Below are 56,274 nucleotides of genomic sequence, written 5' to 3' on the forward strand. Positions count from 1 at the left end.
ACCCCCGGCGCGACCAGCGGCCCGCGCCCCTATCTGTCCGAGCCGGGCCGTTGACCGCCTCGGCCCTGTCGCGACCCGGCGAGCGCGAGCGCGTCTCGACCAAGCTGGGCCAGATCGACTGGCGGCTGACGGCGCTGCTGTGCGTGGTCGCCGGCACCGGCTCCCTGATGCTGTATTCGGTGGCGGGCGGATCGTGGTCGCCGTGGGCGGCCAAACACCTGATCCGCTTCGGCATGTGTCTGGCGCTGATGCTGGCGCTGTCGTTGATCACCATCCGCTACTGGTTCGCCCTGGCCTATCCGATCTATGGGCTGGCGCTGTTCCTGCTGGCGCTGGTGGAGACGCCGCTGGGGTATCATGCGCTGGGGGCGACGCGCTGGCTGGATCTGGGGTTCACCCGCATCCAGCCGTCCGAGATCATGAAGATCGGCGTCGTTCTGGCCCTGGCCCGCTGGTATCACGGCGCATCGGCCAAGGAGGCGAGTTTTCACTGGAAGCTGATCTTCCCCGTGGGGATCATCGGCCTGCCGTTCCTTCTGGTCGCGCATCAGCCGGACCTGGGTTCGGCCATGCTGATCGGCCTGACGGGTGCGGCGATGATGTTCGTGGCGGGACTGAGCTGGCGGATCATCGTGCCGCTGATCGTGGCGGCGGCGGTGCTGGTGCCGCCCTATGTCATGTTCGGGATGCACGACTACCAGCGCCACCGCGTGCTGACCTTCCTGAGCCCCGAGGCCGATATGGCGGACAAGGGCTATCAGATCGTGCAATCCAAGATCGCCATGGGATCGGGCGGTCCGCTGGGGCGCGGCTTCGGTCTGGGCAGCCAGAGCCAGCTGGAGTTCCTGCCCGAACGCCAGACCGACTTCATCTTCGCCGCCTTCGCCGAGGAGTTCGGCTTCGTCGGGACCTTCACCCTGTTGGCCTGTTACGCCGCCATCATTCTGATCTCTCTGAGGATCGCGTCCCTGTCGCACAGTCACTTCGGGCGATTGGCCGCGTCGGGGGTGACGGCGACCTTCGCGCTCTATGTGCTGATCAACGGGGCGATGGTGATGGGGCTGGCGCCCGTCGTCGGGGTGCCGATGCCGCTTTTGTCCTATGGCGGCACGGTGATGCTGACCGTGATGATCGGCTTTGGGCTGGTCATGGCCACGCGCGTCCACCGTTATGCCGAACTGCCCAAGGGGCACGGGCTGATCTGACGTTACGTCAGCTATGTGATCGGCATTCAGGTTTCGCTTCCTAAGCGGGCGATTTCGAAGATAAGCTCGTTTCCAACGATCCTTTCGCGGCGGCTGCGGCCGTCAGCGGGGACGAATGGGAGACGATGCATGACCGACCTGGAGCGCTTCCGCGCCGAGACCCGTGCGTGGCTGGCCGATAACTGCCCGGCCGAGTGTCGCGGGCCGATGGCCGACGACGAGATGATCTGGGGCGGGCGAAATCCCACGTTCAAGACCCCGGCGCACAAGCAATGGCTGGAGCGGATGGGCGCGCGTGGCTGGACCGCGCCGGAATGGCCGAAGGAATACGGCGGCGGCGGCCTGAGCCGCGAGGAGGCCAAGGTGCTGGCCTCGGAACTGCGGCGCATCAAGGCGCAGCCGGCCCTGGCCAGTTTCGGCGTCTGGATGCTGGGCCCGGCGCTGCTGGCCTTCGGCGCCGAAGAGCAGAAGCAACGGTTCCTGCCCGAGATCGTGCGCGGCGAAGTTCGCTGGTGCCAAGGCTATTCCGAGCCGGGCGCGGGGTCCGATCTGGCGTCCATTCAGACGCGCGCCGAAGATCGCGGCGACCACTGGATCGTCAACGGCCAGAAGATTTGGACCTCTTACGCCGACAAGGCCGACTGGATCTTCTGCCTGGTGCGGACCGACCCGGAGGCGCCCAAGCATCTGGGCATCAGTTTCGTGCTGTTCGACATGAGGACGCCGGGCGTGACGACGCGGCCGATCACCCTGATCAGCGGCAAGTCGCCTTTCTGCGAGACCTTCTTCGACGATGTGCGGGTGGAGAAGGAAAACCTGGTCGGGACGCTGAACCGGGGCTGGGACGTGGCAAAATATCTGCTGGCGCACGAACGGACCATGATCGGCGCCATGGGCGAGGTCGGCGGCGGGCGTCCTGTGGGTCAGGTGGCGCTGGACGCCATCGGCGCGGACGAGGCCGGGCGTCTGGACGAGCCGATGCTGCGCGCCCGGATCGCGGACCTGGAGATCGACGCGGCCGCCTTCCGTCTGGCGATGGAGCGGGTCGGCGATCAGGTGAAGGCCAAACAGGCGCACCCGGCCATCGCCTCCATGCTGAAATACTATGGGTCCGAACTGAACAAGCGACGGCACGAGCTGCTGATGGCGGCGGGCGGGGCCGACGCCCTGGAATGGGAAGGCGAGCGGTCAAACGACGGCAAGACGGCGCGCGACTGGCTGCGGACCAAGGCCAACTCCATCGAGGGCGGGACCAGCGAGGTTCAGTTGAACATCATCGCCAAACACCTGCTGCAGCTGCCGGGAGCGTAGGCTGTTCTCATGCTCCGTCATCCTCGGGCGCGACCCGAGGATCGGACGCTCCAACGCTTGTGCGACGAATGTCAGCGCACAGCCCGCTCAACACCCGATCCTCGGATCAAGTCCGAGGATGACGATGAAAGAATAGGGACCATGCCCCTGATCCTGACCGAAGAACAGACGATGTTGCAGGACGCCGCCGACGGCTTTCTGAACGAGAACGCCCCCATCGCTCATCTGCGAAAGCTGAGGGACGACCGCGATCCTGACGGCGTGTCGCGCGACCTTTGGCGCGCGTTCGGAGAGATGGGCTTCGCCGGCGTCATCATTCCCGAGGCGATGGGCGGCATGGGCCTGGGCGCCGTCGAGGCCGGGGTGATCGCTGAGAGCCTGGGGCGCACCCTGACGCCGTCGCCGTATCTGGGATCGTCGGTCCTGTCGGCCAAGGTTCTGATGGACGCAGGATCGGAGGCGCAGCAGGGCTGGTTGCCCCGGATCGCGGCGGGCGAAGCGATCCTGGCCATGGCGGTGGACGAGGGCGCCAAACACGCGCCGTCGCGCATCGCCACGCGGGCCGAGCGGGCGGGCAACGGCTTCAGGCTGAGCGGCGCCAAGGCGTTCGTGCTGGACGGCCATGTGGCGGACGCCCTGATCGTGGTCGCCAGGGCGGAGGAGGGCGTGACCCTGTTCCTGATTGATCCGACGACGGCGGGCGTGACGGTCGAACGCACGGCCATGGTGGACGCCCACAACGCCGCGCGCATCACCCTGACCGACGTGGCGGTGGACGCCGATGCGGTGATCGGCGACGTGGGGCAGGGCGAGGTGCTGCTGGACGGCGCCCTGACGCTGGGCCGGGCCTGCGCGGCCTCCACCCTGACCGGGGCGGGCGACCAGGCGTTCAAGGTCACGATGGACTATCTGCGGACCCGCAAACAGTTCGGCAAGCTGATCGGCGAGTTTCAGGCGCTGCAGCACCGGGCGGCGCATCTGTTCTCGGAACTGGAGCTGGCGCGGGCGGCGACGCTGGGCGCGCAACTGGCCATCGACGAGGGGCGGGAGAACGCCTCGCTGGCCGCCTCCATCGCCAAGGCCAAGGTCGGCCGCGTCGCCGAACTGGCGGTGCAGGAGGCGGTGCAGATGCACGGCGGCGTGGGCATGACCGACGAGTTCGACGTCGGTCTGTTCATGAAACGGGTGCGGGTGCTGAACGAACTGCTGGGCGACGCCGGCTTCCACGCCGAACGGGTGGCGCGGGCGCAGGGGTTCTAAGACGCAGCCATCTCTCACAAGCCGTCATTCCGGGGCATCCGCAGGACGAACCCGGAACCCAGGGGATCACCTCCGATGCACGACGCGGCTGGCGCGGTGACCGTCCCCTGGCTTCCGGGTTCTTCGCTGCGCTCAGCCCCGGAATGACGAGGGAACGCGGAGTGCCGATTTCGACCTAGCCGACCTTTTCGCTCCACAGGTCCAGATCGGGTTCGCGCCCGATCAGGGCCAGGCCGGCGGCGATGGATTCGAACTCGCCGCCCGTTTCGATTCGGTCCTGGCCGAACCGATCCTGGAAAATGGCGCGTACGGCCGGCACGAAGGAGGTGCCGCCGGTCAGGAAGACCCGGTCGATGCCGTCCGGCGCCAGTCCTGCGCGCGCCATCGCCTGATCCACCGCCCCTTCGATGGCGGCCAGTTCCGGCGCGATCCAGCCTTCGAACTCCGCACGCGTGACCGGCTTTTCGATATGAACGTCGCCGGCGTGGAAGCGGAAGGCGGCCGTGTCATTGGCGGACAGGGCCATCTTCAGGGCCGAGACGGCGCGGTACAGGTCGTGGCCGTGGTTGTCGTCCAGCACCTCGATCAGGCGCTCGATCTTTTCCGGCTCCAGCGCGGTGCGGGCCAGGGCCCGGATGTCGCGCATGTCGCGCGATGCGCGCAACAGGGCCAGCTGATCCCAGCGGGCGAAGGCGGAATAATAGCGCTGCGGGATCGGCAGTTGCTTGCCGACCGAACTGTACAGGCCGCCCTTGCCAAGTTCGGGCGACACCAGCTGGTCGATGATCCGATAGTCGAAGGCGTCGCCCGCCACGCCGACGCCCGAACGGGCCAGGGGCGTGGAGCGCAGGCCATCGTCCGTCCGCTCGAACCGGATGATGGAGAAGTCGCTGGTGCCGCCGCCGAAATCGGCGACCAGGACCGTGGCGTCCTGCGTCAGCTTGCGCGCGAAATAGAAGGCCGCGCCCACCGGCTCATGCGCATAGCGGATGTCGGTGAAGCCCAGCCGCTGGAACGCCGCCTGATAGCGCCCCAAGGCCAGGCCCTCGTCGGGATTGCCGCCGGCGAAGGTGACGGGACGGCCCACGACCACGGCCGGCGGCATGGCGTCCAGCGCGTCGCCCGCATGATGACGCAGCCGCAGCAGAAAGGCCGCCAGCAGATCCTCGAAGGCGTAGCGCTTGTTGTCGATGCGGGTTTCGGTGAAGGCGGCGCTGGCGGCGAAGGTCTTGAACGACTGGATGAACCGGGTCTCCAGCGGATCCTCGACATAGGCGGCGATGGCCCAGGGCCCGGCCTCGACCACCCGCTCGGGCGGTTGGCCGTCCACGCCGGGATGGGTCTGGAAGCTGAGCGCCGAACGAAAGGTGGTGGTCTGACCTTCCACCGCGTCGAACGTCGCCAGATGGGCCACCCCGTTCGCATCGCTCAGGGCCACGACCGTATTGGTCGTGCCGAAGTCGATGCCGATGGTCATCGGTTTCGTCGCCGTCATGGCCGCGCTCCTGAAAGGGGAGCCGGTTCCTAACGTCCGGGCGGACAGACGCAAGGGCTTAAGACGTTCAGGGCGGCGGAAGCGGTGGGATTCGAACCCACGGACGGCTCACACCGTCGCTGGTTTTCAAGACCAGTGCCTTAAACCACTCGGCCACACTTCCTCGCCGCGTCGAGCGGAGCGGACGCCATAGCAGGGGAAGGGGGCGTTAACCAAAGCGGAAATGTCTTCGTTCATCCTGTTTTTACGACGGCGGAGACGAAGGCGAGGCGGATGACGGCTGGACGATGGATGCGCGGCGCCCTGGTGCTGGGGTTGTTCTCGCTGCTGGCGGCCTGTTCCAGCCTGGCCGGCGGGCGCGGCGCGGGCGGGATCCCGGTGGTCAAGGACCTCGCGCCCATCGCGTCGGGCACGATGCGGCCCTATCAGGTGCGCGGGCGCTGGTACACGCCCAAGGACCAGCCGAACTATGACGAAGTGGGCATGGCGTCCTGGTACGGCGACGCCTTCAACGGCCGCCCGACCTCGACCGGCGAGCGGTTCGACATGCACGCCCTGACGGCGGCGCATAAGACCCTGCCGCTGCCGGGCCTGGTGGAGGTGACAAATCTGACCAACGGGCGGCGGATTGTGGCGCGGGTCAACGATCGCGGGCCGTTTGTGGATGGGCGGATCATCGACCTGTCGCGCGAGGCGGCGGACGAACTGGACATGCGGCGCGACGGCGTGGCGCGGGTGCGGGTGCGTTATCTGGGCCAGGCGCCGCGTCTGGGCGGCGGAACGGTCCTGAGAGCCGAGGCGCCGAGGGCGGCCGAGCCGCAACCCGTGCAGAGGGCCGCCGTTCAGCCCGCGCCGATCCAGACGACGTCCCAGCCTTATTCCGCGCCCCAGCCCGCCTATACGGCGCCGCCGGCCTATACGCCGCCGCCGGCCGCCGCGACGCCGGCTGTTCCCATCGGCGGATCCTATTGGGTCCAGGCGGGCGCCTTCCGCGATCCGGGCGCGGCCCAGCGAATCGCCGAACGGCTGGGCGCCCGCGCCAAGGTGGACGAGACCGGCGGCGGGTATCGCGTTCTGGTCGGACCCTGGATCGATCAGGCGGCGGCCGAGAGCGCCCGTCAGGCGGTGATGGCGCGGGGATTCGCCGACGCCCTGTTGATATCCGGCGGCTAAGGCTTGCCACCCGCGCTGCGGACGCCATTAGTGCGCCCGTGACCCGTGGACGTTTCATAAGCTTTGAAGGCGGCGAGGGCGCCGGCAAGTCGACCCAAGTCGCGCGACTGGTCGAGCGGCTGAAGCCCGTGCTGGGCGACCGGCAGGTGGTGCGTACGCGCGAGCCGGGCGGATCGAAGGGCGCCGAGGTGATCCGCAACCTGGTGGTGGCCAACGAGGCCGAGCCCTGGTCGGCCATGACCGAGACCCTTTTGATGTATGCGGCCCGGTCCGATCATCTTGAGCATACGGTGCGGCCGGCCCTGGAGGCCGGCGACTGGGTGGTGTGCGACCGGTTCGCCGACAGCAGTCGCGCCTATCAGGGCGCGGGCGGCGGCGTGGCCCAGAGCTTCATCGAACAGATCGACGCGGGCGTGGTCGGCGCGGATCAGCCCGACCTGACCCTGGTGTTCGACCTGCCCGTCGAGGTGGGGCTGGAGCGGGCGTTCGGGCGCGGCCTGTTCGAGACGCGGTTCGAATCCAAGGGACTGGCCTTCCACCAGCGTCTGCGCGAGGGGTTCCTAAGGATCGTCGAGGCCCATCCCGAACGGTGCGTGCTGATCGATGCGGTCGGGTCGCTGGACGAGGTGGAGGCGCGGGTCTGGCGGGCGGTTCAGGACCGGCTGCTGTGAGCGAGGGTCATCCCCGCGACCGTTTTGATCTGGTCCCCGATGCGGCCGCCGAGACGGCGTTTCTGGATGCGTGGGAGCGCGGGCGGCTGCACCACGCCTGGCTGCTGTGCGGGGTGGAGGGCGTGGGCAAGGCGACCTTCGCCTATCGCGCGGCGCGACGGCTGCTGGGCGCGGCGGCCGATCCGGGGCGCGGGCCGTTGGGCGCGCGTCGCGACGATCCGGTCAGCCGGTTGATCTCGGCCCAGGCCCATCCTGATCTGCTGGTGCTGGAGCGGCTGGTCGAGGGAGGCAAGACCAAGAAGTCGATCTCGGTCGATCAGTCGCGGGAACTGCCGGAGTTCTTTTCCAAGAGCCCGTCGCAGGCCCAGCATCGGGTGGCGATCATCGATGCGGCCGACGACCTGAATATCAACGCAGCCAACGCCTTGCTGAAGGTTCTTGAAGAGCCGCCCGAGCGGGGGGTGTTGTTTCTGGTGACCCATGCGCCGGGGCGGCTGTTGGCCACCATCCGCTCGCGATGTCGGCGGCTGAGCTTTCCGATCTGGACGCCGGATCGGCTGGAAGCCCTGGTGCGAAACCGGACGGGCGTGGAGCGCGAGGACGCCGAACACGCGGCGGCCATGGCGGGCGGATCGCCGGGCGCGGCCCTGGCGCTGGCGTCGGGGGCGACGTTCGAGATGGATCAGCTGGCGCGGCGCTGGGTCGAGGGCGACATCGACCGGGCCGAGGCCCTGGCGGTCGCCGACAAGTTCCGGGGCGCCGAGGGGCAGGAAAGGTTCGAAGTGCTGATGGGCCGGCTGATTTCGGCGGTGAAGATGCGGGCGCTGGGCGGCGGTTCGGGCGGCCATCGCTGGGCCGACCTGTGGGAGCGGCTGCAGCCCCTGCCGGAGCGGACGGCGGGTCTGAACCTGGATCGCGGCGACGTGCTGGCCGGCGCACTGGCGGACATCCGCCGGGTTCAGGTCCAGCAGGAAAGGATGGGCTGATGCTGATCGACAGCCATGTGAACCTGCACGCCCCGCAGTTCGACGACGACCGGGACGCCGTGATCGCGCGGGCGCGCGAGGCGGGCGTCGGGCTGATGGTCGAGATTTCGGACAAGCTGACGACCTTCGAGGCGACCCATGGGATCGCCATGGCGCACGACGACATCTGGTGCACGGTCGGTGTCCACCCGCACGAGGCCAAGGATGCGGCGGGCCTGACGGCGGCGACCCTGATCGAACTGGCGCAGCGGCCCAAGGTGGTGGGGATCGGCGAGTGCGGCCTGGATTTCCACTATGACCTCAGCCCGCGCGAGGTTCAGGCGGCGGTGTTCCGCCAGCATGTGGCCGCCGCGCGCGAAACCGGCCTGCCGCTAGTGATCCACACGCGCGAGGCGGACGAGGTGATGGCGGATAGTCTGCGCGAGGAATATGCCGCCGGGCCGTTCAAGATGTTGATGCACTGCTATACAAGTGGGGCGGAACTGGCGAAGATCGCTGCGGAAATGGGGGCGTGGTTCTCGGTGTCCGGCATCGCCACCTTCAAGGCGGCTGAGGATGTGCGAGCCGTGATCCGCGATATGCCGGGCGACCGGATCATCGTGGAGACCGACTGCCCCTATCTGGCGCCCATTCCCCACCGGGGACGGCGCAACGAGCCGGCCTACATCGGTCATGTACTGGACAAGCTGGCCGAAATCCGGGGCTGGAGCGCCGAGGAGGCGGACCGAATCACGACCGAGGCCTTCTTCGGCCTTTTTGACCGAATACCGAGGCCGGCATGAGTTTCGAGGTCGTCATCCTGGGCAGCGGATCGTCGGGCGGGGTGCCGCGCGGCGATGGCGACTGGGGCGCCTGCGATCCGGCCGAGCCCAGGAACCGGCGCACGCGCTGTTCGATGCTGGCGCGCAAGGCCGGAGCGGATGGCGTGACCAATGTCCTGATCGACACCTCGCCGGACCTGCGCGAGCAGATGCTGGCCAGCGGGACGACGCACGTCGACGCCGTGCTCTACACCCACGATCACGCCGACCAGACCCACGGGATCGACGACTTGCGCACCTTCGCCGCGCGGGCGCGAAAGCGGATTCCGGCCTGGATGGACGCGGCGACGCGGACGTCGCTGACGCATCGGTTCGACTATATCTTCGCGACCAAGCTGGGCTATCCGCCGCTGCTTGAGGCGCACACGATTCCGCCGCACGGCGAAGCGTGGTCGGTGGAGGGGGCGGGCGGCGCGATCCCGGTCACGACCTTTGATCAGGCGCACGGACCGATTCGGTCGGTCGGGTATCGGCTGGGCGACATGGCCTATTCCAGCGACGTGTCGGATCTGGACGAGGCGGCGCTGAAAGCTGTGGCGGGCTGCCGGCTGTGGATCGTGGACGCCCTGCGCTACACGCCCCATCCGACCCATGCCCATCTGGACCAGGCGCTGGAATGGATCGCCGCCGCCGACGTCGAGCGGGCGGTGCTGACGAACCTGCATATCGACATGGATTACAAGGCGTTGTCGTCGCTTGTTCCCGCGAATGTCGAAGTCGGTTTCGATGGGTGGAGCCGGGTGATCGGCTAGGACCGGATCGTTCCCAGGCGCGAAGTTGGACTCGAAAAAAACAGTCTAACGAGTCCAAGTTTCATGCGATGTCAAAGACCGATCAGCAAGACTAACACGGTCTGGCGCTAGGTTAGGTCAAATGACGCTGCTGCGGTGCACGTCCCTGATTGGACTTGGCTTTTCCTGCTCGATTAGGATGGCGAGCCGTGTCGCCTGTCAGTCCGACCCCGCCTTGTGGCCCTTCCAGTCGAACAACTCCTCCAGCACCTGCGCCGCCAGGCCGCGTTCGGAGGTCAGGTCGGGGTCGTGGTGCAGGATCAGCCGGGCGTCGTCGGCGGCGGCCAGCATCAGGGTGCGGTGCTTTATCGGATCGGCGAAACGGTAGGCGGGAAAGCCGCTCTGTTTCAGCCCCAGCGGGTCGCCGCCGCCGCGTAGGCGGAAATCCTCTTCCGCGATGACGAAGCCGTCCTCGGTCCGGCGCAGGGTTTCCAGCCGCTCTTTCGCCGTGTCGCCCAGGCCGCCTTCCTGTCCGCCGTACAGGAGGATGCAGGCGCTGGCCTTGGCGCCGCGACCGACGCGCCCGCGAAGCTGGTGCAACTGGGCCAGGCCGAAGCGGTCGGCGTGTTCGATCACCATGATCGAGGCGTTGGGCACGTCCACGCCCACCTCGACCACCGTGGTCGCCACCAGAACCGGCAGGCGGCCATCGGCGAAATCGGCCATGACCGACTCGCGCTCGGCGCCGGGCATCTGGCCGTGGGCCAGGCCAACCTCGACCCCCAGCAGGCGGCGAAGGTCGTCGGCCCGATCGACGGCGGCGGCGAGGTCTATGGCTTCGGATTCTGCGACCAGCGGGCAGATCCAATAGGCCTGGGCGCCGCTTTCGACCGCTGTCTTCAGCCGAGCGGCGACCTCGCCGATGCGGGCCAGGGGCAGGACGGCGGTGGTGACGGGGGTGCGGCCGGGCGGCTTTTCCATCAGGCGGCTGACCTCCAGCTCGCCGTACTGGGTCAGCTCCAGCGTGCGGGGAATGGGAGTGGCCGACATGGTCAGCAGGTGGACGGCGCCCAGGCGCGGGTCCCCCTTGGCCTGAAGACGCTGGCGCTCGTTGACCCCGAAACGATGCTGTTCGTCGATGACGGCCAGGGCCAGCCGGTCGAAGCGGACGGCGTCCTGGAACAGGGCGTGGGTGCCGATGGCGACTTGGGCCCGGCCCGAGGCGAGGGCGGCCAGCTTCTCGCGCCTCTGGCCGTTGGTGTCGCGGCCGGTCAACAGAACCGCGGTGACGCCCGCGCCTTCCAGCAGGGGACCCAGCTTTTCGTAGTGCTGGCGCGCCAGGATTTCGGTCGGCGCCATCAGGGCGGACTGGAAACCGCTGGACGCGGCGTCGGCCAGGGCGAGAGCCGCGACGGCGGTCTTGCCGGAGCCCACATCGCCCTGCAGCAGACGGCCCATCTGCTTGCCGCCGGCCAGATCACGGCGGATTTCCGCCACGGCCTGAGCCTGGGCGTTGGTCAGTTGAAAGGGCAGGGCCTGAAGCAGATGGTTGGACGCCGCACCGGGCGCGATGACGGGCGCGGGCTTGATCTCGCGCGCGCGACGACGACGGGCCAGGGCCAGCTGGTGGGCCAGAAACTCGTCATAGGCCAGGCGTTGGCGCGGGGGCGCGTCGGGCGACAGGTCGGGCTCGCCCGCAGGGGTGTGCAGGGCGTCCAGCGCGGCGCGCCAGGACAGCCAGCCCTGCTTCTTCAGCCAGGCCGCGTCCTGCCATTCGGCCAGATCCGACGCGGCGGGCAGGGCGGCCTGAACCAGTTTGCGAAGCTGGCGCGAGGTCAAACCTTGCGTCGCCGGATAGACGGGTTCGGAGGCGGGGATGTCGGCGGCCTTGTCCAGCGCGGCGATGTCGGGGTGGACGATCTGGACCTCGCCGTTGAAGCGCTCGACCTTGCCCGAGACCAGCCGCGTCTCGCCGCGCGGCAGCAGTCGGTCGATGTGCAGGGCCGAGCCGCCGAACCAGACCAGATGGACGAAGCCGGTGGGGTCGGTCGCCCGCACCTTCAGCGGGGCGCCCGGACGGCTGGGGACGAACATCCGGTCGATGGTCACCTCGAAGACGCCGACCTCGCCATCCACGGCGTCGGCGGCCTGCATCGGGCGGCGGACGATGACGCCCGACGGCGACAGGAAGACCAGATCGCGCACCAGCGGTCCGGCGACCTTCTGCACCAGGGGCAGGGCGCGCGGACCCACGCCCTTCAGGGTCGAAACCTCGGCGAACAGGGGAAAGAGACTCGGCGGGCGCATCCCCGTGAACATAGCGTGACCATGACGGGTGGCGAAACAGGGCGAGGAACGCTATCTGCGCTTCTTCCATTTCGGGTGCGCCATCGCTCGCCGCGCGGCGGATCGCAGCTTGAGCGCACCGGCATATTCAACGGGCAAGGATTCTTGTGGCCGAAATCGACGCGCGCCCCGAAGGCGAAATGACCCAGGACCGCAAGCAGCGACTGGGGCGCATCCAGTTCCGCTCATGGCGGCGGGGGTTCCGCGAGGCCGACATGGTGCTGGGGCCGTTCTCGGACCAGGTGGCGCCGACGTTGAGCGACGCTGAGCTGGATGAGTATGAGCGGCTGATCGAGGAGGAGGATCAGTGGCTCTATGGCTGGATCATCGAGCGTGAGCCGACGCCGCCCGAGTTCGAAACCCCGGTGATGGCCAAGGTGCGGGCCTTCATGCGCGCCCATGTCGCCGCCGAAGTCAGCAAGGGTATCGGTTGATGGATCAGCAGGTGATGCGGACCGACGCCGATCTGGGCGGTGCGCCGGAGGGGCTGGACGCCCTGATCACGGCCGAGCGTCTGAAGATGGCGGGCGGGGTAGCTGTGTTCGTCGCGCGGGATTATCAGCGGTCGGGCGCCTTCGTTCAGGCGTTTCAGTTCTTCTCGCAAGATATTGAAGTGCTCGAGTATCCGGCCTGGGACTGCCTGCCCTATGACCGGCTGAGCCCCACGGCGGGCATTGCGGCGCAGCGGATGGCGGCCCTGACGCGGCTGGCGCAACGCAAGGTGGACGACGCGCCGGTGCTGGTCGTCACGACGATTTCGGCGGCCATGCAGCGGACGCCGCCCCGGTCCGTGACCCTGCAGGCCGGGTTCGAGACCAAGGTCGGGCGTGATCTGGATATCCAGGCTCTGGAGCGGTATTTCGCCGCCAACGGCTATGTCCGCGCCTCCACCGTGTCGGAACGCGGGGAGTTCGCGGTGCGCGGCGGGGTGGTGGACGTCTATCCGCCCGGCTTCGCCGAGCCGGTGCGGCTGGACATGTTCGGCTCCGAACTGGAGTCGATCCGCACCTTCGATCCCGAGACGCAGCGCTCCACCGGCCAGATGACGTCCGTGTCGCTGGCGCCGGTGTCGGAGGCCCTGCTGGACGCGGCCGCCATTTCGCGCTTCCGCACCGGCTATCTGAACCTGTTCGGGGCCCCGGGCGACGATCCGCTGTATTCGACGATCAGCGAGGGCGCGCGGCGTCAGGGCATGGAGCAGTGGCTGCCGCTGTTCTACGACGGCCTCAACACCCTGTTCGATTATCTGCCGGACCAGGCGCAGGTGTTTCTGGACAATCAGGTCGAGACGGCGCGCGGCGAGCGTTGGGACCTGATCGCCGACGCCTATGAGGCGCGGGCCGAGGCGGCCAAGGCGAAGGGCGGCGCGGTCGCCAATCGCGCCCTGCCGCCAAAGCAACTCTATATGGACGCGGGCGACTGGAACCAGGCGCTGGCGGGCCGGGCGGTGAGGCGGTTCACGCCCTTCTCTAACGGCGGCGAGGACGCGGGCGGACGGCTGGGGCGGACTTTCGCGGCCGAACGGGCGCAGGACAGCGTCAATCTGTTCGAGGCCGTCGCCGCCCACGCCCAGACGCTGAAAGGCGAGGGCAAGCGGGTGCTGTTCGCATCGTGGACCGAAGGTTCGTCGGAGCGTTTGGCGACCATGCTGGCCGACCACGGGCTGGATCACATCGTCGCCGTGCGCGACTGGGCCGATGTGCAGTCGGCGCCCAAGGACCTGTATCTGCGGGGCGTCCTGCCGGTCGAACATGGCTTCGTCACCGACGATGTGGCCGTGATCTCCGAGACCGACATCCTGGGCGACCGGCTGGCGCGGCCGAGAAAGAAGCGTCGGGCCTCGAACTTCCTGGCCGAGGCCTCGGCCCTGACGACCGGCGATCTGGTGGTCCACCTGGATCACGGCATCGGCCGCTATGAAGGGCTGAAGACGCTGGATATCCAGCAGGCGCCGCACGACTGCCTGGAGCTGATGTACGCCGGGGAGAGCAAACTTTATCTGCCGGTCGAGAACATCGACCTTCTGACCCGCTACGGCTCGGATTCCGAAGGGGCGCAACTGGATCGGCTGGGCGGCGCGGGCTGGCAGGCGCGCAAGGCCAAGGCCAAGGAGCGGCTGCGCGCCATGGCCGAGGGGCTGATCGCCCTGGCCGCCAAGCGGGCTCTGCGCGAGACGGAGGCCGTCACCCCGCCGCCGGGCCTGTTCGCAGAGTTCTGCGCGCGCTTCCCCTATGAGGAAACCGACGACCAGCTGAACGCCATCGGCGACGTGCTGGAGGACCTGGGCAAGGGCGTGCCGATGGATCGCCTGATCTGCGGCGACGTCGGCTTCGGCAAGACCGAGGTCGCGCTGCGGGCCGCCTTCGTGGTGGCCATGACGGGGCAACAGGTGGCGGTGGTGGCCCCGACCACCCTGCTGGCGCGCCAGCACTTCAAGACCTTCACCGAACGGTTCGCCGGCTGGCCGGTCAAGGTGCGTCAGCTGTCGCGAATGGTGACGGGCAAGGAGGCGACGGAGACGCGGGCGGGCCTGAAGGACGGCTCGGTCGAGATCGTGGTCGGCACCCATGCGGTCCTGGCCGAACAGGTCGGGTTCCGCGACCTGGGCCTGGTGATCGTGGACGAGGAGCAGCATTTCGGCGTCAAGCACAAGGAAAAGCTGAAGACCCTGCGGGCCGATGTCCATCTGCTGACCCTGACCGCAACGCCGATCCCGCGCACCCTGCAGATGGCCCTGACCGGCATTCGCGAAATGTCGATCATCGCCACCCCGCCGGTCGATCGCCTGGCGGTGCGGACCTATGTGACGCCGTGGGATCCGGTGCTGGTGCGCGAGGCCCTGCTGCGCGAGAAATATCGCGGCGGTCAGGCCTATTATGTCGCGCCGCGCCTGAAGGACCTGCCGGACATCGAGAAGTTCCTGCGCGAACAGGTGCCGGAGGTGAAGTTCGTCGTCGGCCACGGCCAGATGAGCGCGACCCAGTTGGAGGAGGTGATGAGCGCCTTCTACGACGGGGAGTACGACGTGCTGGTCTCGACCACCATCGTCGAGAGCGGGCTGGATATTCCCACGGCCAATACGCTGGTCGTGCACCGGGCCGACATGTTCGGCCTGGCCCAGCTTTATCAGATCCGGGGTCGGGTCGGGCGGTCCAAGGCGCGGGCCTTCGCCTATCTGACCACCGATCCGATCAAACCCATGACCCTGTCGGCCGAACGGCGTCTGCAGGTGCTGCAGTCGCTGGACAATCTGGGCGCCGGTTTCCAACTGGCCAGCCACGATCTGGATCAGCGCGGGGGCGGCAATCTGCTGGGCGACGAACAGTCGGGCCACATCCGCGAGGTCGGCGTCGAACTGTACCAGCAGATGCTGGAGGACGCGGTCGCCGAGCTGAAGGAAAAGGGCGAGGGCGTGACCGTGGATCGCGGCTGGTCGCCGTCGATCAACGTCGGCGCTTCCGTCTTGATTCCAGAGGATTACGTGCCGGACCTGAACGTGCGTCTGAGCCTTTATCGCCGTCTGTCCGACGCCGAGCGGAGCGAGGATCGCGAAGCCCTGGCCGCCGAGTTGATCGACCGGTTCGGACCGCTGCCGGACGAGGCGCAGCAGTTGCTGAAGATCGTCGGCATCAAGGCCAATTGCCGCCGCGCCTGTATCGAGAAGATCGACATCGGGCCGCGCGGCGCGGTTCTGACCCTGCGCGACAACAGCTTCCCGAACCCTGTCGGGCTGGTGGGGCTGATCCAGAAGAACCAGGCGTTCTGGAAGATCCGGCCGGACCAGAAGATCGTGGTGTCGGGCGATTGGCCCACGGCGGAAGATCGATTGAGGGTGGCGGAACGGATCACCGCCGATCTGGCGCGGGTGGCGGGGGCGTAACGCCCCCGTCAGCGTGTCTTTTCGAACAGGTCGGCGGACGCGCGTTCCAGAAGGGCGGCGGCGCTTTCGTCGGGGCGCATCTCGGCGGCGCCGACGTCGAATTCGGCCACGAAGGGCGAGCGGTCGGGGCCGGCGTCGAAGGCGGTGCAGCCGATGACGGCGGCGATCCGTTCGGCCGCCAGGCGCGCCGGCTCGGCATGGGTGGCGGGCAGGGCCAGGGCGAAGACCTCCTTGGCCAGACGCGCCGGCGTATCCTCGACCCTGACCAGGCGCGAGACCATGGCGCCGATCTGGGGCATGGCGCGGTCCAGCCAGCCGCCCTGGCGCGCCCAGGTGACCGCCTCGGTCTCTCGCACCCGCAGGACGCAGACCGACAGCGGACGTTTGCGCGCGCGAGACGCCTCGGCCACGCGGGCCAGATGGCTGGCGAACAGTTCGGGCGTGAACAGGCCCGTCTCGGGGTCCATCAGCTCCAGACTACGCACCGAATCGAGCGTCTTTCGGATGCCCAGGTGGGTGCGGTGGGCGCCGGCCAGGGCCAGGATCCGCTCGGCCGTCTCGCCCTCCGGCGTATCGACCGAGGCGACGTCGGCGAAGCCGCGATTGAAAAGCTCCGACAGGCTGATCTCGTTCTTGCCGCGCAGATAGAGCATCAGGGGGATGTGATAGAGGCGGGTGTTGCGCTTCATGCCCGCCGCAATGGACAGGGCGGGCGCGTGATCCTGGGCGCCCCACAGGACGGCGGCGTCGAACGGGCTTTCGTGCAGATAGTCGAAGGCGGTGTAAGGGGTAGGGGCGGCGATCACCTCGACGCCCGCAGCGGTCAGGGCGTTGGACAGGGCCAGGAAGCGGCGGTCGGCCACCCCGGCGGCCAAGACACGCAGAGGACCGTCGTCCTGGGGGCGGGCGTCCAGCGTGACGCCGCGCGTGGCGAAGGTGGTGACGCGCAGGCGAAACTCCTCCTCGGCGATGGCGGCGCGGCCCAGCTGCTCCAGCCGCAGCGCCGCCTGGGCCGGATGGGGCGGGACGGACATGGTCATGTCGGCGCCGTCGATGCTGTCGGGCCGGGCGCCCACCACCAGAATGGGCAGACGGCGCGGTTCGGCGGCGGCGCGCAGGCGCAGGGCGACGTCCTCGCCCATGCCGTCGATGTCGACGACGGCGGCTTCCAGCGGGAAATCCTTCAGCGTCATCTCGCCCGAGACGACGTCGCGCGCCGTCACCGTGCGCCATCCCAGGGCGTCCAGTCCGGCGGCGAGCGGCCCGATCCGGCCGTCGTCGGCCGCCAGGATCAATACACGCGCGTCGAAAGCCAAGCCGGTCGTCTCCGTAAGCCCATACGCCCAAGCTGGGCGGAAAGCCGGCGGACCATAACGACGAGGGTGTTAAGGATGCAATGTCACGGCAGGCCACAGCACGGCGAGATGGTGGAAAGACCGTCCTCACGCGGATGAGACTTTAACCGACGGCGGAATCCGCTAGGTTCCGCCGCTTGCAGTAACGGTTGTGGGGACCGGCTTGAGCGAACAGCTGACACGATCGGTGCTGAAGGCGCCTGGATTCTGGGGCGGACTGGCGGTCAGAGCCTTCACCCGCAGTTGGGGGCGCGACGTCATGCTTTATACGGGCGGGGTGTCTTTCTTCGCCCTGCTGGCGGTGTTTCCGGCCATCGCCATCCTGATCGGCTTCTATAAGCTGGGCCTGTCGATCAGCGAGGTCAGCGCCCAGGCGGCCGCCCTGTCGGACCTGTTGCCCAACGCCGCCCAGACCATATTTCAGGACGAGATCGCCCGGTTGAGCAACGCCTCGGCCCGGACCGTTTCGGCCCAGAGCGCCTTCGCCCTGTTCGTCGGCGCCTATGCGGCGCATCGCGGATTCAAAGCCTTGCTGGCGGGATTGAACCTGATCCATGATGAGACGGAGCCGCACGGCTTCTTCAAGTTCAACCTGCTGGCCTTCTTCGTCGCCGTCTTCGCCTTCGCCCTGTTCACCGTGGTGTCGGGGGCGGTGGTGACGGTGCGGATTCTGGCCCACGCCTCCTCGGCGGCGGCCGAATCTCAGGCCCGGGCCATGGCGCCGCTGGACTCCTTCCTGCCCGCCATCGGCTTGGTGATCGGGATGACGCTGCTTTACCGCTACGCCATGAGCCACCGGACGCCGGTCGCCTGGCTGCCGGCGGCGGTGGGCGGGCTGGTGGCCACGCTGATGTCGGTGGTGTCGTCCTGGCTGTGCGCCATCTATGTCGAGCAGATCGCGCCCCTGGGGGCCACCTATGGATCGGTCGGCGCGGTGGTGGTGCTGCTGATCTGGCTGTCGTGGAACGTCAACGCCATCTTCTATGGCGGAGCCTTCGCCACGGAGATGGAGCTGGCCGCCAAGAAACAGGCCGAGTTGGACGCCGCGCCGGCCAGCGTGGTCAATCTGTCGGAGCGTCGGGCCAGCCGCCGGTCTCGATCGTAAGACTTAAGGCTCCATCGGCCTCTTCGATGGCGAGGACCTTCCCGCCCTTCTGAGACATCAGGAACGGCACATCGATCCGTGCCATCGGGTCCGTGGCCAGCAAAACGTACCGTGCGCCGGGGGGCGCGTTCTGCATCGCCTTCATCAGCTTCAGGCTGGGGACGGGGCAACGATGGCCGCGTGCATCGACGACGATGGGATCGCTCACCCCAGCCGATCCGCCAGCAGCTCCAGCGCCAGGCGCACGCTGGCCAGACGCACGGCGTCGCGGCCGATGTCGCCGAATCGCATTTCGCGGTGAACGACGCCCGAAGGCCCCGAAGCGGCGAAATGCACCAGGCCGACCGGCTTCTCGGCCGATCCGCCGCCGGGGCCGGCCACGCCGGTGACGGAAACCGAAACCTGGGCGCCCGAATGGACGACCGCGCCCGCCGCCATCGCGCGAGCCGTCGCCTCCGACACCGCGCCGTGGCGGGCCAGGGTCTGTTCGGGCACGTCCAGCATCTGCCTCTTGGCGGCGTTGCTGTAGGTGACGAAGCCGCGATCCAGGGCGGCGGACGATCCGGGGACGGCGGTCAGGGCGGCGGCGACCAGGCCGCCGGTGCAGCTTTCGGCCGTCGTCAGCATCAGGCCGCGTTCGCTGGCGGTTGCGACGATCTGTTGCGCCAGGCGCTGGATGTCTTGGGGGAACATGGTCTTTTCATAGGCCGCGAACCCGGCTCTAACCAGAGGCATGACCGAGGCCGTCGAACCGCTGCGTCCCGCCGGCCGGAAGGCCGATCCCCTGGCGCCGATCCTGTTCGCCGTCGCCATCTTCACCTCGGCCTGTCTGGTCTTCGTTGTGCAGCCGATGGCGGCCAAGCTGATCCTGCCGACGCTGGGCGGGTCGCCGTCGGTGTGGAACGCCTCGATGGTCTTCTTCCAGACGGCGCTGCTGGCCGGATACGCCTATGCTCACCTGTTGCAGCGCCTGCCCAGCCTGAGAGCGCAGGTGGGGATGCATCTGGCCCTGCTGGCCCTGGCGGCGCTGTTCTTGCCCTTGAGGATCAGCGGGGTATTCGGAGATCCCGATGCGGCGCAGCCGGCGCTGTGGCTGCTGGCGACCCTGGCCGTTTCGATCGGCGCGCCTTTCGCGGTGCTGTCAGCGACCGCGCCCTTGTTGCAGGCCTGGTACGCACGGGTGCGGGCGGGTCATGCGGACGGGGCCAACCCCTATGTCCTCTACGCCGCGTCTAACCTGGGCAGTTTCCTGGCGCTGTTGGCCTATCCGATCCTGATCGAACCGCTGGCCAGCCTGTCGGGACAGCGGCTGGGGTGGAGCCTGGGCTATGGGCTGTTCGTGGCCATGGTGATCGGTCTGGGGCTGCTGGTCTGGCGCCGGCGCGAGATCGGGGCGGCCGAGCCGGCGCCCCTGGCCGCCAGCGCCCCCATCCCGTGGCGCGAAAAGGGGATGCTGGTGCTGCTGGCCGCCGCGCCGTCCAGCCTGATGCTGGGGGTGACGGCGCACCTGACCACCGATGTGGCCTCGGCGCCCTTCCTGTGGGTGATCCCGCTGGCGCTGTATCTGCTGACCTTCGTGATCGCCTTCCAGACGCGGCCGGCCGTTTCGCCGGTGCTGGCGCTGAGCCTGCAAGGGGCGATGGCGGCGGCGTGCGCGGCCCTGATCGCCTTTCGCACCGGCGAGTGGGTGCTGGTCTTCACGGTCAATCTGGCGGCCTTTTTCTTCACGGCCCTGATGTGCCATCAGCGGCTGGCGGCGCGGCGGCCGCCGCCGGACCGGCTGACCGAATTCTATCTGCTGCTTTCGCTGGGCGGGGTGGTCGGCGGGGCTTTCAACGGCCTGATCGCGCCCATGGTGTTCAACATGGTCTGGGAATATCCGCTGGTCCTGGTCGCCGCCGCCCTGCTGAGGCCGCGGAGCCGTCGCGAGATGCGGCCGTGGGAGATCATGTGCGGCGTCGCCGGCGTCGTGATCGCCTTCCTGGGGCCGCTGTCGATGGAGGCGGTGCGTTACGCCCCCGACATCCGCGCGGCCGTGCCGGACGCGCAGTTGATCCGCATCGCCCAGGCCATCCTGGGCATCGCGGCCATGTTCGCCTTCCTGGTGCGGGACCGGGCGGTGATGTTCGCCTTCGTGCTGGGGGCCATCGTCTGGTCGGGCTATCATCTGGCGAGGGGCTATGACTGGGCCCTGTCGGAACGCAGCTTCTTCGGCGTCATGCGTGTGGCCCAGATCGACGATCCGCTGATGGGCGGGCCGGTCCATGTTCTGATGCACGGCACGACCCTGCATGGGGCGCAGGCGCAAGGACCGTCGCGCCTGTGCCAGCCGACCCTGTATTACGCCACCGCCACCCCGCTGGGTCAGGCCATGTTGCAGACCCAGGCGCGTCATCTGGACGGGGCGCGCGTCGGGGTGGTCGGCCAGGGATCGGGCGCCCTGGCGGCCTACAAGCGCGAGCAGGATCGGCTGACCTTCTTCGAGATCGATCCGATGGTGGACCGGCTGTCGCGGGATCCGCGCTGGTTCAGCTTCATCGACGGGTGCGCCGACGGGCCGGTGCGGACAGTGATCGGCGATGCGCGCCTGACCATGGATCGGGAGCCGGCGGGATCGTATGACCTGCTGATCATCGACGCCTTTTCCTCGGACGCCGTACCGACGCATCTGCTGACGGTCGAGGCGATTAAGGGCTATCTGCGGCTGCTGGCGCCGGACGGGGTGGTGGTCCTGCACCTGTCGAACCGAAACCTGGAGATCACCCGGCCGGCCGAGGCGGCGGCCCAGGCGCTGGACGCACCCCATCTGCATCAGGTCTATCTGGAGAAGTCGGGGCAGGGCCAGATGGCCGAAGCCTCGACCGAGGCCCTGCTGATCGGCAAGAGCCCTGCGGCGGTGCAGCCCTATCGCGACGACGGCCGCTGGCGCGTGCTGGACAAGACCGACGTCCGTCCGTGGACGGACGATTACGTCAATCTGTTCGGTTCGCTGGTGCGCCAGATGCGCTATTCGCGCTGACGGACGGGCATTTCCACGGCGACCACGGCCTGGGCGGCCAGGCCCTCGCCGCGGCCGGTGAAGCCCAGGCCCTCGGTCGTGGTGGCCTTGACGCTGACGGCGTCCAGCGGAAGGTTCAGCAGGGCGGCGATCCGGTCGCGCATGGCCTGGCGGTGCGGCTTCACCTTGGGACGTTCGCAGATCAGGGTGACGTCCACATTGACGATCCGCCCGCCACGCTGGGCCGTCAGTTCGGCGGCGTGGACCAGGAACTGGTCGGACGAGGCGCCCTTCCACCTGGGATCGGTCGGCGGAAAATGGTCGCCGATGTCGCCGGCCGCGATGGCGCCCAGTATGGCGTCGGTCAGGGCGTGAAGCCCGGCGTCGGCGTCGGAATGGCCGATCAGGGTCTGGTCGTGCGGCACCTCGATCCCGCACAGCCAGACCGAACCGCCCGGACCCCAGCGATGGACGTCGTAACCCGAGCCGATGCGGGTCTGATAGCGGGGGGCGTCTTGCGACAGCAGGGCCTCGGCCATGGCGAAATCCTCGGGGAAGGTCAGTTTCAAAAGGCGGGGATCGCCGGAAACCAGAACGACGCGGCCGCCCGCGCGCTGGACCACCATGGCCTCGTCCGTCGGCGGATCGGCGTCGGTCCAGGCGGCGTAGGCGGCTTCGATCACGCCGCGCCGGAACGCCTGGGGGGTCTGGGCGCGCCACAGGTCGTCGCGGGCCACGGCCTCGGTGATCGTCCGATCCTCGGCGCGACGCAGGCTGTCGGCGACGGCCAAAGCGGGCAGGGCGCCGTCCGCGTCGTCCAGCGCCGCCACCAGGCGCGCGACGATCTGGGCGCCCAACAGCGGGCGCGCGGCGTCGTGGATCAGGACGGGTCGATCCGGGCCGCAAGTCAGGGCGGCCAGACCCGCCCGCACCGAATCGGCGCGGGCGTCGCCGCCGGCGACGGCGCGCCAGCCGGTAAGGCCGTCAAGCGCCTCCGAAGCGCGGCCCTCTGAGCCCGGCGCCACCACCACGATCAGTTCGGCGGCCCCGGCGTCCAGCATCGCCTCGGCCGACCAGCGCAGCACGGGCTTGCCGCCTAGCCGCCGCCATTGTTTGTCGCCCCCGGCGCGCGAACCGGAACCGGCCGCGACGATGATGCCCGAAAAAGTCATGGCGGCCTTGATAATGCGCGCCGCGACGAGGCGAAACCATCAATCGGCCCCGGTCATGCTTGACGAAGGGGGGCGTGATGCTGCGAAAGGCGCGGATGGCCAAGACCCTTCAGATCGGCGACGTGACCGTGCCCGGCCAGGTGCTGATGGCGCCGATGACGGGCGTCACCGACCTGCCTTTCCGCCTGCTAGCGTCCCGACTGGGGGCGGCCTATGTCGCGACAGAGATGGTGGCGGCCAAGGAACTGGCGCGCGCCAGGCCCGACGTTGTGCGGCGCGCGGCGGTCGGGGCGGGGCTGCCGCTGACGGTGATCCAACTGGTCGGGCGCGATCCCGAACAGATGGCCGAGGGCGCGCGCATGGCCGAAAAGGCCGGGGCCGACATCGTCGATCTGAACTTCGGCTGTCCGGCCAAGGAGGTGACGGGATCGGCCGCCGGATCGGCCCTGATGCGGACGCCGGATCTGGCGTGTCGGATCATGGAGGCGGTGGTCGAGGCGACCGCGCGGCCGGTGACGGTCAAGATGCGGCTGGGCTGGGACGACGACAGCCGCAACGCCGCCGATCTCGCCCGGCGCGCCGAGCAGGTCGGGGTCAAGGCGGTGACGGTCCACGGCCGCACGCGCAAACAATTCTATACCGGCCATGCTGACTGGGACGCGGTGGGGGCGGTAAAGGCGGCGGTGGCCATTCCGGTCATCGTCAATGGCGACATCATCACGGCCGAGGCGGCGCGCCAGGCGCTGGCGCAGTCCGGGGCGGATGGGCTGATGCTAGGACGCGGCGTCTATGGGCGACCCTGGCTGGCGGCGCATCTGGAGCGGGCGCTGAGCGACGGGGTCGATCTGGCCGAGCCTGGCCCGGAGGCGCGGCTGGACATCGTGGTGGAGCATCTGCGGGCGTCCATAGCGTTTTACGGGATGCTTCTGGGCCTGAAGATGTTCCGCAAACATCTTGGCTGGTACATCGAGCAGGCGCCGTGGCCGGCCGATCCGCAACACCGCCGTGATGCCAAGGCAAGAATTTGCCGATTGGAAGAACCGCAAGCCGTCGAAGCCGCGATGCACGACCTCTGGCGATCAAATCGGTCCCACATCGACAAGTCCGTTGTTGAAAACGCGCCACAGGTGATGGAGAGTGCTGTGGCATGACGGATACGCCTTCAGCGACGACACCTGCGCCCGGCCGTACGCCGGACGACGAGTCGTTCTGGGGGTGGGTCGATACGGAACGGGCGCGGACCGGGTTCGGGGTCGCCTATTTCCTGGCCGTGGCGATCACGGCGGCGGCGATCTGGCTGGTGGCGGTGGCGCCCGGCGCCGGAGGCGGGGCGGCGCGCGGGTCCAGCAGCGAAATCGCCCTGATCGTGCTCATCGCCAATCTGGTGTTGATCGCGGGCCTGGCCTTCATCGTGGGCCGTCGCGTGCTGACCCTGGCGCGCAGCACGGAAGAAGCGGGGTCGCGCCTGCACCTGCGGTTCGTGGCCCTATTCTCTATGGTGGCGCTGATCCCGTCGGTGCTGATCGCCCTGGTGTTCGGGGTGCTGGTCAACCGGGGGGTGGATCAGTGGTTCAGTCAAAATGTTCAGGCCTCCGTGGAAAACGGCGCGATCGTCGGGAGGGCCTATATTCAGGACGTGTCGTCGGCGATGGACGCCGATCTCGGGACGATCTCGGAACAGTTGGGCAGCGCCCGAGGTCTGTTCGACGACCGAATCCAGTTCAACGCCGCCCTGGCGCAGGTCGGCGAAATCTTCGGCTATCCCGCGATTTACATTCTGAATGATCGCGGCGAGGTGCTGGCGCGCGCCGAAAGAGTTGGGGCGCCCCCCTATCTGGCGCCGCCCAAAGACATCATGGAAGCGGCGGCCGAGGGCGGCCAGCCGCCGCAAACGGTGACCGAACATCCCGACGCGGTGCGGTCCATCATCGCCCTTCCTGCCTATGGCGACGCCTTTCTTTACTTGGTGCGGCCGCTGCAGGATGGACTGGTCGCGCGTATGAATACGTCGATCCAATCGATCCAGGCCTATCGCGAGGCGCAGGAAAGCCGGGCGCGGATTCAGTCGGCCTTCATCCTCAGCTATTTGGAAACGGCGCTGCTGGTGCTGGTGGGCGCGGTGTGGCTGGGGATGTCGGCCGCCAGCAGCATATCGGCGCCCATCGGACGGCTGGTGAAAGCTGCGGGCCAGATCGCGGGCGGCGACTTCACCGCACGGGTGGACAGCGCCGGCGCCCCGGCCGAGATCGCCACCCTGTCGGACGCCTTCAACCGCATGACCGGCGATCTGCAGGACCAGCAGAGCGCGCTGAAGGCGGCCAGCGACGAGGCGCAGGACCGCAGCCATTTCATCGAGACCGTTCTGTCGGGCGTCAGCGCCGGCGTGATCGGCCTGGATCGGCGCGGTCGCGTGTCCGCCATCAACGACAGCGCCCTGCAACTGCTGCACATCGAGGAAGCCGAGGTGTTGGGGCACGAACTGGCGGCCCTGTCGCCGGAACTGAGCGATCTGGTGCGCCGGGCCGAAGCCCATATCGAGGAGGACATCGACGTCAGCCGGGGCGGCGACACGCGGCGCCTGCGCGTTCGCATCGAGGGCGGGCAGGGGGGCGAGATGGTCCTGACCTTCGACGACATCACTCGCCTGGTGACGGCCCAGCGCAACGCCGCCTGGCGCGACGTGGCCCGCCGTATCGCCCATGAGATCAAGAACCCCCTGACGCCGATCCAACTGTCGGCCGAGCGGCTGAAACGCAAATATCGCGCGCGGATCGGCGAGGATGTCGAGATCTTCGACCGCTGCACCGACACCATCATCCGGCAGGTCGGGGACATCGGCCGGATGGTGGATGAGTTCTCGTCCTTCGCCCGGATGCCGGCGCCGCGCTTCGCCCCGTCCAACCCGTCCGAGATGCTGCGTGAGGCGGTGTTCGCTCAGCGGGTGGCGGCGCCCGACATCGTGGTCGACATCGTGGAGCCTCTGCCGCAGGTCGTGCTGGAAAGCGACGGACGGATGGTGGGGCAGGCCCTGCTGAACATCCTGAAGAACGCCGGCGAATCCGTCGCGGCGCGTCGGGCGGCGGCGGGCGAGGATGCGGCGTCGGACGATCCCGGCGTGATCGCCTCGCTGGTCGTCGAGGACGGTCATGCGACCTTCGTCATCGAGGATGACGGCGTGGGTCTGCCGGCGCGCGACCGCGACCGTCTGACCGAACCCTATGTCACCACGCGCGAAAAGGGCACGGGCCTGGGTCTGGCCATCGTCAAACGCATTTGCGAGGACCACGGCGGCGAGCTGAAGCTGGCCGACGCCCAGACGCTGCGCGGCGCGCGCGTGTGCATGATCTTTCCCCTGAACCCCCACGGCAAGGCCGGCGACGGCCTGGAGCGCAGGCTCCAGACCGTCGCCGCCGAATAGCGAGGCAAGATGCGACCTACCGGTTCCGACATTCTGGTCGTCGACGATGAAGCCGACATCCGCGACCTGGTTTCCGGCCTTCTGGAGGACGAGGGTCACGCGGTGCGCGTCGCCGCCAACTCGGACGAGGCCCTGGCCGCGATCCGGGCCAGGAAGCCGTCGCTGGCGATCCTAGACATCTGGATGCAGGGCGGGGGGCTGGACGGGCTGGAACTGCTGGAGGTGGTCAAGGAACTCGACCCCGACCTGCCGGTGGTCATGATTTCGGGCCACGGCAATATCGAGACGGCGGTGACGGCGTTGAAGCGCGGCGCCTATGACTTCATCGAAAAGCCGTTCAAGTCGGACCGGCTGGTGGTGGTGGTCGAGCGCGCCATCGAGGCGGCGTCGCTGAGGCGCGAGAACCGCCGCCTGCGCGCCCAGACCATGACGCCCTCCGGCCTGATCGGCCGATCCCAGGCGGCCCAGGCGCTGCGGAGCACCATCGCCAAGGTGGCCCAAGCCAACAGTCGTGTCCTGATCTCGGGCCCCGCCGGTTCGGGCAAGGAACTGGTGGCGCGTCAGATTCACGAAGGCAGCCCCCGGGCGCGCGCCGAGTTCGTCGCCATCTCCGCCGCCGGCATGACGCCGGAACGTCTGGATGTGGAGCTGTTCGGCGAAGAGGGACAGGACGGGCGGCCGCGCAAGATCGGCGTGTTCGAACGCGCCCACAACGGCACCCTGTATCTGGACGAGATCAGCGACATGCCGCGCGAGAGCCAGAGCCGCATCCTGCGCGTCCTTGTCGATCAGCGGTTCCGTCGCGTGGGTGGAGAGCAAGATGTGCAGGTCGATGTCCGCGTGGTCACCTCCACCTCACGCGACCTGAAGGCCGAGATCGCCGAGGGCAAGTTCCGCGAAGACCTGTTCCACCGCTTGAACGTGGTGCCGATCCGGGTGCCGGCCCTGTCGGAACGACGCGAGGACATCGCCGAACTGGTCGAATATTTCGTGGACACCATCAGCGCCGCGCAGGGTCTGCCAAGGCGCGTCGTCGGCGACGATGCTGTTGCTGTGCTTCAGGTGCATCCCTGGCCGGGCAATATCCGCCAGCTTCGCAACAATATCGAGCGGCTGCTGATCCTGGCGACCGGCGATCCGGCCGAGACGATTACGGCCGACATGCTGCCGCAGGAGGTGGCGACTTCGAACGGAGCGACGCCGTCGCTGGGTGCGGAACGCACCATCGCCCTGCCGCTGCGCGAGGCGCGGGAGGTGTTCGAGCGCGAATATCTGGCCGCCCAGATAATGCGGTTCGGCGGCAATATTTCGCGGACGGCCGCCTTCATCGGCATGGAGCGCTCGGCCCTGCACCGGAAGTTGAAGTCCCTTGGCGTGTCCCCCGCGCGCGGTGGCGAAGAGGAAGAGCCGGCCTGATGTCGCGCGTCGCCTACGTCAACGGCGCCTATAGCCCGCATGGGCAGGCAGTGGTGCATATCGAGGATCGCGGTTTTCAGTTCGCCGACGGGGTCTATGAGGTCTGGTCGGTGATGGATGGCCGGCTGGCCGACTTCGACGGCCATATGGCGCGGCTGAACCGCAGTCTGGAGGCGCTGAAGGTCGAGATTCCCATGACGTCGGCGGCGCTGGGTGTTGTGTTGCGCGAGACGGTTCGGCGCAATCGGGTGCGCGAGGGCATGGTCTATCTGCAGGTCACGCGGGGCACGGCGGCGCGCGACCACGCCTTTCCGACCGACGCGGCGCCCAGCGTGATCGTGACGGCCAAGTCGATCGACCGTGCGCGCGGACAGGCGATGGCGGCCAGGGGCGCGGCCGGCGTGACCCAACCCGACATCCGCTGGGGGCGATGCGACATCAAGACGGTGGGGCTGCTGCCCAATGTGCTGGCCAAACAGGCCGCGCGTGAACGCGGCGCCTATGAATGTCTGATGTACGACGACATGGGTCTGGTGACGGAGGGGGCGTCGACCAACGCCTGGATCGTGGACGAGGACGGCCGCCTGCGAACGCGCGACACCCAGGCCAACATCCTGCGCGGGATCACCCGCGAGTCGGTGCTGAAGCTGGTCGCGGCCGAGGGTATCGCCCTGGACGAGCGCCCCTTCTCGGTCGAGGAGGCCAAACGCGCGCGCGAGGTCTTCGTCACCGCCGCCAGCGCCTTCGTCATGCCGCTGATCTCGCTGGACGGTGTGAAGATCGGCGACGGCAAGCCGGGCCCGGTCGCCACACGTCTGCGCGACATCTATCTTGAACAGGCGCGCAGAGAGGCCATTTAGGCCGTTGCCCCTGCGGGCGGGCGGCGGCTAAGGTCGTCGTCGGCCGCATCGGCCCCGCGCCGATCAATCGGCGACGAACAACGAAGAACAGGAACAACCTGCCATGTCGCAAGACAAACGTCAGAACCTTCAGGACACCTTCCTCAACTCGGTCCGCAAGACCAAGACGCCGCTGACCATCTTCCTGGTCAATGGGGTCAAGTTGCAGGGCATCGTGACCTGGTTCGACAACTTCTGTGTGCTGCTGCGCCGCGATGGCCAGTCCCAGCTGGTGTACAAGCACGCCATCTCCACCATCATGCCGTCCGCGCCCGTGCAACTGTACGAGCCCGACGCCGAAGAAGACTGATTGACCCAAAAACTGATCGACCACGCCGTCCCGCTGATCCGGGCGGTCGTCCTCCATCCCGACCGACGCTCCGATAGCCCCCGGCTGGCGAGCGAACGTCTCGAAGAAGCGGCGGGTCTAGCCCGCGCGCTGGATCTCGACGTGCGTGCCGAGGAGATCGTGCGGCTGCGCGGGACCACGCCTGCGACGCTGTTCGGATCCGGCAAGGTGGAGGAACTGGCCTCCCTTGTCCGCGCCGCTGATGCAGAGGCGGTCATCATCGACGACGCCCTGACGCCTGTGCAGCAGCGTAATTTGGAGAAGGCGTGGGAGGTGAAGGTCATCGACCGCACCGGCCTGATCCTTGAAATCTTCGGGCGCCGCGCGCGGACGAAGGAAGGCCGTCTGCAGGTCGAACTGGCGCGGCTGGATTACGAGCGGTCGCGCCTGGTGCGGACCTGGACCCACCTTGAGCGGCAACGCGGCGGCACCGGCTCGACCGGCGGTCCCGGCGAAACCCAGATCGAACTGGACCGGCGCCTGATCGCCGACCGGATCGTGCGGCTGAAGGCCGAACTGGAAGAGGTGCGGCGTACGCGCGGCCTGCATCGCAAACAGCGCCAGAAGGTTCCTTTCCCGACCATCGCCCTGGTCGGCTACACCAATGCGGGCAAGTCGACCCTGTTCAACCGGCTGACGGGATCGGAGGTCTTCGCCAAGGACCTGTTGTTCGCGACGCTGGACACGACCCAGCGCACGATCCGCCTGCCGCAGGGCCGCCCTGCCATCGTGGCGGATACCGTGGGGTTCATTTCGGACCTGCCGCACGAACTGGTCGAAAGCTTCCGCGCCACGTTGGAAGAGGTCGGCGAGGCCGATTTGATCCTGCACGTGCGCGACATCGCTTCGCCCGACAGCGACGCCCAGGCCAAGGACGTCGAGGCGGTGCTGAAACAGATCGAGACGCCCGAGGGCAAGACGCGACGGGTGCTGGAGGTCTGGAACAAGATCGACCTGCTGGACGACGAAGCGCGCGAGGCCGTGCTGGGTCAGGCCGAACGTCTGGCCAGGGAAGGCGAGGCGGTCGCTGTTTCGGCATGGACGGGCGAGGGAATCGAGCCTCTGCGCCAGGCTATCGCCGGCCTGATAGACGACGACCCGGAAACCCAGGTGACGCTGGCGCCGCATCAGGGCGAGGCGTTGGCCTGGCTGTATGAACATGGGCGGGTGACGACGCGCGACACGGACGAGCTTGGCCGCACTCATGTCACGGTGCGGCTGCATCCAGGGGCGCTCGGACGATTCGAGCGTCTGTATCCCGATCTGGCCGGCTAGGTTTCAATGCATCTGATCGAAACCATACTGCTGCTGCTTCTGGCTGTCGTGGTGTCGGGTTCGATCGCGCGCATGACCCGGATCGCCCTGCCGTTGGTCCAGATCGCGTTGGGGGCGGCTCTGGTGCTGATCACCGGGTCCACGGTCGATCTGGAACCGGACATCTTCTTTCTGCTGTTCTTGCCGCCGCTGCTGTTTCTGGATGGTTGGCGCATCCCCAAGGAAGACCTGTTCCGCGACCGGGCGGTGATCCTGGAACTGGCGCTGGGCCTGGTGCTGTTCACCGTGCTGGGGTTGGGTTTCCTGCTGTGGTGGATGATCCCGGAGATGCCGCTGCCGGTGGCCTTTGCGCTTGCGGCCATCCTGTCGCCGACCGACCCCATCGCCGTCCAGGCCATCGCCGCCCGCGCGCCGATCCCCAAGCGACTGATGCATATTCTGGAGGGCGAGTCGCTGCTGAACGATGCGACGGGCCTGACCTGTATGCGGATCGCGGTGATCGCGGCGACGACGGGGGCCTTCTCCATCGGCGCCGCCGTCGGGACCTTCCTGTGGCTGGCCCTGGTCGGGGTGGCCGTGGGCGTCGCCAGCGCCATGGCCATCAGCTACGCCAAGACCATCATCAGCCGGCGATGGGGCGAGGATGTCGGGGCGCAGATTCTGGTCAGCCTGCTGATCCCGTTCGCCGCCTATCTGATCGCCGAAGAGCTGGAGGCGTCGGGCATTCTGGCCGCCGTCGCCGCCGGCATCACCATGAGCTTCACAGAGCGCGGCGCCATTCCCGGCCAGTCGATGGCCATGACACGCATCCGGCGCAGCGTGGTGTGGGACACGGTGCAGTTCGTCGCCAACGGCATCATCTTCGTGATCCTGGGCGAACAGATGCCGTCGATCCTGTCACGCGCGGCCGAGGTGGTGCGCGGGACCAGCCGGCCCGAGGTCTGGTGGCTGGCGGTCTATGTCGTGGCCATCGTTGCGGCCCTGGCGGCGCTGCGGTTCATCTGGGTCTGGACCTCGCTGAAGCTGACGCTGTATCGGCGGCGCAATCGCCAGCCGCCGTCGCGCGTGGGCTTGCGGCTGACGCTGGTGATGTCGCTGGCGGGGGTGCGGGGCGCGATCACCCTGGCAGGCATTCTGACCCTGCCGTTCGTGTTGGGGGATGGATCGCCCATGCCGTCGCGCAACCTGGCGATCTTCCTGGCGGCGGCGGTCATCATCGTGTCACTGCTGGTGGCGACCTTCGCCCTGCCGCGACTGTTGAAGGGGGTGGAGCTGCCGCCCGAACCCTCGCATGAGCGCGAGGAGGACCACGGCCGCGTCGCCGCCGCTTCCGCCGCCCTGCGCGCCGTGGAGGATGCATCGCACGCCATGGCCGAGGGCAAGCCCAATCCCGACCTCTATTCCGATGTCGCCAGCCGGATCATGGAGTTGTACCGCCATCGGATCGAAAGCCGCACCCGGACCGACGAGGACGATGTGGAGGCCGCGCGGTTGAGCGACGCCATCGAACGGCATCTGCGGATGGCGGGCCTGGCCGCCGAACGGGAGGAACTGGGGCGGCTGGCGCGCCTGCGTCGCCTGGATGAGGAGACGGCCAAGAAGCTGATCCGCGAAGTGGACCTGCAGGAACTGCGCTACTCGTAATCCCGATCAGCGGTCCATGAAGGCGGCGACGTCGGCGTAGCTGTGGGCCAGATGATGGGCGCCGCGCGCCGCCAGACGCTGGGCATGGCCGTCGCGCACGTGGCCGCCGGCCAGCAGGCCGACGACCGTCATGCCGGCCGCGACGCCGGCGGTGACGCCCGCCTCCGAATCCTCGATGACCAGGGTGCGGGCCGGATCGACGCCCATGGTCCGGGCGGCGTGCAGGAACAGGTCGGGGTGCGGCTTCCCGCGCTCGACCGCCAGGCCGGTGAAGACCGACCCGTCGAAATGATCGGTCAGGCCGAACAGGTCCAGCCCGACGCCGATCCAGTCCGGGCCGCTGGACGAGGCGATGCAGCGCGCCTCTGGTCGGGCGTGGGCGAAGTCGATCATGCCGGGCACCGGCGTCAACTGATGCGGCGCGCGCTGGCGACACGTCGCGAACCAAGTGGTGTGGAAGTCGTCCGGGCAGGGGCGACCAAGGCGGGCCTCGACCGCCGGGCGATTGTCGCGCCAGCGCTTGCCCATATAGGCGCCCAGCACCTCGTCCAGGGTGGTCGGCAGGCCGAGAGCGGTCAATTGCTCGGCCATGACGGTGCTGTTCAGCACCTCGCTGTCGGCGACGACGCCGTCGTAGTCGAAGATGATCAGGTCGTAGGTCACGCGAGGCCGTTCAGCTATTAAGCGCGGCCTTCTCCGCGACCTTTGCGGCGTCCCAGAGGCGATCCATCTCGTCCAGGGTCGATTGGTCGGGGGTGCGGCCGTCCTTGGCCAGTTCAGCCTCGATGAAGCCGAAACGGCGCACGAACTTGGCGTTGGCGGCGCGCAGCGCATCCTCGGGTTCGACGTCCAGCTTGCGGGCCAGGTTGGCGACGACGAAAAGCAGGTCGCCCAGCTCCTCGCGCGCCTTGGCCTGGTCGCCGGCGGCGATCTCGACACGCAGTTCCTCGACTTCTTCCGCCAGCTTGTCGAACACCTCGTCGGTGGAGGGCCAGTCGAAGCCGACGCGACCGGCGCGTTTGGTCAGTTTGGCGGCGCGGGTCAGGGCGGGCAGGCCGAGGGGCACATCGTCCAGGACGCCGGGCTTCTGGCGGTCATTGCGCTCGGCGGCCTTGATGACCTCCCAGGCCACGGTCTGTTCGCTGGACGACCGCTGGGCCTCGTCGCCGAAGACGTGGGGGTGGCGACGTTCCAGCTTGTCGGCGATGGCTGTGACCACGTCGTCGAAGGCGAACAGCCCCTGTTCCTCGGCCATCCGGGCGTGGAAGACGACCTGGAACAACAGGTCGCCAAGCTCGCCCTTCAGTTCCGTCAGGTCGTTGCGCTCGATGGCGTCGGCGACCTCATAGGCTTCTTCGATCGTATAGGGGGCGATGGTGGCGAAGGTCTGCTCCGCGTCCCAGGGGCAGCCGCCGTCAGGGTCGCGCAGCCGCGCCATCACGCCCAGCAGACGGTCGATCGGCCTCATGCCCTGGCTCCGGCTTGAGGCCCGGCGTCGCGGGCTTCCAGAGCCGCGCGGATTTCGTCGTGGCGTTTGGCGGTCAGCGGATAGTTCTTCAACACCACGCCCGCCAGGACCAGCAGAACGCCCGGAACGGCGACGAACAGGATCTGCAGCGTCAGCAGGGCCATGTCGCTGTTGCCGGCGGGGCCGGGCAGGGCGCGAAAGCCGACGCCCTGCAGGATCAGATAGGGGATCAGGGCGACGACGTGGCCGATCTTGGTGGTGGCCGACAGGATCGACAGCATCAGGCCGGTGCGGTCCACCCCGGTCTCGAACCGCTCCTCGTCACCGGCGTCGGCCATCATGGCGCGCGTCAGAAACAGGCCCGCCGCATAGGGCAGGCCGGCGATGAACATGACCACGGCCGTCAGGACGAAGTTGCCGCCCGGAACCAGGGTCGCGCCGACATAGAGGACGGCGGACACCACGCTGGCTACCGCCAGGCCGCGATCCTTGCCCACGCGGGTCGCATACCAGGCCCAGAAGGGCGCGCCGCACAGGCCGGCGACGAAATAGAACAGCATGAACAGCCCGGCCTGGGTGTGATCGTAGCCCTTGATCTGACCGAAGAAGAAGAAGAGCAGCGAGCCGGTGATGCCCGGCGCCACGCCCAGCAACAGATCCGACAGCAGCAGCTTTCTGACCACCGGCTTCTTGAACAGGCTGAGATAGGCGCCCAGGCTGCCGTGCGGCTGGCCGCCGGTCGTGACAGGCTCTGGCACGGCGATCATGGCCAGGCCGATGGTGACGGGCAGGGCGATCACGATGGCCCAGCCCATGATCCGCACGCCGTCGGCATAGGCCCCGATCCCCGTCTGGACCACCACGGTCGGCAGCACCAGGATCAGCACCACGCCGATGATGTTGAACACCTGCCACCAGCCATAGACGCGGCTGCGCTGATCGTATTGCGGCGCCAGGACGGCGGCCCAGCCCAGCTGCCCCAGGGTGCCGATGGAAAAGCCCAGATAGAGAAACAGCAGCCAGCCGAACAGATAGATGGGCGGCGCGCCCGGCTGGACCATCACGAACATCATATAGGCGGCCAGCATCAGCATGGGCGTCGACAGCGCCATCCACGGGCGATAGCGGCCGAACCGGGTCTTGGTCCGGTCCATCCCCCAGCCGATGAAGGGGTCGAAGACGATGTCGATCACGCGCACCGCCATGAAGACGGCCGCCACCACGCCCAGCTCCAGCCCGACGAAGGTGGCGTAGAACTCGGGCAGGGTGACGGGCAGGGCTACGCCGAAGGCCGCCAAGGGCAGGCAGGGGCCGGAAAAGGCGGCCAGAACGGCGTTGGAGCGGCGGGGCGTGGCGCGGGCGGGCGCGGATCGGGCGGTCATGAAAGAGGGTCCGAAACGGCCCGGATGAGTCGGACCTTCTGCACCATCGCAGCTTTGGCGCGTCAGCGGTATGGTGGACTTCACGGCCGGCTTGGGGCCTTCTGAGGTCATGTCGCTTCGCCTGTTCGTCCTGTTTGGTCTAATTCTGGGAACGCTCTTCGCCGGGCAGGCCAGGGCGGCGGGGCCTTGCCACACCAACGCCGACGTCTGGCGCGCGCAAGGTCTGGCCAACGCCGAGGCGGCCTACGCCATGCCCTGGACGCCGTTCGGGGCGATGGAATGGGGGTGGCGGCCCTATCTGCCGCTGATCCAGCAGGAGCTTCATACGCGCTGCGGGGCCGGTACGCCGATCTTCGCCTCGCAACTGGCGGGGTTCCAGCAGACGAACGGGCTGGCGCCGACCGGCCTCTTGGACGCCGCGACCTTTCAGGTGTTTCGCGGTCTGTGGCAGGAGCGGCGGCCGTTCGTGATGGCGCGCGTCGGCGGCCTGTGCCCCGAGCCGCCGCCGATCAACCAACTGGGCTATCTGGTCGCGGAAGAGGAACACGCCGACCGGCTGACGCGGCTGTTGCGGCGCGACGTGCTGGACGCCTATCGCCGGCTGGTCGCCGCCGCCCGCGCCGAGGTTCCAGAGGTCGCGGCCGACCCCGAACTGCTGCAGATCTTCTCGGGCTTCCGCGATCCTGAGGCGGATGCCGCGCGCTGCGCCCAGCAGGGCAATTGCGATGGACTGCGCCGCGCCGTCTGTTCGCCGCATCGCACGGGAACGGCGGTCGATCTGTACGTCGGTCAGGCGCCGGGGCTGGGTGTCGACTCTACAACCCCGGCCAGCCGCGAATATATGGCGCGGACGGCGACCTATCGCTGGCTGGTCGAGAATGCGGGTCGATTCGGATTCGTCCCCTACGTCTATGAACCGTGGCATTGGGAGTATGTGCGGCCGTGGGATCCATCGTTCGCGCCCTGACGCAGGCCGAGGCGGCGCTGGCGCGCGCGGCGTTCGGCGCCGCGCTGCGGCTGGACACCGTGCGGCTGATCGGATGGCCGTTCCGGCGCGCCTTCGTCGCCGGGCGCTGGTTCGGGCGCGACTGGATCGTCTGGCCGCGCCGGGAACTGATGGCGGACTTCGCTGAAGCGTCGGTGCGCGCGCAGGGCGTGCTGATCCACGAACTGACCCACGTCTGGCAGGCGCAACAGGGCGTCAATCTGCTGTGGGCCAAGCTGAAGGCCGGCGACACGGCCGCGTCCTACGCCTATGAAGCGGTCGCGACCTGTCGCTGGGACGACCTGAACATCGAGCAGCAGGCCATGGTGATGGAGCATCGCTTTCATCGCCAGGGCGGCCGCGTCGCGCCGGGATCGGCGGACTTCTACGCGGCCGTGTGTCCGTTCGAGCCGGAAACCGAGCCTGGGACTTGCGCCAAGCCGGATGACGCGCCAAGTTAGCAACGGTCGTTGTTGCAAATAACGGCCCCTGTCATTCAATGGAGCCTCCCCCCGATGCCGAAAATTCTGGTCCTCTATCATTCGACCTATGGCCACCTGGAAACCATGGCCGAAGCCGTCGCCGAAGGCGCGAGCGAGGTCGAAGGCGCGGTGGTCGACATCAAGCGCGTGCCGGAAACCGTGCCGGAAGAACTGGCCAAGGCTTCGCACTACAAGCTGGATCAGAAGGCGCCGGTCGCAAAGATCGACGATCTGAAGGACTATGACGCCATCATCATCGGCGCCGGCACCCGTTTCGGCTCGGCCGCCTCGCAGATGCGCGCCTTCCTGGACCAGGCCGGAGGCCTGTGGTTCTCGGGCGCGCTGATCGGCAAGATCGGCGGCGCCTTCACGGCCACGGCGACCCAGCACGGCGGCCAGGAAACCACCTTCCAGGGTCTGCACAACTTCTTCATGCACCACGGAATGCCGGTGGTCGGTCTGCCCTATTCGTATCAAGGGCAGATGACGCTGGATGCGATCCACGGCGGTTCGCCCTATGGCGCCTCGACCATCACCGGCGGCGACGGCTCGCGTCAGCCCAGCGACATCGACCTGGGCGGCGCGCGCTTCCAGGGCAAGCACATCGCCGAACTGGCCAAGAAGCTGCACGGCTGACCCCATGCGCCAGCCCGCCGTCTTCTTCGGCCACGGTTCGCCCATGAATGCGTTGGGCGGTCCCTATGGGGCCGCCTGGCGCGACTTGGGTCAGGCCATCGGCAAGCCACGGGGCGTGGTGATGATCTCCGCCCACTGGGAGACGCGCGGGCTGGGCGTCACGGCGCAGGCCAAGCCTGAAACCATCCACGATTTCGGCAACTTCCCGCGTGAACTTCACGAGATGCAGTATCCGGCGCCCGGATCGCCCGAACTGGCGGCCCGGGTGTCGGCGCTGACCGGCGCGGTCCAGACCCGACAGTGGGGTCTGGATCACGGCACCTGGTCGGTGCTGTGCCACGTCTGGCCCGAGGCCGACGTGCCGGTGGTGCAACTGTCGCTGAACCGCGACCTGACGGCGCGGCAGCATTACCAGTTGGCTAGAACGCTGGCGCCGCTACGGGACGAGGGGATCGTGATCGCCGGATCGGGCGACTTCGTGCACAATCTGCGGACCTGGAAGCGCGAGGGCGGCGCCGAACCCTATGGCTGGGCGACCGGATTCAATGAGGCGGTGAAGGCGGCGTTCGAACGGGCAGACCACGACGCCCTGATCGATTGGGTGGACTTGGCCGAGGACGCGCAACTGAGCGTGCCGACCGACGAACACTATCTGCCCGTCCTTTATATCGCCGCCCAGCAGCAGCCGGGCGAACCCGTCAGCTTCTTCAACGACCACATCGACGGCGGTTCGATCTCGATGACCGGCGTGCGGATCGGCTGACGCCGAGGGGCGGCCGATCAGGCCGCCTTTTCCGCCTCGACCATCTTCTGGATGGCGACATAGTCGGTCTTGCCGGTGCCCAGGACGGGCACTTCGGAGACCTTGACGATCTTCTTGGGCACGATCAGTTCCGGCGCGCCGTTGTTGCGCGCCCATTCGGCCAGGGGCGCGACCTCGGCCGCGTCATGGTCCGTCACCAGCACCAGTTTCTCGCCCTTGCGGCTGTCGGGGATGGAGACGACGGCGTGGCGACGCTCGGGCCAGACCGCGCCGGCGATGCCCTCGACCGCCGTCAGGGACACCATTTCGCCGCCGATCTTGGCGAAGCGTTTGGCGCGTCCCTTGATGGTGACATAGCCCTCGGCGTCCACGTCCACGATGTCGCCGGTGTCCAGCCAGTCGTCGCCGACCGCGTCCCAGGCCAGCGGCTCGGCCGAGGTGACATAGCCGCTCATGACGTTCGGGCCCTTCAGAAACAGGCGGCCGCCGCCCTCGATCCCCTCGACCGGCTCCAGCTTCCAGTCGATGCCCGGCAGCATCTGGCCCACCGTGCCCGGCGCGTTGCGGTCCGGGTGGTTCACGGCGATGACGGGCGAGGCCTCGGTCGCGCCATAACCCTCCAGCAGTTCGACGCCCCCGAACTTGGTGTTGAACAGGGCGCGGGTCTCCTCGCGCACCTTCTCGGCGCCGGCGACGGCGAACTTCAGGGTGGCGAAGTCGTTCGGTTCGGCGACGCGGGCGTACTGGCTCAGGAAGGTGTCGGTCGCGAACAGGATCGAGGCGTTCACCTGGGGCAGCAGGTCGGTGATCTGTTTGGCGTGGAGCGGCGACGGATATTGGAACGCCTTCAGCCCCTGCAGCAGCGGCAGGATGACGCCGCCGGTCAGGCCGAAACAGTGGAATGTCGGCAGCGGGTTGAACATGACCCAGGCCGGGTCGAGGTCGATGTGGGCCGCGACCTGTCGGGCATTGGCGACCAGGTTTTTCTGGCTCAGCACCACGCCTTTGGGCGTGCCGAAACTGCCCGAGGTGAACAGGACCACGCCCGGCGCATCCGGGTCGGTCCTGACGCGGAACCGCTTGGGCGCCGCGCCGGCGGCCAGGCCATACAGCTTGTCGGCCAGGCCGATGGTCTTTCGCACGTCGTCCAGCCAGACGACGTCGGCGACCGTCTTCAGTTCCACGATCAGGTCGTCCAGCTTGGCCTGGTCGATGAAGCGCTTTGCCGTCAGCACCTTCCTGACGCCCGACGCCTTGATGGCCGCCTTCAGATTGGCCTCTCCGGCGGTGAAGTTCAGCATCACCGGCACGCGGCCATGGGCGTGCAAACCAAAGAAGGTGACGACCACCCCCATCGACGACGGCAGAAGGATGGCGACCCGCTCGCCCCGCTCGGTCATCTGCGCGATCTTGCGGCCCAGCACGAAAGCGGCGCGGATCAGGCCGGTATAGGTGAGGGGGTGACGGTCCTGATCTTCCAGGATTTCCTTGTCGCCGAACCGTGCGCGCGCCTCGATCAGGGCGTCGATCAGGGATTGTTCGTACAGCGACGGATCCAGGGCCTGGCGCAAGCGCGTCTCCTATGGAGGGCGCAAAGGGCCCTCTCTGTTGTTCGGGCGTCAGTCATTAATGACGCCGAGTCTTCTTGAAAAGATGCGTAACGTCGCGTGAGTTCCCGTGCGGTCGCGGTCTGTAACCGGCTGTGCCTTGCCTTCCGGGCGCGGAAAGCCGAAATACCGGCCATGGTCACCCTGATCGACACCCTGCAGCGCAAGCCGTCGGAGCTGCGTCACCCGGAAAAGCAGAACCGGCCGGAATCGGTGGTTCTGAAAAAGCCCGACTGGCTGCGGGTCAAGGCGCCCGGTTCGGGTCAGTATAACGCCACCAAGGACATCGTCCGCTCCAAGGGGCTGGTGACGGTCTGCGAGGAGGCGGCCTGCCCGAACATTGGAGAGTGCTGGAGCCAGAAGCATGCCACCCTGATGATCATGGGCGACACCTGCACGCGGGCCTGCGCCTTCTGCAACGTCAAGACGGGCCTTCCTCAGCCGCTGGACCCGGAGGAGCCGGGCAAGGTGGGTCTGGCGGTGCAGCAGATGGGCCTGAACCACGTCGTCATCACCTCGGTCGACCGCGATGACGTGGCCGATGGCGGCGCCGCCCACTTCGCCGAGGTGGTGCGCCAAATCCGCCTGCAGGCGCCGAACACGACCATCGAGATCCTGACGCCAGACTTCCTGAGGAAGGACGGGGCGGCGGCCGTGATGATCGACGCCAAGCCGGACGTCTTCAACCACAATCTAGAAACCGTGCCGCGCCTGTATCTGAAGATCCGGCCGGGCGCCCGCTACTTCCACTCCCTGCGCCTTCTGCAGATGGTCAAGGAGCGCGACCCCGAGCAGTTCACCAAGTCCGGCATCATGGTCGGACTGGGCGAGACCAAGGAAGAGGTCATGCAGGTGATGGACGACATGCGGTCCGCCGGCGTCGATTTCATCACCATCGGCCAATACCTGCAGCCGACGCGCAAGCACGCCGCCATCGACCGCTTCGTCACGCCGGAAGAGTTCAAGGCCTATGAGGCGATCGCTCGGGCGAAGGGCTTTTTGATGGTGTCCTCGTCGCCGCTGACGCGCTCGTCGCACCATGCCGGCGACGACTTCGCCCGGCTGAAGGCCGCGCGCGAGGCGCAGCTGAAGCGCTAAGTCCTTCATGGCCGTCCACCGCGTCACGCGCATTCTTCCCTATGCGCCAGAACAGCTTGCCGATCTGGTCGCCGACGTGCGCGCCTATCCCGACTTCGTGCCGTGGGTGACGTCGATGCGCGTCTGGAACGTGCGCGAGGAAGGCGAGGGCGTCGGTTTGCAGGATGCGGAGGCCAGCGTCGGCTTTTCGTTTCTGAAAGAGCGGTTCTCCACCTGGGTCCGGCATGATCGCAATGCGCCCAAGGTCGAGGTCGGCTTGCTGCGCGGGCCGTTCAAACACCTGAAGAACCGCTGGGAGTTCTTCCCGCATCCCGAAGGCACGCGGCTGGAGTTCATGATCGACTTCGCCTTCAAGTCGCGAATGCTGGACTTGATGCTGTCGGCCAACTTCGACCGGGCGGTGGAAAAGCTGATAGGGTGTTTTGAAAGCGAAGCCGCCAGGCGTTTTCGCTGAGGACGCCCGATGTCGGAACCCAAGCCTGTATTATACAAACGTCGCAGTTGGATTCTGCTCACGGTTCTTATTCTTTCGACGTGTGCATTTGTCTTGGCCTCTCCGATGCTGCTGATCTTTGCGGCCATGTCTGGGACGGCGGGTGACTCGTGTGCAGGATGGCCTGCTTATCTTTTCGTCATGAGCGCATTGACCTTGCCGATCGCCATCATCGGCGTTCTGATAAATGGCTGGCAAGCGTTTGCTGTCCGCAATGAGCCACGCGCTTGGTGGGGCTTTGCAATCCTTCCGTTGTGGCCTCTGTTGCTGTTCTTGAGCCCGAAGATGGCTGAGTTTTGCTGAGCGTGTTTGATTTTGACGCGACCGTCGTGGGCGCCGGGGCTGTGGGCCTGGCCTGCGGTCGGGCGTTGTCGAAACGGGGTCTGACGGTGCTGGTGCTGGAGAAGGAGGGCCACATCGGCCAGGGCGTCTCCTCGCGCAATTCCGAGGTGATCCACGGCGGCCTCTATTATCCGACCGGCTCCCTGAAGGCGAAGTTCTGCGTCGAGGGGCGGCGGGCGCTCTATGACTTTCTGGCCAGTCGCAAGATCGACCACTGGAAATGCGGCAAGCTGGTCGTGGCCACCGAGGAGGCCGAGGTCGGGCGGATCGAGGCCATCTTCGAACAGGCGACGGCGAACGGTGTGGAGGGTCTGGCGCATCTGACCGGCGCCCAGGCGCGGGCGCTGGAGCCGGAACTGAACGCTCACGCCGCCATCCTGTCGCCCGAGAGCGGCCTGTTCGATAGTCACGGCTACATGCTGGCCCTCCAGGGCGAGATCGAGGATGCGGGCGGGTCTGTCGTGACATCCTCCCCGTTCGAGGGCGCCGAGCCGATGTCGGGCGGCGGGTTCTCCGTCCGCGTCGGCGGGGAGGGGGCGATGACCGTCACCAGCCGCCTTCTGGTCACCGCGCCCGGCCTGTCGGCCCAAGCCGTCGCGTCGGACATCGAGGGATATCCGGCCCAGGACATCCCGCCCGGTCATTTCGGCAAGGGCGTCTATTTCCGGCTGATGGGCAAGGCGCCGTTCGACCGGCTGATCTATCCACCGCCCATTCCCGGAGCCCTGGGCACTCATTATCGCAAGGACCTGGGCGGGCAGGGGGTGTTCGGCCCCGATCTGGCCTATGTCGAGGTCGAGGACTATTCGGTCGATCCGGCCAAGGCGGATGAGTTTGCGCGCTATATCCGCCGCTTCTGGCCCGGCCTGCCCGACGGCGCCCTGACGCCGGATTATGCGGGGATCAGACCCAAGCTGCATGGGCCGGGCGAATCGCAGCCGGACTTCCAACTGCATGGGCGCGAGCATCACGGCATCGACGGCCTGATGGCTCTGTTCGGCATCGAAAGCCCCGGCCTGACCAGTTCCCTGGCCATCGGCGAGGCCGTGGCCGACGCCCTGACGGAGACGCAATGAAAGAGCGCGAGAAGATGCTGGCGGGCCTGCCCTATGATCCGGGCGACGCGGACCTGCGGGACGGACGCGCCCGGGCCGTGGGCCTGACCGTCGCCATCAACGCCGAACCGGATCGCGACCGTCGCAGCGCCCTGGTCAACCAACTGGTGAACGCCGCGGACGGTAAGGCGGTGATCATGCCGGGCTTCTTCTGCGACTACGGCGTCAACATCCATCTGGGCGCGCGGGCCTTCGCCAACGCCAACTGCGTCTTCCTGGACTGCGCGGAGATTCGAATCGGCGACAACTTCCAGGCCGGGCCGGGCGTTCAACTGCTGACGCCCGAGCATCCGCTGGATGCGGTCGCCCGCCGGGGCGAGGAAACCGCCCAGCCCATCGTCATCGGCGACGATGTCTGGATCGGCGGCGGTGCCATCGTTCTGGCCGGCGTGACCATTGGGGATCGCTCGGTCATCGGGGCCGGCGCGGTGGTGACCAGGGACGTGCCGTCAGACGTCGTGGTGGTCGGCAATCCGGCCAGGATCGTGCGTCGTCTGACGCCTGCTTAAACGCCTTGAAATCGTCGCGCGGTTCATGCATAAGCCGCGCCTCGCGTGGCGGCTCTGCAGACCTCTGATGAGGGTTGGGGGCCGCCGCTATCGTTTTCGCGCCAGACAGGCTTAGGCTCTGGGCGGCGCCCGACTTAGAAGATTGAGACGGACATGGCCGTTCCGAAGCGCAAAGTATCCCCCTCGCGTCGCAACATGCGCCGCGCCCACGACGCCCTGACCTCGAACGTGTACGTCGAGGACAAGGACACGGGCGAGCTGAAGCGCCCGCACCACATCGACCTGAAGACCGGCACCTATCGTGGTCGTCAGGTCATCACGCCCAAGGAAGACTAGGTCTTTTTCGGACGTCGGCCCTTAAGGTCGAGCGAGAATTTGCGGCGCGCGGTGATCCGCGCGCCGTTTTCGTGCGTTGTGCGCGGTGAAGCTTCTACTGGAGATCACCGCATGATGATTCGTCTCACCGCCGTCAGCGCCTGCGCGCTTCTGACCCTCGCCGCCTGCGGGCGTGATGAACGGCGGACTGCAGAGGCCCCGTCTGACGCGACCCCGGTCGCGCTGACGCCGACGGAGACGTCTCCAGCCGCGACGCCTGCCGCCGATCCCAACATCCTGACCGCAGAAGGGTTAGGCGCGGCGCGTATCGGCATGAGCAAGGCCGATCTGGTCGCCGCCTGGGGCGATCGGACCAACCCGAACGCCGTCGGCGGCGCGGAGCCCGAGGTCTGCGACCAGTTCCATCCCGCCCGCGCGCCGCAGGGCGTCAACGTCATGATTCAGGACGGCAAGCTGACGCGAATCACCCTGATGCACGACGCCAGGATCAAGACAGACCGCGGCTTCGGCCTGGGCGACACGGCCATGGCGGTGAAGCAGGCCTACGGCGGGTCGATCTTCGCCCAGCCCCACAAATATCAGGCCGCGCCGGCCGAAGACCTGTTCGCCTGGGCGCGTGGCGGATCGACCAGCTATGTCACCGATCCGTCCGCGCGCGGCGTCCGCTACGAGATCGGAACGGACGGCAAGGTCATGGCGATCCACGCCGGCGATCCGTCGATCCAGCTGGTCGAAGGCTGTTCCTGACCTGACGGCGCACGGCGGCATTGGCCTTTGGCGGGCAGGCGGCTAAACCCGTCTGACTTCACTTCCGCCTTGAGCCAAAGAGCCGAGCCATGACCGACATCGCCGACATCGTCGCCCGCCAGATCCTCGACAGCCGGGGCAACCCGACGGTCGAAGTGGATGTGATTCTGGACGACGGCTCGTTCGGCCGCGCCGCCGTACCCTCGGGCGCCTCCACCGGGGCGCACGAGGCCGTCGAACTGCGTGACGGCGACAAGGACGTCTGGGGCGGCAAGGGCGTTCAGAAGGCCGTCGACGCCGTGAACGGCGAAATCTTCGACGCCCTGTCGGGCATGGACGCCGAAGACCAGCGCCGCCTGGACGAGGCGATGATCGAACTGGACGGCACGCCCAACAAGGGCCGTCTGGGCGCCAACGCCATTCTGGGCGTGTCGCTGGCGGCGGCCAAGGCCAGCGCCATTTCGTCGGGCCTGCCGCTGTATCGCTATATCGGGGGCGTCTCGGCCCGCGTCCTGCCGACGCCGATGATGAACATCATCAACGGCGGCGCCCACGCCGACAATCCCATCGACATCCAGGAGTTCATGATCCTGCCGACCGGCGCGGAAACCTTCACCGACGCCGTGCGGATGGGCACGGAGATCTTCCACGCGCTGAAAAAGCAACTGAAGGACGCCGGCCACAACACCAACGTCGGCGACGAGGGCGGCTTCGCCCCCAATCTGGCCTCGGCCGAAGAGGCGCTGAGCTTCATCACCAAGGCGGGGCAGGCCGCCGGCTATCTGGCGGGCGAGGACTTCCATCTGGGTCTGGACGTCGCCTCGACCGAGTTCTTCAAGGACGGCAAATACATCATGGCCGGCGAGGGCAAGACCGTCGACGCCGACGGCATGGCCGCCTATCTGGTCGATCTGTGCGAGCGCTTCCCCATCGTCTCGATCGAGGACGGCATGGCCGAGGATGATTTCGACGGCTGGCGCCTGCTGACCGAGCGTCTGGGCGACCGGGTTCAACTGGTCGGAGACGATCTGTTCGTGACCAATCCGGCGCGTCTGGCGGCCGGCATCGGCGAAGGGCTGGCCAATTCGATCCTGATCAAGGTCAACCAGATCGGCACGCTTTCGGAGACGCTGGATGCGGTCGATATGGCCCAGCGCGCCGGCTACACCGCCGTGATGAGCCACCGTTCGGGCGAGACCGAGGATTCAACCATCGCCGACCTGGCCGTCGCCACCAACTGCGGACAGATCAAGACCGGCTCGCTGGCCCGTTCGGACCGGGTGGCCAAATACAATCAGCTGCTGCGGATCGAAGAGATGCTGGGCAACCAGGGCGTCTATTTCGGCGACGGCATGCTGTTGAAGTAAGCATCGGAATTGTCGGCGGAGAATCAGCGTTCTTCGCCGACTTTCTTACGGTCAAGCTACATTTCGTTAGGCATTTTCGGGCACGGTTCATGAACTGTGTTCTCGCGCTCAGAAGGAGCGTCTTAAGTGCCCGAACGGATGAAACCTTACCGCGTATCCTGTGCCCTGCTGCTGTTGCTCGCCTATCTCGGCGTGCAGGCTTTGACGGGTGAGCGCGGGCTGCTGAGCGGCGCCTCGCGCGATGCGCTGCTGGGTCAGCGCGAAGATCAGTTGGCGCATCTGACCGAACAGCGCCGCGACCTGGAGACGCGGGTTCGATATCTGCGTACCGACAGCCTGTCGCGCGATCTGCTGGAGGAACGCGCACGCGCCGTCTTAGGCTTTTCCGACCCGCGCGACTATGTGATCCGCGTCTCGGCGCCGGCTGCGCAGGGCTGAAGCGCCCCGGCCACTTGAACTATTGTTACAGCCCGGCCCGCACCCCTTTGCGTTCCGGGAAGGAAGACTGCTAAAGCCCCCTTCCGTAACGATAAGAAGGCGTCGCTTCCTGACGCCTAGCCGGGAGATACCGGATGGCGAAAGCCCCAGCCAAATCCGCTCAGACGACCACGCCTGACAAACTGCCCAATACGCCGACGGCGTCCAAGGAAGACCTGCTTCGCTTCTATCGCGAGATGGTCCTGATCCGCCGCTTCGAGGAGCGCGCGGGCCAACTGTACGGCATGGGTCTGATCGGCGGCTTCTGCCACCTGTATATCGGCCAGGAAGCCGTGGCGGTGGGCGTTCAGGAAAGCGTCAAACAGGGCCACGACAAGATCATCACCGGCTACCGCGACCACGGCCACATGCTGGCCGCTGGCATGGATCCGAAGGAAGTCATGGCCGAGCTGACCGGCCGCAGCGGCGGGTCGTCCAAGGGCAAGGGCGGCTCGATGCACATGTTCGACGTGCCGACCGGCTTCTACGGCGGTCACGGCATCGTCGGCGCCCAGGTGGCGCTGGGCACCGGCTTGGCCTTCGCCGGCAAGTATCGCGGCGACGATTCGGTGGCCTTCGTCTATTTCGGCGACGGCGCCTCTAATCAGGGTCAGGTGTACGAGAGCTTCAACATGGCGCAGCTGTGGAAGCTGCCGGCCATCTACATCATCGAGAACAACCAGTACGCCATGGGCACGAGCATCGAACGCTCGTCGTCCACGACAGAACTGTACCAGCGCGGCGCCAGCTTCGGCATTCCGGGCGAGCAGGTGGACGGCATGGACGTTCTGGCCGTGCGCGACGCCACGGCCCGCGCGGTGAAGCGCGCCCGCGAAGGCGGCGGCCCCTTCATCCTGGAAGTGAAGACCTATCGCTATCGCGGTCACTCGATGTCCGATCCGGCGAAATACCGCACCAAGGAAGAGGTCGACGAGGTTAAGAAGACTCGCGATCCGATCGATCACCTGAAGATGCTGCTGTCGGCCGCCAAGGCGACCGAAGAGGAGCTGAAGGCCATCGATAACGAAATCAAGGCGATCGTCGCCGAAGCTGTTCAATTCGCCCAAGAGAGCCCGGAACCCGATCCGTCCGAGCTCTATACCGACGTCTACGTGGAGGCCTGATCCGTGACCGACATTCTGATGCCGGCGCTGTCCCCCACGATGGAAGAGGGCACGCTGACCAAATGGCACATCAAGGCGGGCGACACCGTGTCGGCCGGCCAGGTGATCGCCGAAATCGAAACCGACAAGGCCACGATGGAAGTCGAGGCCGTGGACGAAGGCGAGGTGCTGGAAATCCTGGTGCCCGAGGGCTCCGAGAACGTGAAGGTCAACACGCCGATCGCGCGTCTAGCCGGCGAGGACGGCGCGGCGGCTCCGGCGCCCAAGGCTGAAGCCGCCAAGGCCGAAGCCGATGCGCCCAAGGCGACGGCCGAAGGCAAGACCGGCGATCCCGAAAAGGCCCCCGCCCAGACCTCGACGCCCAAGGTCGAACTGCGCGACCCGGAAATCCCGGCTGACGCCAAACTGGCCAAGACGACGGTGCGCGACGCCCTGCGCGACGCCATGGCCGAGGAGATGCGTCGTGACGACCGCGTCTTCCTGATCGGCGAGGAAGTGGCCCAGTATCAGGGCGCCTACAAGGTCAGCCGCGACCTGCTGCAGGAGTTCGGCGACCAGCGCGTCGTGGACACCCCGATCACCGAGCACGGCTTCGCCGGCCTGGGCGTCGGCGCCGCAATGGCGGGCCTGAAGCCGATCGTCGAGTTCATGACGTTCAACTTCGCCATGCAGGCGATCGACCACATCATCAACTCGGCCGCAAAGACCCTCTATATGTCGGGTGGTCAGATCAAGGCGCCCATCGTCTTCCGCGGTCCGAACGGCGCCGCCAGCCGCGTCGGCGCCCAGCACAGCCAGGACTATTCCGCCTGGTACGCCCAGGTTCCGGGTCTGAAGGTGATCGCGCCCTATGACGCCGCCGACGCCAAGGGCCTCCTGAAAGCCGCCATCCGCGATCCGAACCCCGTCGTCTTCCTCGAACACGAGATGATGTACGGCCTGGAGTTCGACGTGCCGGAGGTCGAGGACTATGTCCTGCCCATCGGCAAGGCCAAGGTTCGCCGTGAAGGCAAGGACGTCACCATCACCGCGCACAGCCGTATGGTCGGCTTCGCCCTGCAGGCCGCCGAGAAGCTGGCCGAAGAAGGGATCGAGGCCGAGGTGATCGACCTTCGCACCCTGCGTCCGATGGATCACGAGACCATCGTCGAAAGCGTCAAGAAGACCAACCGTCTGGTCTCGGCCGAAGAGGGCTGGGGTCCGATGGGCGTGGGCGCCGAGGTCGTGGCCCGCGTGATCGAACACGCCTTCGACTATCTGGACGCGCCGCCGCTGCGGGTGCACCAGGAAGACGTGCCGCTGCCTTACGCCGCCAATCTGGAAGCCCTGTCGCTGCCGGGCGCTGACAAGATCGTCGCCGCCGTGAAGCAGGTGATGGCGTGACCGAGGCTTCGGAGTTCATGCTGACGACGCCGGACAGCGTCGCGGCTGATCCCCAGGCCATCGAACTGCTGCGGATGTGGTGGTCGAAGGAAGAGCCGGTGATGGCGGTCAAGCCCGCCTTCAACGATCCGATCCAGTTCGGCCGTCTGCTGGCCTATGCGGCGCGTCACATGGCTCATGGCTACGCCGTGCGTCACGATCACGATGAAACCGCGGCCTACCACCGCATCCTCGAAGGTCTCAGCGAAGTGGTAAAGGCGAACGACGTCCGCACCGTCGCCGAGCCGACCACGCAAACCGGGGGAAACGCCTGATGACCGATATCCTGATGCCGGCCCTGTCTCCGACCATGGAGGAGGGCGTGCTGGCCAAGTGGCACGTCAAGGTCGGCGACGTCGTGTCCGCCGGCGACGTGATCGCAGAGATCGAAACCGACAAGGCCACGATGGAGGTCGAGGCCGTGGACGAAGGTGAAGTCACCGACATTCTGGTGGCCGAGGGTACGGAGGGCGTGAAGGTCAACACGCCCATCGCCCGCCTGAAGGACGAGGGCGGCGCTGCTGCGCCCAAGCCCGCCGCCAAAGCCGAAGACGCGCCCGCCGCCAAACCGCAGGAGGCCGCCAAGGCTGCGTCTGCCGCCGAGGCTCCGAAGGCCGCCGCTGCGCCGGCGCCGGCGGCGCCCAAGTCCGACGACGGCGAACGCATCTTCTCCTCGCCCCTGGCGCGTCGCATCGCTGCCCAGAACGGGGTCGATCTGAAGTCGATCAAGGGCACCGGCCCGCATGGCCGTATCGTCAAGCGCGACGTGGAGGCCGCCGGCAAGGGTTCGGCCCAGCCCGCAGCCGCGTCGACCGCGACGACGACCGCCGCCGCCGCAGCCGAACCGCGCAAGGCGCAATCGCTGGCTCAGATGGGCATTCCCGACGGCAGCTACGACCTGATCCCGCTGGACGGCATGAAGAAGGCCGTGGCGCGTCGCATGGTCGACAGCGTTCAGAACGTGCCGCACTTCCCGCTGTTCATCGATGTCGAGATCGATCAGCTGATGGCCGTGCGCGCCAAGGTCAACAAGATGCTGGAGCCGCAGGGGGTCAAGGTCTCCGTCAACGACTTCGTCATCAAGGCGGCCGCCCTGGCGCTGAAGGCCGTGCCGGAAGCGAACGCCTCCTACACGCCGGAAGGCATCGCCATGCATCACAACGCCGACGTCTCCATGGCCGTGGCCATCGACGGCGGCCTGATCACGCCGATCATCAAAAAGGCCGAGACCAAGGGTCTGGCGCAGATCGCGACCGAGTCCAAGGATCTGGCCAAGCGCGCCCGCGACCGTAAGCTGAAGCCCGAAGAGTTCCAGGGCGGCACCTTCTCGGTGTCCAACCTGGGCATGTTCGGCATCAAGCAGTTCACCTCGATCATCAATGAGCCGCAGGGCTGCATCATGAGCGTGGGCGCGGGCGAGCAGCGCGCCGTCGTCAAGGACGGCCAGATCGTCGCGGCCACCGTCATGACCGTGACCCTGACCTGCGATCACCGCGTGGTGGACGGCGCGACCGGCGCCCGCTTCCTTCAGGCGTTCAAGCCGCTGATCGAAGACCCCGTCGCGATGCTGGCGTAAGGGGAGGGTGAGGTCATGACCTCGGTCTATGACTTCTCCGCCCGGGCCATCGACGGCGCGGACGTCTCGCTGGATCGCTTTCGCGGTCAGGCGCTGCTGATCGTGAACACGGCGTCCAAGTGCGGCTTCACCGGCCAGTATGACGGTCTGGAGAAGCTGCACCGGGATTTCGCGGATGCGCCGTTCGAGGTGCTGGGCTTTCCCTGCAACCAGTTCGGCAATCAGGAGCCGGGCCGGGCGGCGGAGATCGCCGCCTTCTGCGCCACCAGTTTCGACGTGAGCTTCCCCTTGTTCGACAAGGTGGAGGTCAACGGGCCGAACCGGCATCCGCTCTACGCCTGGCTGACCCAACAGAAGCGCGGCTTCCTGGGCTCCCAGGCCATCAAATGGAACTTCACCAAGTTCCTGACCGACCGCGAGGGCAGGGTGGTCGCCCGCTACGCCCCGCAGACTGAACCCGAGGCCATCAAGGCCGACATCGAGAAGTTGATCTAATGGCTGCTGAATTCGATCTCGTCGTCATCGGCTCGGGCCCCGGCGGCTACGTCGCGGCCATCCGCGCCAGCCAACTGGGCCAGAAGGTCGCCATCGTCGAGCGCGAGAATCTGGGCGGCATCTGCCTGAACTGGGGCTGCATCCCGACCAAGGCCCTGCTGAAGTCGGGCGAGAAGTTCGAGAGCCTGTCGCACCTGAAGGACTACGGCCTATCGGCGTCCGGCGCGTCGTTCGACTTCGACGCCATCATCCAGCGCTCGCGCGGCGTGGCGGCGACGATGAACAAGGGCGTCGCCTTCCTGATGAAGAAGAACAAGATCGAGGTGATCGAGGGCGCCGCCAAGCTTGAGAAGGGCGCCGCGGCGCCCAAGATCGTGATCGCCCTGAAGGCCGGCGGGTCGCGCACGGTCGAGGCCAAGTCGGTCATGCTGGCCGTCGGCGCCCGCGCCCGCGCCCTGCCGCAGATCGGTCTGGAGGCCGACGGCGACAAGATCTGGGCCTATCGCGACGCCCTGGCGCCCAAGAAACTGCCCAAGACCTTCGTGGTCATCGGTTCGGGCGCCATCGGCATCGAGTTCGCCAGCTTCTATCGCGCCCTGGGCGCCGAGGTGACGGTCGTCGAGGCCGTGGACCGCATCATGCCGGTGGAGGATGAAGAGGTCTCCAAGGCCGCGCAGAAGTCGTTCGAAAAGCGCGGCATCAAGTTCAAGGTCGGCGCGAAGGTGACCAAGGTCTCCAAGAGCGCGACCGGCGTGAAGGTGGATGTCGAGATCGGCGGCAAGGCCGAGACGCTGGAGGCCGAGGTCTGCATCTCGGCGGTCGGAATCACCGCCAACACCGACGGCATCGGCCTGGAGGCGCTGGGCGTCGAACTGGATCGCGGCCACATCAAGACCGACAGCCACTGCCAGACCAACGTCAAGGGCCTGTACGCCATCGGCGACTGCGCCGGGGCGCCGTGGCTGGCGCACAAGGCGTCGCATGAGGGCATCCACGCCGCCGAGCACATCGCCGGCTACAAGACGCCGAACGTCCATTCGCCCATCGCCGGCTGCACCTACGCCCAACCGCAGGTCGCCTCGGTCGGCGTGACCGAACAGGCCGCCAGCGCCGAGAAGCGCGACGTCAAGATCGGCCGCTTCCCGTTCCGCGTGAACGGCAAGGCCGTGGCGGCGGGCGAGCCGGACGGCTTCGTCAAGGTGATCTTCGACGCCAAGACCGGCGCCCTGATCGGCGCCCACATGATGGGCCATGAAGTCACCGAAATGATCCAGGGCTACGTCACCGCCATCGCCATGGAGGCGACGGAAGAGGACATCCACGGCATCGTCTATCCCCACCCCACCATGTCGGAGGCCATGCACGAGGCGGCGCTGGACGCCTACGGACGCACGATCCACCTCTGACGTCCTTCGATAAACCGACCCGCGACAGGGTCGAAATCGTTCGCTAACCTGGTCATCGAGACGAGGAGGGGCGGATGACGTCGCTGTTGCGGGAACGGGTCGAGGGCGAGCACGCTCGGGTTGGCTTCGTCGAACTGTTCTTCGACCTGGTCTTTGTCTTCGCCATCACCCAGGTCAGCCACAATCTGCTGGCCCATCTGAACCCGTTGGGCGCCCTGCAGGCCGCCATGCTTCTGGCTGCTGTCTGGTGGGCGTGGATCTTCACCTCATGGGTGACGAACTGGCTGGACCCCGAGAGAGGACCGGTGCAGGTGGCGCTGTTCGTTTTAATGGGGATCGGCCTGATCATGTCGGCCGCCCTGCCGCATGCCTTTGAGGCGCAGGGCCTGGCTTTCGCCCTGGCCTTTGTCGGCATCCAGGTCGGGCGCACAGCCTTCATGCTGTGGGCGGTGAGGGGCGATGTCAGCCTGAGGCGGAATTTTCTGCGTATCCTGGTCTGGTTGCTGGCTTCTGGCGCTCTGTGGATCGCCGGCGGTCTGGCAGAGCCCGAGCAGAGGCTTTGGTTCTGGCTGGCGGCCCTGGCGGTCGAATATGCATCGCCGGCGCTCTATTTCTTCGTGCCCGGCCTGGGGCGGTCGCACACCGACGACTGGACGATCGAAGGTGGTCATATGGCCGAGCGGGTCGGGCTGTTCGTCATCATCTGCCTGGGCGAGACCCTGCTGATCTCGGGCGCGACCTTCGCTGGGCTGGACTGGTCCTCGGGCGCGGTCTGGGCCGCCTTCGTTTCGGCGGTCCTGTCCACCGTCGCCATGTGGCGACTGTTCTTCAGCCAGGCGCATGAATCGGCGTCGCACGCCATCATGCACGCCGCCGACCCGGGACGACTGGCGCGCCGCGCCTATACCTATTCGCCGATCCTGGTCATCGCCGGGATCATGGTGGTGGCGGTCAGCGACGAACTGGCCCTGGCCCATCCCGACGGCCATGTCTCGACGGCGGCGGCCCTGACCCTGCTGGGCGGGCCGATCCTGTTCCTGATCGGCACGGCGGTCGCCATATGGGCGATTTGGCGAAGGATCGCCTGGGGGCGGTTGGCGTGCTGCGTCATCCTGGCGGCGGGGTGGCTGGTCGCGCCCTGGACGACGCCGCTGATCCTCAGCCTGGCCTCCACGGCGGTCCTGATGGCGGTCGGCGTATGGGAGAGCCTGCGCTCGCGCGTGACCTGAAAGGTCAGTCGGCCTTTTCCACGAAACTGTCGATCACACGCTTCTCACCGGCCTTTTCGAAGTCGACCAGCAGCTTGTTGCCCTCGATGATGCGGACGTTCCCGTAGCCGAACTTCTGGTGGAAGACGCGCTCGCCCCTGGTCCATTTCGAGTTGGTTTTGGCGGCTGTGGCCACCAACCGGCCATCGCCCTCGATGACGGCCTTTCGGGCCGGGATTCTGGCGGGCGTCTGGGCGGCGGTGAAGCTTTGGGCGCGTTTCCAGCCGGGCGAGGAATAGCCGCTGCCGAAGGAGGGCGCGTCGTCCCAGCGGCTCTTGGCCTCTTTCATGCCGGTCGAGGCGCCGTAGTAGCCGGTGTCGGATTGCGGATCGACGTGGGCGATGGGCAGTTCATCGACGAAGCGGCTGGGCAGTTGCGATGTCCAGCGACCATAGACCAGCCGGTTGGCGGCGAACGAAATCCGCGCGTCCCGCTTGGCGCGGGTCACGCCGACGTAGGCCAGGCGGCGTTCCTCCTCCAGGCCCTTTTCGCCCTTTTCGTCGATGCTGCGCTGGCTGGGGAAGACGCCTTCCTCCCAGCCGGGCAGGAAGACCAGCGGGAACTCCAGCCCCTTGGCGCCGTGCAGGGTCATGATCTGGACCGCCCCGTCGCCATTGGGATCGTCGCCCGCGCCGCGATCCAGGTCCATGACCAGGGAGACGTGCTCCAGATAGGCTTGCAGCGTCTCGAACTGCTGCATCGACTGCACCAGTTCCTTCAGGTTCTCCAGTCGCGTCTGGCCGCTGGTGCGGTCGGCCTTCTGCATGTCGGTATAGCCGCTCTCCTCCAGCACCGTCTCCATGACCTGCCAGTGGGGCGTGGTCTCGGACAGCACGCGCCAGCGGTCGATGTCGCGCACGAAGTTGGACAGGGCGGTGCGGGTGCGGGCCTGAAGCTCGTCGGTGTTGATCAGGCCGCGCACGGCCGTCAGGGCCGACAGGCCGTGTTCGCGGGCGATCTGCAGGATCTTTTGCACCGAGGTGTCGCCGATGCCGCGTTTGGGCACATTGACGATCCGCTCGAACGCCAGGTCGTCGTCCTCGGACAGGATCAGGCGCAGATAGGCGTGGGCGTCGCGGATTTCCGCGCGCTCGAAGAAGCGCGGCCCGCCGATGACGGTATAGGGGATGGCCAGCATGACCAGCCGCTCCTCGAACGCCCGCATCTGGAAAGAGGCGCGGACCAGAATGGCCATGTCCTTGTATTTCAGACCGGGCTCGCCGGCGTGCGGACGGCGCGCGGTCTCGATCTCGTCGCCGATCAGCCGGGCCTCGGCCTCGCCGTCCCAGACGCCGCGCACCCGCACCTTGTCGCCGCCGTCGTCCTCGGTCCACAGGGTCTTGCCCAGGCGGTCGCGGTTGGCGGCGATCAGGCCCGAGGCCGCGCCGAGAATGTGGCTGGTCGAGCGATAGTTGCGCTCCAGCTTGACGATCTTGGCGCCGGGGAAATCGCGCTCGAACCGCAGGATGTTGTCCACCTCGGCCCCACGCCAGCCATAGATCGACTGATCGTCGTCGCCCACGCAGCAGACATTGCCGGTCGAGGCCGTCAGCAGCCGCAGCCACAGATACTGGGCGACATTGGTGTCCTGATACTCGTCGACCAGGATGTAGCGGAAGCGCCGGCGATACTCCTCGGCGAGATCAGCATGCTGCGACAGGATGGTGATGTTGTGCAGCAGCAGATCGCCGAAGTCGCAGGCGTTCAAGCTGCGAAGGCGCGCCTGATAGGCGGCGTACAGGCCCTGGCCCTTGCCTTTGGCGAAATCCTCGCCGGGCGGCAGTTTCTCGGGCGTCCAGCCGCGGTTCTTCCAGTGGTCGATCAGGCCCGACAGCGATTTAGGCGTCCAGCGCTTGGTGTCGATATTGGCCGCTTCCAGCAGTTGTTTCAGCACCCGCTCCTGATCGTCCGTGTCCAGGATGGTGAAGGTGGATTTCAGCCCCACCAACTCGGCGTGGCGACGCAGGATCTGGGCGGCGATGGAGTGGAAGGTGCCCAGCCAGCGCAGCCCCTCGGCCGACGGACCGATTAGATGGGTGATCCGCTCGCGCATTTCGCGCGCAGCCTTGTTGGTGAAGGTGACGGCCAGCAGTTCCCACGGCTTGGCCCGACCCGTCGCCAGGATGTGCGCCAGCCGCGTTGTCAGCACCCGCGTCTTGCCCGTGCCCGCGCCCGCCAGCACCAGCACGGGACCTTCGGTCGTCTCCACCGCCTCGCGCTGTTCCGGGTTCAGACCGGCCAGATAGTCGCGCGCCTGCGCCTCCTCGGGCGCGCGGGCGCGGGCCAGGTCGGAAATACGGGGGGCGGGAAGATCGGTCACGGGCGAAGAACTATCCGTCTTTCAGAGAGGCGTCAGGCAGAATCGAGAGCGGAACATAAGGGGACCGCAAGGCAATGTCAGGGCCGGGGCCGCAATGAAAACACGGAACCTGCTGCTCGGACCGCCGGTTCCTTATTGCGATGCAACGCGCGACCAACATCGACCGAGAGGTGACGAGCGCCCAACGACGGAGGGGTCGCTCCGGCTGGATCGCCTTTGCGGTGGGCATGCTCGCAATGTTCGTCTTGCTGGGAGTATGGATCGTCTTGGTCGAAATGGGCGGGAGTGCCGCGTCCGAGGCCGTCCCGTCCGCCAAGCGCCCCGCGTCGACGATCACAACGCAAGACGCCTGCGCCGACAGCGCTATTTCAGACTGTAGGTGATCGTCGTCACCACGCGGATCTTCTTGTCGATGGAGGCGGCTTCATTGTCGCCGGAGCCGTCGCGCGGCAGGATCTCGAATGAGCCCTGGGTGGCCTGACGAATGGGTCCCAGGGGCGTTCCGCTGTCCTTGGCGAACTGTTCGGCCCCGGTGCGGGCGGCGGCGGTGCCCTCGGCGATCATCTGCGGCCGCACGTCGTTCAGCTTGGTGAAGATGTAGGACGGCCCCTGGAAGTCTTGCAACACCACATCCTGGCGAACCAGGTCGTTCAGGGCGCGGGTCGTGGCCTGGACGCGCGCCACGTCATTGGTCCGCACCACCACCGTCTGGGCCAGGATGAAGCGCGGGCCGCCGTTCTGGGCGGCGTATTCGCGTGAACGGGTGTCGGCGACCTCCAGCCGTCCCAGTTCGATGGCGGACGCGGGATAGCCCTGACCGCTCAGAAAGCGGCGGACCAGGCCCAGATCATTGTCGATCTTGCCCTGCACCTCGGACAGCACGTCGCCCGAGGCGGTGAACCGAAGCGGCAGCACCGCTAGGTCGGCCTTCACGTTGCGCTCAGACAGGCCGCGCACCGTCACCGTGCGGTCGCCGGCGCGGGCATGGATCACGCCCTGGCCAATCAGGGCGCCAGCGCCGATGAAGCCCAGGGCGAGAAGGCCGCCGAAGACAGCGGCGGGAACCAGTCGATTGTCGTTCATGAACGCTTCTCCACTCGGGTCATATCAGGCCGCGCGCCCGTTGTCCGCCACCCAGTCCAGCGCCAGCAGGCGGCAGGCCGAGGCCAACGGACGTCGACCGCGCCCGGCGTCGACCTCGGCCAGAAGTTGGGCCTTGCTGAGGCTGCGCGTCGCCGCGATCCGGTCCAGCACGGCCCAGAACTCGGGCTCCAGCGCCACCGACGTCGCATGACCCGCCAGGGCGACGGAGCGTTTGGACAGGCCGCTCAACGCGCGGACTTGAG

The 56,274-nt window shown here is 67.4% G+C and carries 53 protein-coding genes and 1 tRNA gene (1 of these 54 only partly in view); 39 read left to right on the top strand and 15 right to left on the bottom strand.

The window, feature by feature from the left end; genetic code table 11:
- Window positions 1-50: 50 nt before the first annotated feature.
- From rodA to RTU05_RS00860, 3 genes are all read left to right on the top strand, one after another.
- On the top strand, window positions 51-1,205 hold the full coding sequence (gene rodA, locus RTU05_RS00850; RefSeq protein WP_312595021.1) for a rod shape-determining protein RodA: 1,155 nt from the start codon (window positions 51-53) through the stop codon (window positions 1,203-1,205).
- A 129-nt stretch (window positions 1,206-1,334) separates the two neighbouring features.
- On the top strand, window positions 1,335-2,516 hold the full coding sequence (locus RTU05_RS00855; protein WP_312594902.1) for an acyl-CoA dehydrogenase family protein: 1,182 nt from the start codon (window positions 1,335-1,337) through the stop codon (window positions 2,514-2,516).
- A 141-nt stretch (window positions 2,517-2,657) separates the two neighbouring features.
- Complete coding sequence (locus RTU05_RS00860; RefSeq protein ID WP_312594904.1) at window positions 2,658-3,776, top strand: acyl-CoA dehydrogenase; 1,119 nt, start codon at window positions 2,658-2,660, stop codon at window positions 3,774-3,776.
- Window positions 3,777-3,951: 175 nt separating this feature from the next.
- Here the strand turns inward: RTU05_RS00860 and RTU05_RS00865 are convergent, their stop codons facing one another.
- Window positions 3,952-5,271, bottom strand: a complete 1,320-nt coding sequence (locus RTU05_RS00865) for an Hsp70 family protein (protein ID WP_312594906.1) — start codon at window positions 5,269-5,271, stop codon at window positions 3,952-3,954.
- 76 nt (window positions 5,272-5,347) lie between these two features.
- A tRNA-Ser gene (locus tag RTU05_RS00870) sits at window positions 5,348-5,434 on the bottom strand.
- A gap of 110 nt (window positions 5,435-5,544) precedes the next feature.
- Here RTU05_RS00870 and RTU05_RS00875 point away from each other — a divergent pair.
- Genes RTU05_RS00875 through RTU05_RS00895 form a run of 5 tightly spaced genes read left to right on the top strand, consistent with a single transcriptional unit; the run spans window position 5,545 to window position 9,674 of the window.
- A complete protein-coding gene (locus RTU05_RS00875) occupies window positions 5,545-6,444 on the top strand; it encodes a septal ring lytic transglycosylase RlpA family protein (RefSeq protein ID WP_312594908.1) in 900 nt (299 codons plus the stop codon).
- A gap of 38 nt (window positions 6,445-6,482) precedes the next feature.
- Complete coding sequence (gene tmk / locus RTU05_RS00880) at window positions 6,483-7,115, top strand: dTMP kinase (protein WP_312594910.1); 633 nt, start codon at window positions 6,483-6,485, stop codon at window positions 7,113-7,115.
- Window positions 7,112-8,101, top strand: coding sequence for a DNA polymerase III subunit delta' (locus RTU05_RS00885; protein WP_312594912.1), 990 nt, complete (start codon window positions 7,112-7,114; stop codon window positions 8,099-8,101). Before tmk ends, RTU05_RS00885 begins: the two co-directional genes overlap by 4 nt.
- Complete coding sequence (locus tag RTU05_RS00890; protein ID WP_312594914.1) at window positions 8,101-8,883, top strand: TatD family hydrolase; 783 nt, start codon at window positions 8,101-8,103, stop codon at window positions 8,881-8,883. The genes RTU05_RS00885 and RTU05_RS00890 overlap by 1 nt, the downstream gene beginning before the upstream one ends.
- Window positions 8,880-9,674 (top strand): MBL fold metallo-hydrolase, encoded by a 795-nt coding sequence (locus tag RTU05_RS00895; protein ID WP_312594916.1) that lies wholly within the window; start codon window positions 8,880-8,882, stop codon window positions 9,672-9,674. The genes RTU05_RS00890 and RTU05_RS00895 overlap by 4 nt, the downstream gene beginning before the upstream one ends.
- Before the next feature lie 198 nt (window positions 9,675-9,872).
- Here RTU05_RS00895 and recG read toward each other — a convergent pair whose 3' ends face one another.
- Entirely contained in the window at window positions 9,873-11,960 is a 2,088-nt protein-coding gene (recG, locus tag RTU05_RS00900; RefSeq protein WP_312594918.1) for an ATP-dependent DNA helicase RecG, read from the bottom strand.
- 146 nt (window positions 11,961-12,106) lie between these two features.
- Between recG and RTU05_RS00905 the strand changes: the two genes are divergently transcribed.
- Window positions 12,107-12,433 (top strand): succinate dehydrogenase assembly factor 2, encoded by a 327-nt coding sequence (locus RTU05_RS00905; RefSeq protein WP_312594920.1) that lies wholly within the window; start codon window positions 12,107-12,109, stop codon window positions 12,431-12,433.
- A complete protein-coding gene (gene mfd / locus RTU05_RS00910) occupies window positions 12,433-15,879 on the top strand; it encodes a transcription-repair coupling factor (protein WP_312594922.1) in 3,447 nt (1,148 codons plus the stop codon). The genes RTU05_RS00905 and mfd overlap by 1 nt, the downstream gene beginning before the upstream one ends.
- A gap of 8 nt (window positions 15,880-15,887) precedes the next feature.
- Here the strand turns inward: mfd and RTU05_RS00915 are convergent, their stop codons facing one another.
- Window positions 15,888-17,195: a diguanylate cyclase domain-containing protein gene (locus RTU05_RS00915; RefSeq protein WP_312594924.1), complete on the bottom strand. Its 1,308-nt coding sequence runs from the start codon at window positions 17,193-17,195 to the stop codon at window positions 15,888-15,890.
- A 298-nt stretch (window positions 17,196-17,493) separates the two neighbouring features.
- On the opposite strand from RTU05_RS00915, the gene RTU05_RS00920 reads away from it, so the two are divergent.
- Window positions 17,494-18,339, top strand: coding sequence for a YihY/virulence factor BrkB family protein (locus RTU05_RS00920; RefSeq protein WP_409410512.1), 846 nt, complete (start codon window positions 17,494-17,496; stop codon window positions 18,337-18,339).
- Here the strand turns inward: RTU05_RS00920 and RTU05_RS00925 are convergent.
- Window positions 18,296-18,547: a sulfurtransferase TusA family protein gene (locus RTU05_RS00925; RefSeq protein ID WP_312594929.1), complete on the bottom strand. Its 252-nt coding sequence runs from the start codon at window positions 18,545-18,547 to the stop codon at window positions 18,296-18,298. The two genes, RTU05_RS00920 and RTU05_RS00925, sit on opposite strands and share 44 nt — an antisense overlap.
- Entirely contained in the window at window positions 18,544-19,032 is a 489-nt protein-coding gene (locus RTU05_RS00930; RefSeq protein ID WP_312594931.1) for a CinA family protein, read from the bottom strand. Before RTU05_RS00930 ends, RTU05_RS00925 begins: the two co-directional genes overlap by 4 nt.
- A gap of 40 nt (window positions 19,033-19,072) precedes the next feature.
- Between RTU05_RS00930 and RTU05_RS00935 the strand changes: the two genes are divergently transcribed.
- Window positions 19,073-21,358: a fused MFS/spermidine synthase gene (locus tag RTU05_RS00935; RefSeq protein ID WP_312594933.1), complete on the top strand. Its 2,286-nt coding sequence runs from the start codon at window positions 19,073-19,075 to the stop codon at window positions 21,356-21,358.
- Here the strand turns inward: RTU05_RS00935 and RTU05_RS00940 are convergent.
- Window positions 21,346-22,509, bottom strand: a complete 1,164-nt coding sequence (locus tag RTU05_RS00940; RefSeq protein WP_312594935.1) for a bifunctional 2-C-methyl-D-erythritol 4-phosphate cytidylyltransferase/2-C-methyl-D-erythritol 2,4-cyclodiphosphate synthase — start codon at window positions 22,507-22,509, stop codon at window positions 21,346-21,348. The genes RTU05_RS00935 and RTU05_RS00940 overlap by 13 nt on opposite strands.
- 95 nt (window positions 22,510-22,604) lie before the next feature.
- Here RTU05_RS00940 and dusB point away from each other — a divergent pair, with 95 nt between their 5' ends.
- The 7 genes from dusB to RTU05_RS00975 all read left to right on the top strand — a co-directional run bounded on the left by dusB (window position 22,605) and on the right by RTU05_RS00975 (window position 31,510).
- Window positions 22,605-23,660 carry a tRNA dihydrouridine synthase DusB gene (gene dusB, locus RTU05_RS00945; RefSeq protein ID WP_312595023.1) on the top strand — a complete coding sequence of 352 codons (1,056 nt, stop codon included), beginning with the start codon at window positions 22,605-22,607 and terminating at the stop codon, window positions 23,658-23,660.
- Window positions 23,657-25,927, top strand: a complete 2,271-nt coding sequence (locus RTU05_RS00950; protein ID WP_312594937.1) for a PAS domain-containing sensor histidine kinase — start codon at window positions 23,657-23,659, stop codon at window positions 25,925-25,927. Before dusB ends, RTU05_RS00950 begins: the two co-directional genes overlap by 4 nt.
- A 9-nt stretch (window positions 25,928-25,936) precedes the next feature.
- A complete protein-coding gene (locus RTU05_RS00955; RefSeq protein ID WP_312594939.1) occupies window positions 25,937-27,343 on the top strand; it encodes a sigma-54 dependent transcriptional regulator in 1,407 nt (468 codons plus the stop codon).
- Window positions 27,343-28,203 (top strand): D-amino-acid transaminase, encoded by an 861-nt coding sequence (locus RTU05_RS00960; RefSeq protein ID WP_312594940.1) that lies wholly within the window; start codon window positions 27,343-27,345, stop codon window positions 28,201-28,203. Before RTU05_RS00955 ends, RTU05_RS00960 begins: the two co-directional genes overlap by 1 nt.
- Before the next feature lie 103 nt (window positions 28,204-28,306).
- On the top strand, window positions 28,307-28,552 hold the full coding sequence (gene hfq, locus RTU05_RS00965; protein WP_003164861.1) for an RNA chaperone Hfq: 246 nt from the start codon (window positions 28,307-28,309) through the stop codon (window positions 28,550-28,552).
- Window positions 28,553-29,866 (top strand): GTPase HflX, encoded by a 1,314-nt coding sequence (gene hflX, locus RTU05_RS00970; protein WP_312594941.1) that lies wholly within the window; start codon window positions 28,553-28,555, stop codon window positions 29,864-29,866.
- A gap of 6 nt (window positions 29,867-29,872) precedes the next feature.
- Entirely contained in the window at window positions 29,873-31,510 is a 1,638-nt protein-coding gene (locus RTU05_RS00975) for a Na+/H+ antiporter (protein ID WP_312594943.1), read from the top strand.
- Window positions 31,511-31,516: 6 nt separating this feature from the next.
- On the opposite strand, the gene RTU05_RS00980 is transcribed toward RTU05_RS00975, so the two are convergent.
- Genes RTU05_RS00980 through RTU05_RS00990 form a run of 3 tightly spaced genes read right to left on the bottom strand, consistent with a single transcriptional unit; the run spans window position 31,517 to window position 34,360 of the window.
- Window positions 31,517-32,173, bottom strand: coding sequence for an HAD-IA family hydrolase (locus RTU05_RS00980; protein ID WP_312594945.1), 657 nt, complete (start codon window positions 32,171-32,173; stop codon window positions 31,517-31,519).
- A gap of 10 nt (window positions 32,174-32,183) precedes the next feature.
- Window positions 32,184-32,978 carry a nucleoside triphosphate pyrophosphohydrolase gene (mazG, locus tag RTU05_RS00985; protein ID WP_312594947.1) on the bottom strand — a complete coding sequence of 265 codons (795 nt, stop codon included), beginning with the start codon at window positions 32,976-32,978 and terminating at the stop codon, window positions 32,184-32,186.
- Window positions 32,975-34,360: an MFS transporter gene (locus RTU05_RS00990; RefSeq protein ID WP_312594949.1), complete on the bottom strand. Its 1,386-nt coding sequence runs from the start codon at window positions 34,358-34,360 to the stop codon at window positions 32,975-32,977. Before RTU05_RS00990 ends, mazG begins: the two co-directional genes overlap by 4 nt.
- 109 nt (window positions 34,361-34,469) lie before the next feature.
- Here RTU05_RS00990 and RTU05_RS00995 point away from each other — a divergent pair, with 109 nt between their 5' ends.
- The 4 genes from RTU05_RS00995 to ygiD are packed head-to-tail and all read left to right on the top strand — an operon-like array spanning window position 34,470 to window position 37,226.
- Window positions 34,470-35,327, top strand: coding sequence for a D-alanyl-D-alanine carboxypeptidase family protein (locus RTU05_RS00995; RefSeq protein WP_312594951.1), 858 nt, complete (start codon window positions 34,470-34,472; stop codon window positions 35,325-35,327).
- Window positions 35,303-35,806 carry a hypothetical protein gene (locus RTU05_RS01000; RefSeq protein WP_312594953.1) on the top strand — a complete coding sequence of 168 codons (504 nt, stop codon included), beginning with the start codon at window positions 35,303-35,305 and terminating at the stop codon, window positions 35,804-35,806. The genes RTU05_RS00995 and RTU05_RS01000 overlap by 25 nt, the downstream gene beginning before the upstream one ends.
- Before the next feature lie 54 nt (window positions 35,807-35,860).
- Window positions 35,861-36,463, top strand: a complete 603-nt coding sequence (gene wrbA, locus RTU05_RS01005) for an NAD(P)H:quinone oxidoreductase (protein ID WP_312594955.1) — start codon at window positions 35,861-35,863, stop codon at window positions 36,461-36,463.
- Between the two features lie 4 nt (window positions 36,464-36,467).
- Window positions 36,468-37,226, top strand: coding sequence for a 4,5-DOPA dioxygenase extradiol (gene ygiD, locus RTU05_RS01010; protein ID WP_312594957.1), 759 nt, complete (start codon window positions 36,468-36,470; stop codon window positions 37,224-37,226).
- A gap of 17 nt (window positions 37,227-37,243) precedes the next feature.
- Here ygiD and RTU05_RS01015 read toward each other — a convergent pair whose 3' ends face one another.
- A complete protein-coding gene (locus RTU05_RS01015; protein WP_312594959.1) occupies window positions 37,244-38,797 on the bottom strand; it encodes an AMP-binding protein in 1,554 nt (517 codons plus the stop codon).
- A gap of 171 nt (window positions 38,798-38,968) precedes the next feature.
- Between RTU05_RS01015 and lipA the strand changes: the two genes are divergently transcribed.
- From lipA to RTU05_RS01095, 16 genes are all read left to right on the top strand, one after another.
- Window positions 38,969-39,931, top strand: coding sequence for a lipoyl synthase (lipA, locus tag RTU05_RS01020; RefSeq protein WP_409411577.1), 963 nt, complete (start codon window positions 38,969-38,971; stop codon window positions 39,929-39,931).
- A 7-nt stretch (window positions 39,932-39,938) separates the two neighbouring features.
- Window positions 39,939-40,385: a type II toxin-antitoxin system RatA family toxin gene (locus tag RTU05_RS01025; RefSeq protein WP_312594961.1), complete on the top strand. Its 447-nt coding sequence runs from the start codon at window positions 39,939-39,941 to the stop codon at window positions 40,383-40,385.
- Window positions 40,386-40,394: 9 nt separating this feature from the next.
- Complete coding sequence (locus RTU05_RS01030; RefSeq protein WP_312594963.1) at window positions 40,395-40,727, top strand: hypothetical protein; 333 nt, start codon at window positions 40,395-40,397, stop codon at window positions 40,725-40,727.
- Window positions 40,724-41,842, top strand: a complete 1,119-nt coding sequence (locus RTU05_RS01035; RefSeq protein ID WP_312595027.1) for an NAD(P)/FAD-dependent oxidoreductase — start codon at window positions 40,724-40,726, stop codon at window positions 41,840-41,842. Before RTU05_RS01030 ends, RTU05_RS01035 begins: the two co-directional genes overlap by 4 nt.
- Window positions 41,839-42,390 (top strand): sugar O-acetyltransferase, encoded by a 552-nt coding sequence (locus tag RTU05_RS01040; RefSeq protein ID WP_312594964.1) that lies wholly within the window; start codon window positions 41,839-41,841, stop codon window positions 42,388-42,390. Before RTU05_RS01035 ends, RTU05_RS01040 begins: the two co-directional genes overlap by 4 nt.
- A 153-nt stretch (window positions 42,391-42,543) precedes the next feature.
- The gene (gene rpmF, locus RTU05_RS01045; RefSeq protein ID WP_026108365.1) at window positions 42,544-42,726 is read left to right on the top strand and encodes a 50S ribosomal protein L32; all 183 of its coding nucleotides are present in this window, start codon (window positions 42,544-42,546) and stop codon (window positions 42,724-42,726) included.
- A gap of 111 nt (window positions 42,727-42,837) precedes the next feature.
- The gene (locus RTU05_RS01050; RefSeq protein ID WP_312594966.1) at window positions 42,838-43,473 is read left to right on the top strand and encodes a hypothetical protein; all 636 of its coding nucleotides are present in this window, start codon (window positions 42,838-42,840) and stop codon (window positions 43,471-43,473) included.
- Window positions 43,474-43,562: 89 nt separating this feature from the next.
- A complete protein-coding gene (gene eno, locus RTU05_RS01055) occupies window positions 43,563-44,840 on the top strand; it encodes a phosphopyruvate hydratase (RefSeq protein ID WP_312594969.1) in 1,278 nt (425 codons plus the stop codon).
- A 138-nt stretch (window positions 44,841-44,978) separates the two neighbouring features.
- Window positions 44,979-45,278, top strand: a complete 300-nt coding sequence (locus tag RTU05_RS01060; RefSeq protein ID WP_409411578.1) for an FtsB family cell division protein — start codon at window positions 44,979-44,981, stop codon at window positions 45,276-45,278.
- 134 nt (window positions 45,279-45,412) lie between these two features.
- Entirely contained in the window at window positions 45,413-46,441 is a 1,029-nt protein-coding gene (gene pdhA, locus RTU05_RS01065; RefSeq protein WP_312594973.1) for a pyruvate dehydrogenase (acetyl-transferring) E1 component subunit alpha, read from the top strand.
- Between the two features lie 3 nt (window positions 46,442-46,444).
- Window positions 46,445-47,824: a pyruvate dehydrogenase complex E1 component subunit beta gene (locus RTU05_RS01070; protein WP_312594975.1), complete on the top strand. Its 1,380-nt coding sequence runs from the start codon at window positions 46,445-46,447 to the stop codon at window positions 47,822-47,824.
- Window positions 47,821-48,138, top strand: a complete 318-nt coding sequence (locus tag RTU05_RS01075) for a DUF5076 domain-containing protein (protein ID WP_312594977.1) — start codon at window positions 47,821-47,823, stop codon at window positions 48,136-48,138. The genes RTU05_RS01070 and RTU05_RS01075 overlap by 4 nt, the downstream gene beginning before the upstream one ends.
- Window positions 48,138-49,439, top strand: coding sequence for a pyruvate dehydrogenase complex dihydrolipoamide acetyltransferase (locus RTU05_RS01080; protein WP_312594979.1), 1,302 nt, complete (start codon window positions 48,138-48,140; stop codon window positions 49,437-49,439). The genes RTU05_RS01075 and RTU05_RS01080 overlap by 1 nt, the downstream gene beginning before the upstream one ends.
- 15 nt (window positions 49,440-49,454) lie before the next feature.
- Window positions 49,455-49,934, top strand: a complete 480-nt coding sequence (locus RTU05_RS01085; RefSeq protein WP_312594981.1) for a glutathione peroxidase — start codon at window positions 49,455-49,457, stop codon at window positions 49,932-49,934.
- On the top strand, window positions 49,934-51,340 hold the full coding sequence (gene lpdA / locus RTU05_RS01090; RefSeq protein ID WP_312594982.1) for a dihydrolipoyl dehydrogenase: 1,407 nt from the start codon (window positions 49,934-49,936) through the stop codon (window positions 51,338-51,340). Before RTU05_RS01085 ends, lpdA begins: the two co-directional genes overlap by 1 nt.
- A gap of 74 nt (window positions 51,341-51,414) precedes the next feature.
- Window positions 51,415-52,569, top strand: a complete 1,155-nt coding sequence (locus RTU05_RS01095) for a low temperature requirement protein A (protein ID WP_312594983.1) — start codon at window positions 51,415-51,417, stop codon at window positions 52,567-52,569.
- A gap of 4 nt (window positions 52,570-52,573) precedes the next feature.
- Here RTU05_RS01095 and RTU05_RS01100 read toward each other — a convergent pair whose 3' ends face one another.
- The 4 genes from RTU05_RS01100 to RTU05_RS01115 form a co-directional block, all read right to left on the bottom strand.
- Window positions 52,574-54,928 carry a UvrD-helicase domain-containing protein gene (locus RTU05_RS01100; protein WP_312594985.1) on the bottom strand — a complete coding sequence of 785 codons (2,355 nt, stop codon included), beginning with the start codon at window positions 54,926-54,928 and terminating at the stop codon, window positions 52,574-52,576.
- Window positions 54,929-55,291: 363 nt separating this feature from the next.
- Window positions 55,292-56,011, bottom strand: coding sequence for an SIMPL domain-containing protein (locus tag RTU05_RS01105; RefSeq protein WP_312594986.1), 720 nt, complete (start codon window positions 56,009-56,011; stop codon window positions 55,292-55,294).
- Between the two features lie 24 nt (window positions 56,012-56,035).
- Complete coding sequence (locus RTU05_RS01110; RefSeq protein WP_312594988.1) at window positions 56,036-56,260, bottom strand: ribbon-helix-helix domain-containing protein; 225 nt, start codon at window positions 56,258-56,260, stop codon at window positions 56,036-56,038.
- Window positions 56,257-56,274: the 3' portion of a YbaY family lipoprotein gene (locus RTU05_RS01115; protein WP_312594990.1), read on the bottom strand. The gene runs 429 nt beyond the window's last position; the window shows 18 of its 447 coding nt (coding positions 430-447); its start codon lies off the right edge, out of view; the stop codon is at window positions 56,257-56,259. Before RTU05_RS01115 ends, RTU05_RS01110 begins: the two co-directional genes overlap by 4 nt.

Origin of the sequence: Brevundimonas sp., from assembly GCF_032017145.1 — a bacterium.
Taxonomy (GTDB): domain Bacteria; phylum Pseudomonadota; class Alphaproteobacteria; order Caulobacterales; family Caulobacteraceae; genus Brevundimonas.

What these genes read in the sequence shown, in the direction of transcription:
- RTU05_RS00855 (WP_312594902.1), top strand. Translation starts at nt 1,335, where the DNA reads ATGACCGACCTGGAGCGCTTCCGCGCCGAGACCCGTGCGTGGCTGGCC.
- RTU05_RS00860 (WP_312594904.1), top strand. Translation starts at nt 2,658, where the DNA reads ATGCCCCTGATCCTGACCGAAGAACAGACGATGTTGCAGGACGCCGCC.
- RTU05_RS00865 (WP_312594906.1), bottom strand. Translation starts at nt 5,271, where the DNA reads ATGACGGCGACGAAACCGATGACCATCGGCATCGACTTCGGCACGACC.
- RTU05_RS00875 (WP_312594908.1), top strand. Translation starts at nt 5,545, where the DNA reads ATGACGGCTGGACGATGGATGCGCGGCGCCCTGGTGCTGGGGTTGTTC.
- RTU05_RS00890 (WP_312594914.1), top strand. Translation starts at nt 8,101, where the DNA reads ATGCTGATCGACAGCCATGTGAACCTGCACGCCCCGCAGTTCGACGAC.
- RTU05_RS00895 (WP_312594916.1), top strand. Translation starts at nt 8,880, where the DNA reads ATGAGTTTCGAGGTCGTCATCCTGGGCAGCGGATCGTCGGGCGGGGTG.
- recG (WP_312594918.1), bottom strand. Translation starts at nt 11,960, where the DNA reads ATGCGCCCGCCGAGTCTCTTTCCCCTGTTCGCCGAGGTTTCGACCCTG.
- mfd (WP_312594922.1), top strand. Translation starts at nt 12,433, where the DNA reads ATGGATCAGCAGGTGATGCGGACCGACGCCGATCTGGGCGGTGCGCCG.
- RTU05_RS00920 (WP_409410512.1), top strand. Translation starts at nt 17,494, where the DNA reads ATGCTTTATACGGGCGGGGTGTCTTTCTTCGCCCTGCTGGCGGTGTTT.
- RTU05_RS00930 (WP_312594931.1), bottom strand. Translation starts at nt 19,032, where the DNA reads ATGTTCCCCCAAGACATCCAGCGCCTGGCGCAACAGATCGTCGCAACC.
- RTU05_RS00935 (WP_312594933.1), top strand. Translation starts at nt 19,073, where the DNA reads ATGACCGAGGCCGTCGAACCGCTGCGTCCCGCCGGCCGGAAGGCCGAT.
- RTU05_RS00940 (WP_312594935.1), bottom strand. Translation starts at nt 22,509, where the DNA reads ATGACTTTTTCGGGCATCATCGTCGCGGCCGGTTCCGGTTCGCGCGCC.
- dusB (WP_312595023.1), top strand. Translation starts at nt 22,605, where the DNA reads ATGGCCAAGACCCTTCAGATCGGCGACGTGACCGTGCCCGGCCAGGTG.
- RTU05_RS00950 (WP_312594937.1), top strand. Translation starts at nt 23,657, where the DNA reads ATGACGGATACGCCTTCAGCGACGACACCTGCGCCCGGCCGTACGCCG.
- RTU05_RS00955 (WP_312594939.1), top strand. Translation starts at nt 25,937, where the DNA reads ATGCGACCTACCGGTTCCGACATTCTGGTCGTCGACGATGAAGCCGAC.
- RTU05_RS00960 (WP_312594940.1), top strand. Translation starts at nt 27,343, where the DNA reads ATGTCGCGCGTCGCCTACGTCAACGGCGCCTATAGCCCGCATGGGCAG.
- hfq (WP_003164861.1), top strand. Translation starts at nt 28,307, where the DNA reads ATGTCGCAAGACAAACGTCAGAACCTTCAGGACACCTTCCTCAACTCG.
- RTU05_RS00975 (WP_312594943.1), top strand. Translation starts at nt 29,873, where the DNA reads ATGCATCTGATCGAAACCATACTGCTGCTGCTTCTGGCTGTCGTGGTG.
- mazG (WP_312594947.1), bottom strand. Translation starts at nt 32,978, where the DNA reads ATGAGGCCGATCGACCGTCTGCTGGGCGTGATGGCGCGGCTGCGCGAC.
- RTU05_RS00990 (WP_312594949.1), bottom strand. Translation starts at nt 34,360, where the DNA reads ATGACCGCCCGATCCGCGCCCGCCCGCGCCACGCCCCGCCGCTCCAAC.
- RTU05_RS00995 (WP_312594951.1), top strand. Translation starts at nt 34,470, where the DNA reads ATGTCGCTTCGCCTGTTCGTCCTGTTTGGTCTAATTCTGGGAACGCTC.
- wrbA (WP_312594955.1), top strand. Translation starts at nt 35,861, where the DNA reads ATGCCGAAAATTCTGGTCCTCTATCATTCGACCTATGGCCACCTGGAA.
- ygiD (WP_312594957.1), top strand. Translation starts at nt 36,468, where the DNA reads ATGCGCCAGCCCGCCGTCTTCTTCGGCCACGGTTCGCCCATGAATGCG.
- lipA (WP_409411577.1), top strand. Translation starts at nt 38,969, where the DNA reads ATGGTCACCCTGATCGACACCCTGCAGCGCAAGCCGTCGGAGCTGCGT.
- RTU05_RS01025 (WP_312594961.1), top strand. Translation starts at nt 39,939, where the DNA reads ATGGCCGTCCACCGCGTCACGCGCATTCTTCCCTATGCGCCAGAACAG.
- RTU05_RS01030 (WP_312594963.1), top strand. Translation starts at nt 40,395, where the DNA reads ATGTCGGAACCCAAGCCTGTATTATACAAACGTCGCAGTTGGATTCTG.
- RTU05_RS01040 (WP_312594964.1), top strand. Translation starts at nt 41,839, where the DNA reads ATGAAAGAGCGCGAGAAGATGCTGGCGGGCCTGCCCTATGATCCGGGC.
- rpmF (WP_026108365.1), top strand. Translation starts at nt 42,544, where the DNA reads ATGGCCGTTCCGAAGCGCAAAGTATCCCCCTCGCGTCGCAACATGCGC.
- RTU05_RS01050 (WP_312594966.1), top strand. Translation starts at nt 42,838, where the DNA reads ATGATGATTCGTCTCACCGCCGTCAGCGCCTGCGCGCTTCTGACCCTC.
- eno (WP_312594969.1), top strand. Translation starts at nt 43,563, where the DNA reads ATGACCGACATCGCCGACATCGTCGCCCGCCAGATCCTCGACAGCCGG.
- RTU05_RS01060 (WP_409411578.1), top strand. Translation starts at nt 44,979, where the DNA reads ATGAAACCTTACCGCGTATCCTGTGCCCTGCTGCTGTTGCTCGCCTAT.
- pdhA (WP_312594973.1), top strand. Translation starts at nt 45,413, where the DNA reads ATGGCGAAAGCCCCAGCCAAATCCGCTCAGACGACCACGCCTGACAAA.
- RTU05_RS01080 (WP_312594979.1), top strand. Translation starts at nt 48,138, where the DNA reads ATGACCGATATCCTGATGCCGGCCCTGTCTCCGACCATGGAGGAGGGC.
- RTU05_RS01085 (WP_312594981.1), top strand. Translation starts at nt 49,455, where the DNA reads ATGACCTCGGTCTATGACTTCTCCGCCCGGGCCATCGACGGCGCGGAC.
- lpdA (WP_312594982.1), top strand. Translation starts at nt 49,934, where the DNA reads ATGGCTGCTGAATTCGATCTCGTCGTCATCGGCTCGGGCCCCGGCGGC.
- RTU05_RS01095 (WP_312594983.1), top strand. Translation starts at nt 51,415, where the DNA reads ATGACGTCGCTGTTGCGGGAACGGGTCGAGGGCGAGCACGCTCGGGTT.
- RTU05_RS01105 (WP_312594986.1), bottom strand. Translation starts at nt 56,011, where the DNA reads ATGAACGACAATCGACTGGTTCCCGCCGCTGTCTTCGGCGGCCTTCTC.